The 57,671-nt window shown below is 55.0% G+C and carries 47 protein-coding genes, 1 pseudogene and 3 riboswitches (2 of these 51 cut by a window edge); of the genes and pseudogenes, 25 read left to right on the forward strand and 23 right to left on the reverse strand.

All coding sequences use genetic code 11. From position 1 onward, the window contains the following. The 3 genes in view from wzc to FHC48_RS11000 are tightly spaced (at most 6 nt apart) and all read right to left on the reverse strand, a layout consistent with a single transcriptional unit that may run on beyond the window. On the reverse strand, nucleotides 1-809 hold the 5' portion of the coding sequence (gene wzc / locus FHC48_RS10990) for a tyrosine-protein kinase Wzc (RefSeq protein WP_119312163.1). The gene continues 1,354 nt to the left of window position 1, outside the view; only the first 809 of its 2,163 coding nucleotides appear in the window; its start codon is at nucleotides 807-809; its stop codon lies beyond the left edge, outside the window. Between the two features lie 2 nt (nucleotides 810-811). Further along, nucleotides 812-1,255 carry a low molecular weight protein-tyrosine-phosphatase Wzb gene (gene wzb / locus FHC48_RS10995; protein ID WP_021241460.1) on the reverse strand — a complete coding sequence of 148 codons (444 nt, stop codon included), beginning with the start codon at nucleotides 1,253-1,255 and terminating at the stop codon, nucleotides 812-814. 6 nt (nucleotides 1,256-1,261) lie between these two features. Next, nucleotides 1,262-2,401, reverse strand: a complete 1,140-nt coding sequence (locus FHC48_RS11000) for a polysaccharide export protein (RefSeq protein WP_008499413.1) — start codon at nucleotides 2,399-2,401, stop codon at nucleotides 1,262-1,264. Nucleotides 2,402-3,085: 684 nt separating this feature from the next. Here FHC48_RS11000 and FHC48_RS11005 point away from each other — a divergent pair. After that, nucleotides 3,086-4,669, forward strand: coding sequence for a TerC family protein (locus tag FHC48_RS11005; RefSeq protein ID WP_008499412.1), 1,584 nt, complete (start codon nucleotides 3,086-3,088; stop codon nucleotides 4,667-4,669). An 89-nt stretch (nucleotides 4,670-4,758) separates the two neighbouring features. On the opposite strand, the gene asmA is transcribed toward FHC48_RS11005, so the two are convergent. The 3 genes from asmA to udk all read right to left on the reverse strand — a co-directional run bounded on the left by asmA (nucleotide 4,759) and on the right by udk (nucleotide 7,946). Then, nucleotides 4,759-6,609 carry an outer membrane assembly protein AsmA gene (asmA, locus tag FHC48_RS11010; protein WP_119312164.1) on the reverse strand — a complete coding sequence of 617 codons (1,851 nt, stop codon included), beginning with the start codon at nucleotides 6,607-6,609 and terminating at the stop codon, nucleotides 4,759-4,761. Nucleotides 6,610-6,631: 22 nt separating this feature from the next. Then, the gene (gene dcd, locus FHC48_RS11015) at nucleotides 6,632-7,213 is read right to left on the reverse strand and encodes a dCTP deaminase (protein ID WP_008500854.1); all 582 of its coding nucleotides are present in this window, start codon (nucleotides 7,211-7,213) and stop codon (nucleotides 6,632-6,634) included. 91 nt (nucleotides 7,214-7,304) lie between these two features. Continuing rightward, nucleotides 7,305-7,946 carry a uridine kinase gene (gene udk / locus FHC48_RS11020; RefSeq protein WP_008500855.1) on the reverse strand — a complete coding sequence of 214 codons (642 nt, stop codon included), beginning with the start codon at nucleotides 7,944-7,946 and terminating at the stop codon, nucleotides 7,305-7,307. Between the two features lie 346 nt (nucleotides 7,947-8,292). Between udk and FHC48_RS11025 the strand changes: the two genes are divergently transcribed. Then, a complete protein-coding gene (locus FHC48_RS11025) occupies nucleotides 8,293-11,622 on the forward strand; it encodes a diguanylate cyclase (protein WP_008500856.1) in 3,330 nt (1,109 codons plus the stop codon). On the opposite strand, the gene alkA is transcribed toward FHC48_RS11025, so the two are convergent. Continuing rightward, on the reverse strand, nucleotides 11,581-12,459 hold the full coding sequence (gene alkA, locus FHC48_RS11030; RefSeq protein WP_023325633.1) for a DNA-3-methyladenine glycosylase 2: 879 nt from the start codon (nucleotides 12,457-12,459) through the stop codon (nucleotides 11,581-11,583). The genes FHC48_RS11025 and alkA overlap by 42 nt on opposite strands. 130 nt (nucleotides 12,460-12,589) lie before the next feature. On the opposite strand from alkA, the gene yegD reads away from it, so the two are divergent. The 8 genes from yegD (at nucleotide 12,590) to yegQ (ending at nucleotide 26,678) form a co-directional block, all read left to right on the forward strand. Further along, a complete protein-coding gene (gene yegD / locus FHC48_RS11035) occupies nucleotides 12,590-13,942 on the forward strand; it encodes a molecular chaperone (protein ID WP_119312165.1) in 1,353 nt (450 codons plus the stop codon). Nucleotides 13,943-14,210: 268 nt separating this feature from the next. Further along, a complete protein-coding gene (locus FHC48_RS11040) occupies nucleotides 14,211-15,413 on the forward strand; it encodes an MdtA/MuxA family multidrug efflux RND transporter periplasmic adaptor subunit (protein WP_220418755.1) in 1,203 nt (400 codons plus the stop codon). Further along, a complete protein-coding gene (locus FHC48_RS11045; RefSeq protein ID WP_119312167.1) occupies nucleotides 15,413-18,535 on the forward strand; it encodes an MdtB/MuxB family multidrug efflux RND transporter permease subunit in 3,123 nt (1,040 codons plus the stop codon). Before FHC48_RS11040 ends, FHC48_RS11045 begins: the two co-directional genes overlap by 1 nt. Next, entirely contained in the window at nucleotides 18,536-21,613 is a 3,078-nt protein-coding gene (mdtC, locus tag FHC48_RS11050; RefSeq protein WP_119312168.1) for a multidrug efflux RND transporter permease subunit MdtC, read from the forward strand. After that, nucleotides 21,614-23,029 carry an MFS transporter gene (locus FHC48_RS11055; RefSeq protein ID WP_119312169.1) on the forward strand — a complete coding sequence of 472 codons (1,416 nt, stop codon included), beginning with the start codon at nucleotides 21,614-21,616 and terminating at the stop codon, nucleotides 23,027-23,029. Next, nucleotides 23,026-24,429: a two-component system sensor histidine kinase BaeS gene (gene baeS, locus FHC48_RS11060; protein ID WP_021241469.1), complete on the forward strand. Its 1,404-nt coding sequence runs from the start codon at nucleotides 23,026-23,028 to the stop codon at nucleotides 24,427-24,429. The genes FHC48_RS11055 and baeS overlap by 4 nt, the downstream gene beginning before the upstream one ends. Next, nucleotides 24,426-25,148, forward strand: coding sequence for a two-component system response regulator BaeR (gene baeR / locus FHC48_RS11065; protein ID WP_119312170.1), 723 nt, complete (start codon nucleotides 24,426-24,428; stop codon nucleotides 25,146-25,148). The genes baeS and baeR overlap by 4 nt, the downstream gene beginning before the upstream one ends. 168 nt (nucleotides 25,149-25,316) lie before the next feature. Continuing rightward, nucleotides 25,317-26,678 (forward strand): tRNA 5-hydroxyuridine modification protein YegQ, encoded by a 1,362-nt coding sequence (yegQ, locus tag FHC48_RS11070; protein WP_008500866.1) that lies wholly within the window; start codon nucleotides 25,317-25,319, stop codon nucleotides 26,676-26,678. Between the two features lie 162 nt (nucleotides 26,679-26,840). Here yegQ and FHC48_RS11075 read toward each other — a convergent pair whose 3' ends face one another. After that, nucleotides 26,841-27,341 carry a DUF523 domain-containing protein gene (locus tag FHC48_RS11075; RefSeq protein ID WP_119312171.1) on the reverse strand — a complete coding sequence of 167 codons (501 nt, stop codon included), beginning with the start codon at nucleotides 27,339-27,341 and terminating at the stop codon, nucleotides 26,841-26,843. A 141-nt stretch (nucleotides 27,342-27,482) separates the two neighbouring features. On the opposite strand from FHC48_RS11075, the gene yegS reads away from it, so the two are divergent. Beyond that, nucleotides 27,483-28,382, forward strand: a complete 900-nt coding sequence (yegS, locus tag FHC48_RS11080) for a lipid kinase YegS (RefSeq protein ID WP_119312172.1) — start codon at nucleotides 27,483-27,485, stop codon at nucleotides 28,380-28,382. 53 nt (nucleotides 28,383-28,435) lie between these two features. On the opposite strand, the gene fbaB is transcribed toward yegS, so the two are convergent. Further along, entirely contained in the window at nucleotides 28,436-29,488 is a 1,053-nt protein-coding gene (gene fbaB, locus FHC48_RS11085; RefSeq protein WP_008500869.1) for a class I fructose-bisphosphate aldolase, read from the reverse strand. Between the two features lie 250 nt (nucleotides 29,489-29,738). On the opposite strand from fbaB, the gene FHC48_RS11090 reads away from it, so the two are divergent. The 3 genes from FHC48_RS11090 to FHC48_RS11100 are packed head-to-tail and all read left to right on the forward strand — an operon-like array spanning nucleotide 29,739 to nucleotide 32,967. Beyond that, entirely contained in the window at nucleotides 29,739-31,016 is a 1,278-nt protein-coding gene (locus FHC48_RS11090) for a nucleoside permease (RefSeq protein ID WP_220418756.1), read from the forward strand. Further along, a complete protein-coding gene (locus FHC48_RS11095) occupies nucleotides 31,013-32,017 on the forward strand; it encodes an ADP-ribosylglycohydrolase family protein (protein WP_119312174.1) in 1,005 nt (334 codons plus the stop codon). The genes FHC48_RS11090 and FHC48_RS11095 overlap by 4 nt, the downstream gene beginning before the upstream one ends. Beyond that, complete coding sequence (locus FHC48_RS11100; protein WP_023325644.1) at nucleotides 32,014-32,967, forward strand: PfkB family carbohydrate kinase; 954 nt, start codon at nucleotides 32,014-32,016, stop codon at nucleotides 32,965-32,967. Before FHC48_RS11095 ends, FHC48_RS11100 begins: the two co-directional genes overlap by 4 nt. Here the strand turns inward: FHC48_RS11100 and FHC48_RS11105 are convergent. From FHC48_RS11105 to FHC48_RS11125, 5 genes are all read right to left on the reverse strand, one after another. Beyond that, on the reverse strand, nucleotides 32,941-33,687 hold the full coding sequence (locus tag FHC48_RS11105) for a GntR family transcriptional regulator (RefSeq protein WP_023344521.1): 747 nt from the start codon (nucleotides 33,685-33,687) through the stop codon (nucleotides 32,941-32,943). The genes FHC48_RS11100 and FHC48_RS11105 overlap by 27 nt on opposite strands. 42 nt (nucleotides 33,688-33,729) lie before the next feature. Beyond that, entirely contained in the window at nucleotides 33,730-34,530 is an 801-nt protein-coding gene (gene thiD, locus FHC48_RS11110; protein ID WP_008500874.1) for a bifunctional hydroxymethylpyrimidine kinase/phosphomethylpyrimidine kinase, read from the reverse strand. Next, nucleotides 34,527-35,297: a hydroxyethylthiazole kinase gene (gene thiM / locus FHC48_RS11115; RefSeq protein WP_119312175.1), complete on the reverse strand. Its 771-nt coding sequence runs from the start codon at nucleotides 35,295-35,297 to the stop codon at nucleotides 34,527-34,529. The genes thiD and thiM overlap by 4 nt, the downstream gene beginning before the upstream one ends. 35 nt (nucleotides 35,298-35,332) lie before the next feature. Further along, nucleotides 35,333-35,429, reverse strand: a riboswitch (TPP riboswitch). Between the two features lie 277 nt (nucleotides 35,430-35,706). Continuing rightward, the gene (locus FHC48_RS11120; RefSeq protein WP_038877275.1) at nucleotides 35,707-36,504 is read right to left on the reverse strand and encodes a hypothetical protein; all 798 of its coding nucleotides are present in this window, start codon (nucleotides 36,502-36,504) and stop codon (nucleotides 35,707-35,709) included. Nucleotides 36,505-36,605: 101 nt separating this feature from the next. Further along, nucleotides 36,606-36,773: a hypothetical protein gene (locus tag FHC48_RS11125; protein ID WP_007851184.1), complete on the reverse strand. Its 168-nt coding sequence runs from the start codon at nucleotides 36,771-36,773 to the stop codon at nucleotides 36,606-36,608. Between the two features lie 2,109 nt (nucleotides 36,774-38,882). Here FHC48_RS11125 and FHC48_RS11130 point away from each other — a divergent pair. From FHC48_RS11130 to yecR, 3 genes are all read left to right on the forward strand, one after another. Continuing rightward, nucleotides 38,883-39,494, forward strand: coding sequence for a tyrosine-type recombinase/integrase (locus FHC48_RS11130; RefSeq protein WP_023898418.1), 612 nt, complete (start codon nucleotides 38,883-38,885; stop codon nucleotides 39,492-39,494). Next, on the forward strand, nucleotides 39,495-39,803 hold the full coding sequence (locus FHC48_RS11135) for a hypothetical protein (RefSeq protein ID WP_007851188.1): 309 nt from the start codon (nucleotides 39,495-39,497) through the stop codon (nucleotides 39,801-39,803). Nucleotides 39,804-40,242: 439 nt separating this feature from the next. Next, nucleotides 40,243-40,563, forward strand: coding sequence for a YecR family lipoprotein (yecR, locus tag FHC48_RS11140; RefSeq protein WP_071603478.1), 321 nt, complete (start codon nucleotides 40,243-40,245; stop codon nucleotides 40,561-40,563). A gap of 27 nt (nucleotides 40,564-40,590) precedes the next feature. On the opposite strand, the gene FHC48_RS11145 is transcribed toward yecR, so the two are convergent. The 4 genes from FHC48_RS11145 to FHC48_RS11160 form a co-directional block, all read right to left on the reverse strand. Then, complete coding sequence (locus FHC48_RS11145) at nucleotides 40,591-40,836, reverse strand: hypothetical protein (protein WP_038877284.1); 246 nt, start codon at nucleotides 40,834-40,836, stop codon at nucleotides 40,591-40,593. Then, complete coding sequence (locus FHC48_RS11150; RefSeq protein ID WP_007876819.1) at nucleotides 40,833-40,988, reverse strand: hypothetical protein; 156 nt, start codon at nucleotides 40,986-40,988, stop codon at nucleotides 40,833-40,835. The genes FHC48_RS11145 and FHC48_RS11150 overlap by 4 nt, the downstream gene beginning before the upstream one ends. Before the next feature lie 108 nt (nucleotides 40,989-41,096). Beyond that, nucleotides 41,097-42,401 carry a tyrosine-type recombinase/integrase gene (locus FHC48_RS11155; RefSeq protein WP_007851191.1) on the reverse strand — a complete coding sequence of 435 codons (1,305 nt, stop codon included), beginning with the start codon at nucleotides 42,399-42,401 and terminating at the stop codon, nucleotides 41,097-41,099. A 67-nt stretch (nucleotides 42,402-42,468) separates the two neighbouring features. Then, nucleotides 42,469-42,565, reverse strand: a riboswitch (TPP riboswitch). Nucleotides 42,566-42,765: 200 nt separating this feature from the next. Continuing rightward, nucleotides 42,766-42,942: a DUF3606 domain-containing protein gene (locus tag FHC48_RS11160; protein ID WP_119312177.1), complete on the reverse strand. Its 177-nt coding sequence runs from the start codon at nucleotides 42,940-42,942 to the stop codon at nucleotides 42,766-42,768. 234 nt (nucleotides 42,943-43,176) lie between these two features. Between FHC48_RS11160 and FHC48_RS11165 the strand changes: the two genes are divergently transcribed. The 3 genes from FHC48_RS11165 to FHC48_RS23680 all read left to right on the forward strand — a co-directional run bounded on the left by FHC48_RS11165 (nucleotide 43,177) and on the right by FHC48_RS23680 (nucleotide 45,119). Beyond that, nucleotides 43,177-43,425 carry a hypothetical protein gene (locus FHC48_RS11165; RefSeq protein ID WP_119312178.1) on the forward strand — a complete coding sequence of 83 codons (249 nt, stop codon included), beginning with the start codon at nucleotides 43,177-43,179 and terminating at the stop codon, nucleotides 43,423-43,425. 313 nt (nucleotides 43,426-43,738) lie between these two features. After that, entirely contained in the window at nucleotides 43,739-44,866 is a 1,128-nt protein-coding gene (locus FHC48_RS11170; protein WP_047074909.1) for a PAAR domain-containing protein, read from the forward strand. Beyond that, the gene (locus tag FHC48_RS23680) at nucleotides 44,856-45,119 is read left to right on the forward strand and encodes a hypothetical protein (protein WP_047074910.1); all 264 of its coding nucleotides are present in this window, start codon (nucleotides 44,856-44,858) and stop codon (nucleotides 45,117-45,119) included. Before FHC48_RS11170 ends, FHC48_RS23680 begins: the two co-directional genes overlap by 11 nt. A gap of 103 nt (nucleotides 45,120-45,222) precedes the next feature. Here FHC48_RS23680 and FHC48_RS11175 read toward each other — a convergent pair. Then, nucleotides 45,223-46,565: pseudogene (locus FHC48_RS11175) on the reverse strand (integrase). Nucleotides 46,566-46,644: 79 nt separating this feature from the next. Further along, nucleotides 46,645-46,742: riboswitch (TPP riboswitch) on the reverse strand. 615 nt (nucleotides 46,743-47,357) lie between these two features. Between FHC48_RS11175 and FHC48_RS11180 the strand changes: the two are divergent. Both FHC48_RS11180 and FHC48_RS11185 read left to right on the forward strand, forming a co-directional pair. Then, nucleotides 47,358-48,431: a YadA C-terminal domain-containing protein gene (locus FHC48_RS11180; RefSeq protein WP_023293833.1), complete on the forward strand. Its 1,074-nt coding sequence runs from the start codon at nucleotides 47,358-47,360 to the stop codon at nucleotides 48,429-48,431. 221 nt (nucleotides 48,432-48,652) lie between these two features. Next, nucleotides 48,653-49,114, forward strand: a complete 462-nt coding sequence (locus FHC48_RS11185) for a hypothetical protein (protein ID WP_025913225.1) — start codon at nucleotides 48,653-48,655, stop codon at nucleotides 49,112-49,114. A 78-nt stretch (nucleotides 49,115-49,192) separates the two neighbouring features. Here FHC48_RS11185 and FHC48_RS11190 read toward each other — a convergent pair whose 3' ends face one another. Both FHC48_RS11190 and FHC48_RS11195 read right to left on the reverse strand, forming a co-directional pair. Next, nucleotides 49,193-50,626, reverse strand: a complete 1,434-nt coding sequence (locus tag FHC48_RS11190; protein WP_119312180.1) for a glycoside hydrolase family 32 protein — start codon at nucleotides 50,624-50,626, stop codon at nucleotides 49,193-49,195. Between the two features lie 16 nt (nucleotides 50,627-50,642). Continuing rightward, the gene (locus FHC48_RS11195) at nucleotides 50,643-51,884 is read right to left on the reverse strand and encodes an MFS transporter (RefSeq protein ID WP_119312181.1); all 1,242 of its coding nucleotides are present in this window, start codon (nucleotides 51,882-51,884) and stop codon (nucleotides 50,643-50,645) included. Between the two features lie 238 nt (nucleotides 51,885-52,122). On the opposite strand from FHC48_RS11195, the gene FHC48_RS11200 reads away from it, so the two are divergent. From FHC48_RS11200 to FHC48_RS11210, 3 genes are all read left to right on the forward strand, one after another. Beyond that, the gene (locus tag FHC48_RS11200; protein WP_021241480.1) at nucleotides 52,123-53,130 is read left to right on the forward strand and encodes a LacI family DNA-binding transcriptional regulator; all 1,008 of its coding nucleotides are present in this window, start codon (nucleotides 52,123-52,125) and stop codon (nucleotides 53,128-53,130) included. A 332-nt stretch (nucleotides 53,131-53,462) separates the two neighbouring features. Then, on the forward strand, nucleotides 53,463-54,839 hold the full coding sequence (locus FHC48_RS11205; RefSeq protein WP_014884533.1) for a diaminobutyrate--2-oxoglutarate transaminase: 1,377 nt from the start codon (nucleotides 53,463-53,465) through the stop codon (nucleotides 54,837-54,839). Between the two features lie 18 nt (nucleotides 54,840-54,857). Beyond that, complete coding sequence (locus tag FHC48_RS11210; protein ID WP_059363940.1) at nucleotides 54,858-56,324, forward strand: aspartate aminotransferase family protein; 1,467 nt, start codon at nucleotides 54,858-54,860, stop codon at nucleotides 56,322-56,324. Between the two features lie 36 nt (nucleotides 56,325-56,360). On the opposite strand, the gene FHC48_RS11215 is transcribed toward FHC48_RS11210, so the two are convergent. Next, nucleotides 56,361-56,876: a protein disulfide oxidoreductase gene (locus tag FHC48_RS11215; protein WP_059363942.1), complete on the reverse strand. Its 516-nt coding sequence runs from the start codon at nucleotides 56,874-56,876 to the stop codon at nucleotides 56,361-56,363. Between the two features lie 76 nt (nucleotides 56,877-56,952). Continuing rightward, on the reverse strand, nucleotides 56,953-57,671 hold the final stretch of the coding sequence (locus FHC48_RS11220) for a polysaccharide biosynthesis tyrosine autokinase (protein ID WP_059363943.1). Its footprint extends 1,462 nt past the window's final position; only the last 719 of its 2,181 coding nucleotides appear in the window; its start codon lies beyond the right edge, outside the window; the stop codon is at nucleotides 56,953-56,955.

A 57,671-nucleotide genomic window follows, 5' to 3' on the forward strand; every position in this document is an offset into this window, starting at 1 on the left:
GCCAGGCTTTTCGCCGCTTCAGCCGACTTACGCTCAACGTTCTGCTCAAGGTAGTTGCGGGTAATGCTGTTCAGGATGTCGCGGATCTGATCCTTATCTTCCCCGGTAAAGGTCATGCTCAGCACGCCGGTGTCCTTACCGTTTTCGGTGACGGTCAGGTTGTTTTGCAGGTTGTTGATCATCCCCAGCGTGGAGAATTTGGTGACGGTAAACTCCCCACCCTCCTGGGCGTTGATCGCACTGACCATCATGCTGACGCCGTCTTTGCTCAGCATCTGTCCGACTTCACCGCGCGCGCTAAAGCCCGCGTCGCTGGTCAACTGATACTGTTTCGGGCCAAGCACCGTCAGGGTAAAGGTCTGATCGGCTGCCCCTTTTGGCAGCACGAAGTCAGTGACCTTCACCGTGTCGTTGCTTCTGCCCATCAGCCGATCCCAGCCCGCACCAAAGATTGGGAAGGTATTTTTGGTGACGGAGATATCGAGCCCAAGGTCGTGAACCGTTTTACCCAGCACCAGACGTGACTGGATGAGCTGGATTTCAGCGTCAGAGGCCGGCGGCTTGTTCGCCAGCGCAGAGCCAATGTCCTGCACCAGCGAGTTACCGGTATTCTGCTCGATCTGCACCAGCGCATCGGCGCTGTAGATAGGGGTGGCGAACAGCGTATAGACGACGGCCGCCGCGGCAAACACGGCGGTAATGCCCAGCACCCACCACTTTGCCTCGATAATCGTGCCAACCAGGCGCCCAATATCAATTTCATCACTGCCCGAAGTCGGGGCGGCAGAAGGTTTTGTTTTTTCTGTCATTGTTATCCCTGCTGAGCTTTCAGTGCCTGCGCCCACTGTTGGGCAGACTGGTCAAGTAAGGTGTAAACCGCCTCGAAAGCCTCATGGCTTTTGCGATATGGATCGGGAATTTCACGCTCATTGTCCCAGTGTCCAAACAGCATCACCTTACCGCGCATCTCCGGAGCGATATCGCACAGCGCTTGAATATGGCGTTTTTCCATCGCCAGAATCAGGTCATACTCACGGCACATGCGGCCAGTGACCTGGCGGGCAACATGCCCGTCGAGAGAGAGGTGATGGTCCCGCGCCACGCTCATTGCGCGCTCATCGGCACCTTTACCGACCAGTGCACCCAGCCCTGCCGAATCAACGGTCAGTTCGGGCTGGTAGTGTTTCAACAACCGTTCAGCCGTAGGGGAACGGCAAATGTTCCCCACGCATACCACCAGAATTTTGTTAAACATCGCGGATTACCAGGTATGAATGTCGCGCGCCGTATCCGTCATGTAGCGAACGCCACTGATGGTTGGCAGCAACTGGTTGATCAGACGGTTCCAGCGGGCAACCGGTGCGGTAGTGACATACACCACGTCGTATGGCTGGAGACGGAACTCCGTCGCCATCACCAGAGAGGTCGCATCGGACATATCCAGCTGGTAGATGTTGGCAATCTTGCCTTTCGCGCTGCCCTCACCTTTCAGCGGACGGATCACGAAGATACCGGTCGCGTTAGAGGTCGTCAGATCGATACCCTCAGCATTGCCCAGCGCTTCGGTCAGCGTCATACCGCTGAAGTCCATCTTGAGGGTGCTCTGTTTCTTCACTTCACCCATCACGAAGACTTTAAGATCGTCATTGCGTGGTACATAGAGGATGTCGCCCGGATAAAGCAGGCGGTTCTGGGTCAGATCGCCGTTTTGCATCAGCGCCTGCAGCGAAATGCGCTGCTCTTTCCCGTTGTGGGTCAGTACCACGTTGCGCCAGTCGGCGCCGTCGGTTAACCCGCCTGCGGCGTTAATGGCGTCCAGCACGGTCAGAGGAACGTTGGTGATGGCCTGCTGACCAGATTTGTTCACCTGGCCGGAGATATAGGCTTTTTGCGAGCGGAATGCGGCGATATTAACGTCCACCTGCGGATCGGCGATGTACTGCGCTAAGCGGCCGGTAATATCACTGCGGATCTCGGCAAGCGTTTTCCCTGCTACATGGACTTTACCAATGTAGGGATAGAACATGGTGCCATCTGACTGCACCCAGTTACCGGTGTCGCTTGAGCTACGGTACTGGCCCGCTGGCGTGGTCAGTTCGGGGTGATCCCAGACGGTCACGTTAATGACGTCTCCAGGCCCTACGCGATACTGGTAGGAAGCAATTTCCTGGTCCAGTGACATATTTGGCTGGGCAACGTTTGGACGTGGGCGTAATTGTTCGACCAGACGAGGCGTAAGTGGATAAACATTCACCATTTTGTCGAGATCAAAATCGGCATCCTGTTGCTTGATCACATCCTTGCCCATTGTAGACATATTGCTTCCGGGAAAGACCGTGCAACCGCTCATCAAGGTCACAGACACCAATAATGGCATCAATTTCATTTTGGAGTTCATCATTGATTATTTATCACTTTGGCAGAGTAATTATCCTGTGCAATTTAAATACGTGTGAATCTAAAATGCATTAAGAATGTAGCTAATTAAATAAAAATATAAGTGGCATCATTCCTAAAAAAAACGCTATTTGGCCAGTCACTGTTGACAACGTAATCATGGCCCACCCACACACATTCAGGCACGCTACCGCCCTTGGCTTCCAGCTACCAATACGCTATAACACAATGAATTACAGGCAAAAAACCGCAAGAATTTTTTGCTGGTGAAATAAATGAAGCATTCAAAATACGCAGGCACTATTTCGTTAATCGCCCAAAAAAAACATCAATCCTTAACGGGAGTTATCCTTTTTTAGGCTAATAATCTTGTAACAGTTAATCCCAAAACAGGCAAGAAAACGGGTTCCGAACGTCAACTTTTAAGAATTTATTTAGAAATGCACTTTATTTTTAAGAATTTCTTTATGTTGACAGCGTTATGATTGAACATCTTTTAATGCGATATTTCTTAATTTTGTTATTTCGGATAAATACAGATTTCCTGGATAAATTAAAACTATTATACCCGCCAGTTTTAATTTAATGATTATTGAGAGAAATCTCATACTGACATTGCATTTTCCCACAGCTTTATCCATGATCGAATTGTGTCATTAGTCATGTTACAGAAGGTATTGCTACTACTATGGAATGGATTGCCGATCCCTCAATCTGGGCCGGGCTGGTTACGCTGGTTGTCATCGAGCTGGTGCTCGGGATTGATAATCTGGTTTTTATCGCCATCCTTGCTGAAAAACTGCCCCCTTCCCAGCGCGATCGCGCGCGCGTAACGGGGCTGCTGCTGGCGATGGTGATGCGCTTACTGCTGCTGGCCTCTATTTCCTGGCTGGTCACGCTCACTCAGCCTCTGTTCTCCATTCACGGTCTGAGCTTTAGCGCCCGCGATCTGATCATGCTCTTTGGCGGGCTATTCCTGCTGTTCAAAGCCACCGTGGAGCTCAACGAGCGGCTGGAAGGCAAAGACAGCGAGAACCCGACCCAGCGCCGCGGAGCAAAATTCTGGCCGGTGGTCGCGCAAATCGTGGTGCTGGATGCGGTCTTCTCCCTGGACTCGGTGATCACCGCCGTCGGGATGGTGGACCACCTTGCGGTGATGATGGCCGCGGTCATTATTGCCATCACGCTGATGGTCATGGCCAGCAAGGCACTGACCCGCTTCGTGAACAGTCACCCGACCATCGTTATCCTTTGCCTGAGCTTCCTGCTGATGATTGGCTTCAGCCTGGTGGCCGACGGTTTTGGCTTCCATATTCCGAAAGGCTACCTCTATGCCGCCATCGGGTTCTCCGTCATGATTGAAGCGCTTAACCAGCTGGCGATATTCAACCGCCGTCGCTTCCTTTCCGCCAATCAGACTCTGCGTCAGCGCACAGCCGACACGGTCATGCGTCTGTTAAGCGGCAAGAAAGAGGATGCGGAGCTGGACGCCGAATCCTCCGCCATGCTGGCCGACCACAGCGACGGGCAGATCTTTGACCCGCAGGAACGACGGATGATTGAGCGAGTGCTCAATCTGAACCAGCGTACGGTCAGCAGCATTATGACGTCGCGGCATGACATTGAGCATATTGACCTGACGGCCCCGGAAGCGCACATTCGCGCCCTGCTGGATAAAAACCAGCACACCCGCGTGGTGGTGACCGGCGGGGAAGCGGAAGAGGAGCTATTGGGCGTGGTACATGTCATTGATCTGCTCCAGCAGCAGCTCCACGGTGAGCCGCTCAATCTCCGCGCCCTGGTTCGCCAGCCGCTGGTCTTCCCGGAGGGGCTGCCGTTGCTTTCCGCCCTTGAGCAATTCCGTAACGCGCGCACCCACTTTGCCTTTGTGGTGGATGAGTTTGGTTCGGTGGAAGGGCTGGTCACGCTCAGCGACGTGATGGAAACCATTGCCGGTAATCTGCCAAACGAGGTGGATGAGATAGACGCCCGCCACGACATTCAGAAAAACGCCGACGGCTCGTGGACGGCTAACGGCCATATGCCGCTGGAAGACCTGGTGCAGTATGTGCCGCTACCGCTGGATGATAAACGGGAATACCACACCATTGCCGGTCTGCTGATGGAGTATTTGCAGCGTATCCCACAGCCGGGGGAAGAGGTTCAGGTCGGCGACTATCGGCTTAAAACGCTCCAGATTGAAAACCATCGCGTGCAGAAGGTTCAGCTGATACCGCTGCGGGAAGAGGAAGAACTGGATTTTGAGGTGTAAAAAAGCCGGGTGGCGTTTCGCTCACCCGGCCTGCGGCGTTCGGTTTTTGTAGGCCGGGTAAGGCGAAGCCCCCCCCGGCGCAACAGGCATCAAAGCTTATCCAGCAGCTTCTTCACATCCTTGCCGTCCTGTGAATCTTTATTACGATCCGCCCAGCCGCTGAGTCGACGTTTCGCTTCATCCTGCAGATGCTTACGCAGGATCTGATCCACCTGCAGACTGTAATTCAGGGCCTGCCATTTGCCGTATACGCTCAATGGGACCGGCGTCTCTTTCAGGAAGTCGATGAGCTTGCTTTCCCCCTGCCAGCCGGAAAGTACCCGCACGTTAAAGCGCGTGTCCGCCGTCTCTTTGACCAGATCCAGCTTACCCTCGCCCGTTAAGGATAAGAGTGAAGAGGTACCCTGCATTCCGTCGAGAGAGAGTTGTCCGTTGTTCAGCGTCAGGTCCGTGGTGAAGCTGTCGAGGCGCGTGGCACTGTCGTAGCTCTCCTGGGCTTTCACATCGCTGCTGCGCTCCACCGCCTGCTGTACCAGCTGCTGGAAGTTAAGCCCTTCCATACGGGAGTTTTTCAGATCAAGATGCGCCTGCCCTTGCCACTCGCGGCGGAAAGCATCGGCATCAATTTTCGTGCCGGAGAAATCCCCCGCCAGCGTCAACTGCCCCGTCAGAGAGATCGGGTAGTTAAACGCGGTCAGGATGGTGCCTATCTCAACGTTATCGAGACGCGGCTGGAATTCGGCGCTGGCAACGTCTTTACGGACATCCAGCGTGCCGGGCAGCGAGAGGTGTCCTGCGCCCATCTTGCCGCTCAGTTCGGAGATCACCAGCAAACCGTTATGGTTAAACATCTGGCTGCTCACGTCGGTAAAGTCCATGCCGCGCCAGCGCAGGCTGGTGGCTTTCAGCAGAATATCCGCCGTGAATCCGCGCAGAGCGTTATAGTCAGGTTGATCGAGATTCGACGAAATAACCGGACGTGATACCGGTGTCTGGCTTTGCCCCGTCTGCGTCGCCTCGCTGTCCGTGGCGCTGGCTGGCAGAGGTGGCAACAGGTTTTCCAGGTTGAGCTTGTCAAATTGCAGATTCAGCACCCACTTCGGCTTCTCTTCAAAGGTGACGCTCGCCTGTCCCTTCAGGCTACTGTCATTTGCCTGCAGGTTGAGATTATCCAGCTCCAGCTGTTTTTGTTCCTCACGCCACACGGCCTGCAGCGTCCCCTGACCGGCGATCCCCTGGGTGGGCAGATTGGCCCCCGTCAGCTGCCAGTTAAGCTGCTGGATGTTCGCCGTGAGCTGATGCGGATAGTCTGACGCATTCACATTAGCATTCAACGACAGCGTCAGATCCCGCTGATCGCGGTTCACGCGCCCGCTGAATTCCACCGATGCAAGATGGTGCTCATCCTGTTCCATCTGCAGATTAATGTTGCGAACGGTGACCAGCTCTTCGTGCTCATGCTGGAAAACCAGCACGCTATCGGCCACTTTCAGTTTGCCAATATCAAAGGACCAGCCAGTATCAGACGGTTCATCAGGCAGGGTATTTTCACGCGGTGCCACAGGCGCGTTGGCATCACGGACAGCTTCAGTTTGCGGGGTGAGCTGAATCACCGCGCCTTTCAACATCACCTGATTCACCTGCAGCTGATGGGAAATGAGCGGGATCAGCGCCACATCAAGGCGCATGTTGTCTGCGGACACCAGCGGCTGGGACGCCCCCGGCGCCGTGAGCGACATGCGGCCAGAGAGAATGCTGAGCTGCGGCCAGACGTGCCAGCGCAGCGGCCCGTCCAGCTTCAGTTGATAACCACTGCGTGCCTCAACCTGCCGCACCATATACGCGCGGAAGTCGTTAGGGTTAACCAGCAGAACCAACGCCGAAAGGCCAGCCACCAGCACCACCAGCAAAATCATCAGCGTTGTCAGAACTCTTCTCATGGCATCCTCAATGGACTAACGATCAGTCTTTATCAATACGGCTGGCAACCGCACCCTGCTGGTCGCGATATTTTGCGTCCTGACGGCGGTTATACGGCCTGTCTGCCGGGCCTGACAGCGGTTCAAAACTTAACGCGCCGATCATCATCCCCGGACGAAGCGCCAGCGGCAATTTACCGGCATTGAAGAATTCCAGCACAATACGGCCCGACCAGCCTGGATCGATACGGTGCGCGGTCACGTGTACCATCAGTCCCAGTCGCGCCAGCGAAGAACGGCCGTCAAGCCAGCCGACGAGGTCCGCAGGCAGGGTGACGGATTCAAACGTTACCGCCAGCGCCAGTTCACCCGGATGCAGATAAAAGGCTTCGCCATCTTCGATGACGATTTCGTCACTCATCACGCGATCGAGCGCGGCGCTGACTTCGTCCTTCGGTCCGCTGAGGTCAATGAACGGTGCGGTATGGCCGCTAAAGGTGCGGAATTTATTCCCCAACCGGACATCGACGGTCACCCCATTGATACGCTCAACAGGTGGACGTGGGGTAATAGACAAACGGCCTTCATCCAGCCAGGCTTCAATATCGCGATCACAAAGACGCATGCCTTTTTCTCCTTTCATGCATCGTACCCTGAGCCGGTAAGCGCTCAGGGTAAAACCAGGTTATCTCTGAACGGTACACAATTCACGCGGCTTATTCAAAAAACTGGCTGATTTTCGCTTTTAAGATATCGATCGCGATGCGGTTTTTACCCCCGCGCGGCACGATGATATCGGCGTATTGTTTGGAGGGCTCAATAAACTGCAGGAACATCGGGCGGACCGTTTTCTGGTATTGCGCCATCACGGAGTCCATTGAGCGGCCGCGTTCATTAACGTCACGCTTGATGCGGCGCATCAGGCAAATATCCAGCGGGGTATCGACGAAAATCGAGAAGTTCATGGATTCACGCAGGCGGGCGTCGGTCAGCAGCAGGATGCCTTCAAGGATAATGACCTTTTTCGGCTCGATGCGGATCGTTTCCTGGGTGCGGGTATGTTCTACGTAACTGTAAACGGGCAGTTCGATCGCCTGGCCGCTCTTAAGCGCTTCTAAATGCTGGAACAGCAGGCTGTGATCCATCGCATTAGGGTGGTCATAGTTCGTTTTAACGCGCTCTTCCATCGACAGATGGGATTGATCTTTGTAATAGCTGTCTTCGGGAATGACGCCGATATGCTCATCACCTACTTGTTCACGCAGTTCGCGATAAAGCGTACTGGCAATTAGACTTTTACCTGAAGCCGATGCGCCGGCGATGCCTATAATGACGCACTGATGAGACTTATCAGTCATAAATTTAGCGACCTGATTAACCTGGATGTAAAGGAAGGACGACGCCGGAGCGTCAAACGCGGCAATTATAGGGATTTCGCGGGCGTGATACCAGTCGAATACTCAGGTTCTGCGAGACTGACCGAAAACTGGCGAGTTATTCCCTGAATGAAATTTAAATGCGCATTTTTTCGCCGCTTACCCGTTTTTTTTCACGGAGTAAGTATTTAATAAGTCTGTGTTGTCAAATTCTGAGCGGTCACCATATGAATTGTAAATTGTTTGTACTAGCATAAACCAAATTATCAAATTCACGCGTTCGGACATCTTCTTCCCTGACGGCATGGCGTCTCTGGATAAAGCGGTAATGAATAAACAATACCAGCGGGTTTTGGTGACCACCCCACATCCTTTATTACGACTTGTCTGTCTGGGCCTGGTCACCTTTATCTTTACCTTATTTTCGCTGGAGCTCACCCGCTTCGGCACCCTGCTGGCCCCGCTCTGGTTTCCCACCGCCATTATGATGGTGGCGTTTTACCGCCATGCCGGAAAAATGTGGCCGGGCATTGCCCTGGCCTGTTCGTTCGGCAATATTCTGGCCTCATGGATGCTGTTCTCCTGGGGGTCGGTCAGCCTCATCTACCCTGCGGTCAACGTCATTGAGGCCGTTATCGGCGCGCTGTTCCTGCGTAAATGGCTCCCGTGGTACAACCCGCTGCAGAATCTGAACGACTGGATCCGCGTGGCCATCGGCAGCGCGCTGGTGCCGCCACTGATGGGCGGCATTCTGGTGTCTCTGCTGGCACCCGGCTCTGAGCCCCTGCGTAATTTCTTCGTCTGGGTGTTGTCAGAAGCCATTGGCGCGCTGGCGCTGGTGCCACTGGGGCTGTTATTTAAGCCGCATTATCTGCTGCGCCACCGTGACCCGCGATTGCTGCTGGAAACGCTGACCACGCTGGCCGTGACGTTAGCCCTCAGTTGGGCAGCCATCACCTGGCTGCCGTGGCCCTTCACCTGCGTGATCGTTCTGCTGATGTGGAGCGCCGTGCGCCTGCCGCGGATGGAAGCGTTCATGGTGTTTCTGGTCACCGTGATGGTGGTGTCGCTGATGATTGCCCGCAATCCTCTGGCGCTGACCACCCAGCACGCCGGGCCGATGCTGAACGCCCCCTGGCTGCCGTTCCTGATGCTGCTCCTGCCCGCTAACGTGATGACCATGGTGATGTACGCCTTCCGCGCCGAACGCAAACACATCACCGAAAGCGAAGAGCGCTTTCGTAACGCGATGGAATATTCCGCCATCGGCATGGCGCTGGTCAGCATTGAAGGCAAATGGCTTCAGGCTAACAAGGCGCTGTGCAATTTCCTCGGCTACAGCCAGACGGAGCTTCAGTCGCTGACCTTCCAGCAGCTCACCTGGCCAGAAGATCTGAATACCGACCTCGAGCAGCTCGAACAGCTGGTCAACGGCGAGATCAATACCTACTCCCTCGAAAAGCGCTATTACACCCGCGACGGGGAAGTGGTCTGGGCGCTTCTTGCCGTCTCCGTGGTGCGTCATGCCGACGGCTCGCCGCTCTATTTTATTGCCCAGATTGAAGACATTAACGATCTGAAGCAGACCGAGTGGGTCAATAAGCGCCTGATGGAGCGCATTACGCTGGCTAACGAAGCCGGGGGCATCGGCATCTGGGAATGGGATCTGGAACCCGACATTATCAGCTGGGATAAGCGGATGTTTGAGCTCTATGAAATACCGCCGCACATCAAGCCCACCTGGCAGCTCTGGCACGACACGATGCTGCCGGAGGATCGCGTCCACGCCGAGCAGGTGCTGCGGGACTCCCTGATTTCCCGTCTGCCGTTTAAGCTGGAATTCCGCATCCGCGTGAAGGAAGGCGTGCGTCATATTCGCTCCCTGGCGAACCGGGTGCTCAATAAGCAGGGGGAAGTTGAACGGCTGCTCGGCATCAACATGGACATGACCGAGGTTAAGCAGCTTAACGAGGCCCTCTTCCAGGAAAAAGAGCGTCTGCACATTACCCTCGACTCCATCGGTGAAGCGGTGCTGTGCACCGATATCAACATGAACGTCACCTTTATGAACCCGGTCGCGGAGAAAATGAGCGGCTGGCTGCAGACCGAGGCTATCGGCCAGCCGATCCTGAAGGTGTTACACATTACCTTCGGTGAAAAAGGGCCGCTGATGGAGAATATTCACAGCGGCGATATGTCCCGTTCCGATATCGATCAGGATGTGGTGCTGAACTGCCGTACCGGCGGCAATTATGATATCCACTACAGCATTACGCCGCTCAGCACGCTGGATGGACAGAATATTGGCTCGGTGATCGTCATTCAGGACGTCACCGAGTCGCGCAAAATGCTGCGCCAGCTAAGCTACAGCGCCTCCCACGATGCCCTGACCCATCTGGCAAACCGGGTCAGCTTCGAAAACCATCTCAAACGGCTCTTGCAGACCGTTCGCGAAACGCGCCAGCGCCATGCCCTGGTGTTTATCGACCTCGATCGCTTCAAAGCCGTCAACGACACGGCTGGCCACGCCGCGGGTGATGCCCTGCTGCGGGAACTGGCTTCCCTGATGTTGACCATGCTCCGCTCCAGCGACGTGCTGGCGCGTCTGGGCGGGGACGAGTTCGGGTTACTGTTACCGGACTGCAACCTGGAAAGCGCGCGCTATATCGCCGGTCGCCTGATTCATGCCATCAACGACTATCACTTTATGTGGGAAGGCCGCCTGCACCGGATCGGCGCCAGCGCCGGCATCACGCTGATTGATGAAAATAACCATCAGGCGTCGGAAATCATGTCGCAGGCGGACATTGCCTGTTACGCCTCAAAAAACAGCGGGCGCGGCATGGTGACGGTGTATGAACCCCAGCAGGAGCGGGATCACCACACGCGCAGCATGATGTCGCTTGATGAACAGTGGCACATGATTAAAGACAATCATCTGATGATGATTGCCCGCAGCGTCGCCTCCCCGCGCATCCCGGAGAGCAGTAATTTCTGGCTGCTGTCGTTACGCCTGTGGACCAGCCAGGGCGAAGTTCAGGAAGAGCATGCCTTCCGCTCGGGTCTGGCCGAGCCTGAGCTTCTGCACGCCCTCGACAGACGGATCTTTAGCGAATTTTTCCGCACCTATGCCACCCAGATCGCCAGTAAAGGCATGGGCGTGGCGCTGCCGCTCTCGGAGGCCGGTTTAGCCAGCGTGACGCTGGTCGATGAACTGCTCGATCTGCTGGATAAAAGCCCGATGCCGGGCCGTCTGCTGCATCTGGTTATCTCTGCCGATGTGGTGTGCAACCCGGATAAGAACCTGCATCGGGGTCTGCAAAAGCTTCGCCAGGCGGGCTGCCGCGTGATCTTCAGCCAGGTGGGACGCGACATGAACGTCTTTACCCACCTGACCGCGAATATGGCCGACTATCTGATGCTGGATGCAGAGGTGGTAACCAACGTGTATGGCAATCTGATGGATGAGATGATGGTGACCATTGTTCAGGGCCACGCCCAGCGTGTGGGAATGAAAACTATCGCGGGCCCCTGTAACCAGCCCATCATGATGGATACGCTCTCCGGCATCGGCATCGATTTTATCTTTGGTGACACCATCGCCGAGCCGCAGCCATTAGATCTTCTGCTCAACACCAGCTATTTCGCCATCAACTGACGGTGCCCAGCCGTCGGTATACCAGATGTGCAGCAGCGCGTAGGAGCGCCACGGCTTCCAGCGTTCGGCATAACGACGAATTTGCGCGGGCGTCATTCCGGCGAAGCGCTGTTTAATCAGGTAATCATCCGGCAGAAACACATCTTTCGCCTGCCAGCCGCGCAGGGCCAGATAATTTGCCGTCCAGCGCCCTATCCCCGGCCGCTGCTGTAACGCCTTCATCCCCTCTTCTGTATTCGCGGGCGGGGAAAGCGGAAACGTTCCGTCGATAACCGACTGCGCCAGATGAATCAGCGACTCCGCGCGCTTTAGCGGCATACCCAACGCCTTCAGCGCCAGCGGGTCCGCTGCCGCCAGCGCCTGGGGCGTGGGGAAGCAGAGATAGCCCGGACAATCCGCCACCGGTTCGCCACAGAGCGCCACCACGCGTGACGCCAGCTTCGCCGCCATCGCCACGCTCACCAGCTGCCCGAGGATCGCCCGGACGCCCTGCTCGTACGCATCCACCGCCCCCGGTAAACGCAAGCCTGGCCTTGCAGCACCGAGTTCGCCCAGCGTTTCTGCTATTTGCTGCGGGTTACAGCGGAGATCGCACAGGCGTTCGATGCGTTCAAGACACGCCTGCGCAACCGGAATTAACCCCGGGCTGAGCGTCACGCTCAGCGTATGGCTGGCAATATCCGGCGTCACGCGGAAAATCCCCTGATGCCCCTCGCAGGCAAAACTGCGCTCATAGTAATCGCTGGTGACGGTTTCAATGCCCGTTACCGCGCGCGCGCCAAGAAAACCAAACATCCACTGCCAGTCATAAGGGGGAAGCCAGGTGAGGGTATACATCGTTGCTCCTTTTTTAGTGTTATCAGCATAAACGTAAAGACCCTGTTTTGCCTTGCTTTCATATTCCTGTTGTCGCCATGCAGACATTTCGTTAAAGTCTCGCCCCTTCTCACCGGCATGGGGATTCATCGTGTTTATTGGATTTGACTACGGTACGGCAAACTGCTCGGTTGCGATTATGCAAGACGGGCAGCCACGGCTCCTGAAGATGGAAAAAGAGAGCACGCTGCTGCCGTCAATGCTCTGCGCACCGACGCGTGAAGCGGTGAGCGAGTGGCTGTTTCGCCACCATCAGGTTCCGGCCACGGCGGCGGAGACCCAGGCGCTGCTGCGCCGGGCGGTCAGCTTTAACCGCGAGGAAGATATCGACGTTACGCCCTCCAGCGTGCAGTTCGGCCTCTCCTCGCTCGGGCACTACATTGAAGACCCCGAAGAGGTCTACTTCGTTAAGTCGCCAAAATCCTTCCTCGGCGCCAGCGGCCTGAAGCCGCAGCAGGTCGCGCTGTTCGAAGACCTGGTGTGCGCGATGATGCTGCATATTCGCCAGCAGGCGCAGACGCAGGTCTCCGATGCGATTACCCAGGCGGTGATTGGCCGCCCGATCAACTTCCAGGGGCTGGGCGGCGACGAGGCCAACCAGCAGGCGCAGGGGATCCTGGAGCGCGCGGCGCACCGCGCCGGCTTCCGCGACGTGGTATTCCAGTATGAGCCGGTTGCCGCAGGGCTGGACTTCGAAGCCACTCTGACGGAAGAGAAGCGCGTGCTGGTCGTGGACATCGGCGGGGGCACGACGGACTGCTCGCTGCTGCTGATGGGGCCGCAGTGGCATCGCCGTCGCGATCGTGAAAACAGCCTGCTCGGGCACAGCGGCTGCCGCGTGGGCGGTAACGATCTGGATATCGCCCTGGCCTTCAAGAGCCTGATGCCGCTGCTCGGCATGGGGGGGCAAACCGAAAAAGGCATCGCCCTGCCGATCCTGCCGTGGTGGAACGCGATTGCCATCAACGACGTGCCTGCGCAGAGTGATTTTTACAGCACCGCCAACGGCCGCTTCCTTAACGATCTGGTGCGCGATGCCCAGGACGGCGAAAAGGTCGCCCTGCTCTATAAAGTGTGGCGTCAGCGTCTGAGCTACCGCGTGGTGCGTACGGCGGAAGAGAGCAAAATCGCCCTGTCCGACCGCGCTGAACATGCGGTCTCCCTGCCGTTTATCAGTGACGAACTGGTCACTGCCATTTCGCAGGACGGGCTGGAGACGGCGCTTGCCCAGCCGCTACAGCGCATTCTGGAACAGGTGCAGCTCGCGCTGGAGAACGGCAAAGAGAAGCCGGACGTGATTTACCTGACCGGCGGTAGCGCTCGTTCACCGCTGATCAAGAAAGCGCTGGCCGAACAGCTGCCGGGAATACCTATCGCGGGTGGCGATGACTTTGGTTCCGTTACCGCTGGTCTGGCGCGCTGGGCGCAGGTGATGTTTAGCTAGTGCGGTTGTGCCGGGTGGCGGCTTCGCCTTACCCGGCCTACAAAACGTATGTTGTTGTAGTGCGGTCTGGTGCCCTCTCCCACAAAACACCAAAAACGGCAACATCCGTTGCCGTTCGCATTTACCTTGTAGGCCGGGTAAGCGAAGGGTCACCCGGCAACACTCAGACAATTCCCGACAGTCTTCCATATTTCCTCCATTTTTCCGCTATGTTGCCTGACTAAACTAGTATCATTCCCCGAAGTATTCAGGATGAGAACGTATAACGATGAAAGGCAGTAACAAATCCCGCTGGGCAATAGCCGCTGGCATCATTGTGGTGGCCCTTGCCGCCGCCTGGTACTGGCACAGTCAATCCGCGAACACCGCCGCACCGGCCGGCGCCACCAGCCAGGTCCAGCGCCCAACGGGTGGAGGTCGTCACGGCATGCGCGGTGGCGCGCTGGCGCCGGTTCAGGCGGCGACGGCGGTGAATAGAGCCGTTCCTCGCTATCTCACCGGTCTCGGGACCATTACCGCTGCCAACACCGCCACGGTGCGCAGCCGCGTCGACGGCCAGCTCATCGCGATCCACTTCCAGGAAGGTCAGCAGGTCAAAGCGGGCGATCTGCTGGCGGAAATCGACCCGAGCCAGTTTAAGGTCGCCCTTGCCCAGGCGCAGGGACAGCTCGCGAAAGACAACGCGACCCTCGCCAACGCCCGGCGCGATTTAGCCCGCTACCAGCAGCTGGTGAAAACAAACCTGGTGTCCCGTCAGGAGCTGGATACCCAGCAGTCGCTGGTCAGTGAAACGCAGGGCACGATCAAAGCCGACGAAGCCGCGGTGGCCAGCGCCCAGCTGCAGCTGGACTGGAGCCGCATCACCGCGCCGATTGACGGACGCGTCGGCCTGAAGCAGGTCGATATCGGCAACCAAATCTCCAGCGGCGACACCACGGGCATCGTGGTGATCACCCAGACCCACCCGATTGATTTAGTCTTTACCCTGCCGGAAAGCGATATCGCGACCGTCATGCAGGCGCAAAAAGCCGGTAAAGGCCTGGTGGTGGAAGCCTGGGACCGCACCAACAAGCAGAAGCTGAGTGAAGGGTCTCTGCTCAGTCTGGATAACCAGATCGACACCACCACCGGCACCATCAAGCTGAAGGCGCGCTTTAATAACCAGGACGATGCCCTCTTCCCGAACCAGTTCGTCAATGCACGTATGCTGGTCGCGACCGAAGAGAACGCGGTGGTGATCCCCACCGCAGCGCTGCAGATGGGTAATGAAGGCAACTTTGTCTGGGTGCTTAACAGCGACAATAAGGTCAGCAAGCACCTCGTAAAAACCGGAATTCAGGACAGCCAGACGGTGGTCATCAGCGCCGGGCTTTCCGCAGGCGACCGCGTGGTCACCGACGGCATTGACCGTCTGACCGAAGGCGCCAAAGTGGAAGTGGTGGAACCGGCGAAACAGGGAGCGACCTCCTGATGCAGGTGCTGCCGCCGGGCTCCACAGGTGGGCCGTCACGCCTGTTTATCCTCCGTCCTGTCGCCACCACGCTGCTGATGGTGGCGATCCTGCTCGCCGGGATTATCGGCTATCGCTTTCTGCCCGTCTCGGCGCTGCCCGAGGTGGACTATCCCACCATTCAGGTGGTGACGCTCTATCCCGGCGCCAGCCCGGATGTTGTCACCTCCGCCATTACCGCCCCGTTGGAGCGTCAGTTCGGCCAGATGTCGGGGCTAAAACAGATGTCCTCCCAGAGCTCCGGCGGCGCATCCGTCGTGACGCTGCAGTTCCAGCTGACGCTCTCGCTGGATGTCGCCGAGCAGGAGGTGCAGGCCGCCATCAACGCCGCCACCAACCTGCTGCCGTCAGACCTGCCTAACCCGCCGGTCTACAGCAAGGTGAACCCGGCGGATCCGCCGATCATGACGCTGGCCGTCACGTCCTCCGCCATGCCAATGACCCAGGTCGAAGACATGGTCGAAACGCGCGTGGCGCAGAAAATTTCTCAGGTCTCCGGCGTCGGCCTCGTCACCCTGGCGGGCGGACAGCGCCCGGCGGTGCGCGTCAAGCTTAACGCGCAGGCCATCGCCGCGCTGGGGCTCACCAGCGAGACCATCCGCAGCGCCATCAGCAATGCCAACGTCAACTCGGCGAAGGGCTCGCTGGACGGCCCAACCCGCGCCGTCACGCTCTCGGCGAACGACCAGATGCAGTCCGCCGACGAATATCGTCAGCTGATTATCGCCTACCAGAACGGCGCGCCGGTGCGTCTGGGCGACGTGGCGACCGTAGAACAAGGCGCGGAAAACAGCTGGCTGGGAGCCTGGGCCAACAGGCAGCAGGCGATCGTGATGAACGTGCAGCGCCAGCCGGGCGCAAACATCATCGAAACCGCCGACAGCATCCGTACCATGCTGCCGCAGCTGATCGAAAGCCTGCCGAAGTCGGTCAGCGTGAAGGTGCTTTCAGACCGTACCACCAACATTCGCGCGTCGGTCACCGACACCCAGTTTGAGCTGATGCTGGCGATTGCGCTGGTGGTGATGATCATTTATCTGTTCCTGCGCAACGTTCCGGCTACCATTATTCCCGCCGTCGCCGTACCGCTCTCGCTGGTCGGCACCTTTGCGGTGATGGTGTTCCTCGATTTTTCGATCAACAACCTGACGCTGATGGCGCTCACCATCGCCACCGGGTTCGTGGTGGATGACGCCATCGTCGTCATCGAGAACATCTCGCGCTATATCGAGAAAGGTGAAAAACCGCTGGCCGCCGCGCTGAAAGGCGCAGGAGAAATCGGCTTTACCATTATCTCGCTGACCTTCTCGCTGATTGCGGTGCTGATCCCGCTGCTGTTTATGGGCGATATCGTCGGGCGTCTGTTCCGCGAGTTTGCCGTGACGCTGGCGGTCGCCATTCTGATCTCCGCCGTGGTGTCGCTGACCCTGACGCCGATGATGTGCGCCCGCATGCTGAGCCATGCGTCGCTGCGCAAGCAAAACCGCTTCTCGCGCGCCTCCGAGCGCATGTTCGAGCGCATTATTGCCGCCTACGGTCGCGTGCTGGCGAAAGTCCTCAACCACCCGTGGGCGACGCTCGGCGTGGCGCTCGGCACCCTGGCGCTCAGCGTGATGCTGTGGATTTTCATTCCGAAAGGCTTCTTCCCCATCCAGGACAACGGCATTATTCAGGGCACGCTTCAGGCCCCGCAGTCAGTCTCCTTCGCCAATATGGCCCAGCGCCAGCAGCAGGTGTCTGAGATTATCATGAAAGATCCGGCGGTCGAGAGCCTGACCTCCTACGTGGGCGTCGACGGCACCAACCCGTCGCTTAACAGCGCGCGTCTGCAGATCAACCTCAAGCCGCTGGATGAGCGTGACGATCGCGTCAACGCCGTCATTGAGCGGCTGCAAAGCGCCGTCGCCCGCGTGCCGGGCGTTGAGCTGTACCTGCAGCCGATTCAGGATTTGACTATCGATACCCAGATCAGCCGCACGCAGTACCAGTTCACGCTGCAGGCCACCTCGCTGGACGCGCTCAGCACCTGGGTGCCGCAGCTGGTGGATAAACTCAAAACCCTGCCGCAGCTCGCCGACGTCAGCAGCGACTGGCAGGACAAAGGGCTGGCGGCGTATGTGAACGTCAACCGCGACGCCGCCAGCCGTCTGGGCATCACCATGGCGGACGTGGATAACGCCCTGTACAACGCCTTCGGTCAGCGCCTGATCTCCACCATCTACACCCAGGCGAACCAGTACCGCGTGGTGCTGGAGCACAACACGGAGAACACGCCCGGCCTGGCGGGGCTGGACTCGGTGCGCCTGACCAGCAAAGACGGCGGCATAGTGCCGCTGAGCGCTATCGCCACAGTGGAAGAACGCTATACCCCCCTGTCGATTAACCATCTGGATCAGTTCCCGTCCACCACCATCTCCTTTAACGTGCCGGACAATTACTCTCTGGGTGAAGCGGTGGAGGCCATTCAGGCGGCTGAGAAAGATCTCAGCTTCCCGTCCGATATTCAGACCCAGTTCCAGGGCAGCACCCTGGCGTTCCAGGCCGCGCTGGGCAACACCATCTGGCTGATCGTGGCGGCGGTCGTGGCGATGTACATCGTGCTCGGCGTGCTGTACGAAAGCTTTATCCACCCGATCACCATCCTCTCTACCCTGCCGACGGCGGGCGTGGGGGCACTGCTGGCATTAATGCTGGCGGGCAGCGAGCTGGATGTGATTGCCATCATCGGCATCATCCTGCTCATCGGCATCGTGAAGAAAAACGCCATCATGATGATCGACTTCGCCCTGGCTGCCGAGCGCGAGCAGGGCATGTCGCCGCACGACGCGATTTTCCAGGCCTGCCTGCTGCGTTTTCGCCCCATCCTGATGACCACGCTGGCCGCCCTGCTGGGCGCGCTGCCGCTGATGCTCAGCACGGGCGTCGGCGCGGAGCTGCGCCGTCCGCTGGGTATCGGCATGGTCGGCGGTCTGCTGGTGAGCCAGGTGCTGACGCTGTTCACCACGCCGGTGATCTACCTACTGTTTGACCGCCTGGCGCTGTGGACCAAAAGCCGCTTCCCGAAACGTGAAGAGGAGGCATAAGTGAAGTTTTTCGCCCTCTTCATTTATCGCCCGGTGGCGACGATTCTCATCTCGCTCGCCATTACCCTCTGCGGCGTGCTGGGCTTCCGGCTGCTGCCGGTGGCCCCCCTGCCGCAGGTGGACTTCCCGGTGATCATGGTCAGCGCCTCGCTGCCGGGCGCCTCGCCGGAAACCATGGCCTCGTCCGTTGCCACGCCGCTGGAGCGTTCGCTCGGGCGAATTGCGGGGGTCAACGAGATGACCTCCAGCAGCTCGCTGGGCAGCACGCGCATTATTCTGGAGTTCAGCTTCGACCGGGATATCAACGGCGCGGCGCGCGACGTGCAGGCGGCCATCAATGCCGCACAGAGCCTGCTGCCGAGCGGGATGCCGAGCCGTCCGACCTACCGCAAGGCCAACCCGTCCGATGCGCCGATCATGATCCTGACGCTGACCTCGGATACGTACTCGCAGGGGCAGCTGTACGACTTTGCGTCCACCCAGCTGGCGCAGACCATCTCACAAATTAACGGCGTCGGGGACGTGAGCGTCGGCGGGAGTTCCCTGCCCGCGGTGCGCGTGGGGTTAAACCCGCAGGCGCTGTTCAACCAGGGCGTGTCGCTGGACGACGTGCGCTCCGCCATCAGCAACGCCAACGTGCGCAAACCGCAGGGGGCGATTGAGGACAACAGCCACCGCTGGCAGATCCACACCAACGACGAGCTGAAAACCGCGGCGGAATATCAGCCGCTCATCATCCACTATAACAACGGCGCGGCGGTGCGCTTAAGCGACGTGGCCAGCGTCACCGACTCGGTGCAGGACGTACGCAACGCCGGGATGACCAACGCCAAGCCGGCGATTCTGCTGATGATCCGCAAGCTGCCGGAGGCCAACATTATTGAGACGGTGAACAGCATTCGCGCCCGTCTCCCGGAGCTGCAGGAGACCATCCCGGCAGCAATCGATCTGCAAATTGCCCAGGATCGCTCCCCGACCATTCGCGCCTCGCTGGAAGAGGTGGAGCAAACGCTGGTGATTTCCGTCGCGCTGGTGATCCTGGTGGTGTTCCTGTTCCTGCGATCTGGCCGCGCGACGCTGATCCCGGCGGTGGCCGTGCCGGTCTCGCTGATCGGCACCTTTGCCGCCATGTATCTGTGCGGGTTTAGCCTCAACAACCTGTCGCTGATGGCCCTGACGATTGCCACCGGCTTCGTGGTGGATGACGCCATCGTGGTGCTGGAAAACATTTCCCGCCATCTGGAAGCGGGCGTGAAGCCGCTGCAGGCCGCGCTGCAGGGCACGCGCGAGGTGGGCTTTACGGTGCTCTCCATGAGCCTGTCGCTGGTCGCGGTCTTTCTGCCGCTGCTGCTGATGGGCGGGCTGCCGGGCAGGCTGCTGCGCGAGTTTGCCGTCACCCTCTCCGTCGCCATCGGCATTTCGCTGGTCATCTCCTTAACGCTGACGCCGATGATGTGCGGCTGGATGCTCAAGCGCAGCAAGCCGCACTCGCAGCCGCGCCGCAAAGGCTTTGGCCGCGTGCTGATGGCGATGCAGGAAGGCTACGGCAAATCGCTGAAGTGGGTGCTGAACCACACAAGGCTGGTCGGCCTGGTGCTGATCGGCACCATCGTGCTCAACGTGTGGCTGTATATTTCCATCCCGAAAACCTTTTTCCCGGAGCAGGATACCGGCGTGCTGATGGGCGGCATTCAGGCGGACCAGAGCATTTCCTTCCAGGCGATGCGCGGCAAGCTGCAGGACTTTATGAAGATCATTCGGGAAGACAAAGCCGTGGATAACGTCACTGGCTTTACCGGCGGGTCGCGCGTCAACAGCGGGATGATGTTTATTACCCTGAAACCGCGCGGCGAGCGCAACGAAACCGCCCAGCAGGTGATTGACCGCCTGCGGGTGAAGCTCGCCAAAGAGCCCGGAGCCAACCTGTTTTTGATGGCCGTTCAGGATATCCGCGTCGGCGGGCGACAGGCGAACGCCAGCTATCAGTACACGTTACTCTCGGACGACTTAGCCGCCCTGCGCGAGTGGGAGCCGAAGATCCGCAAGGCGCTGGCCGCCCTGCCCCAACTGGCGGACGTAAACTCCGATCAGCAGGACAACGGTGCCGAGATGGCCCTGACCTACGACCGTGAAACCATGTCGCGGCTGGGCATTAACGTTGAAGCCGCCAACAGCCTGCTGAACAACGCCTTTGGCCAGCGCGAGATCTCCACCATCTACCAGCCGATGAACCAGTACAAGGTGGTGATGGAAGTTGACCCGCGCTACACCCAGGACATCAGCGCCCTGGACAAAATGTTTGTCATCAACAACGACGGCAAGGCGATTCCGCTCTCGTACTTTGCCAGCTGGCAGCCTGCCAACGCGCCGCTGTCGGTGAACCATCAGGGGCTGTCGGCGGCGTCGACCATCTCCTTTAACCTGCCCGCCGGTTCGTCACTTTCCGAGGCCAGCGACGCGATCAACCGCGCGATGACCCAGCTTGGCGTGCCGTCCACCGTGCGCGGCAGCTTCGCCGGGACCGCGCAGGTATTCCAGGAGACGATGAACTCGCAGGTGATTTTAATTCTGGCCGCCATCGCCACGGTCTATATTGTGCTGGGCGTGCTGTATGAAAGCTACGTGCACCCGCTGACCATCCTCTCGACGCTGCCGTCAGCGGGCGTGGGGGCACTGCTGGCGCTGGAGCTGTTCGGCGCGCCGTTCAGCCTTATCGCACTCATCGGGATCATGCTGCTGATCGGCATCGTGAAGAAAAACGCCATCATGATGGTGGACTTCGCGCTGGACGCCCAGCGCAACGGCAACCTCTCGCCGCAAGAGGCCATCTTCCAGGCCTGCCTGCTGCGCTTTCGTCCGATTATGATGACCACCCTGGCGGCGCTGTTTGGCGCGCTGCCGCTGGTGATCTCGGGCGGCGACGGCTCAGAGCTGCGCCAGCCGCTGGGGATCACCATTGTCGGCGGCCTGGTGATGAGCCAGCTGCTGACGCTGTACACCACGCCGGTGGTCTATCTGTTCTTCGACCGCCTGCGGCTGCGCTTTTCACGTAAAAACAGAACTACGGTGACCGGATAAATGACAGAGCTTCCCAGCAACGTTCGCTGGCAATTATGGATAGTCGCCTTCGGCTTCTTTATGCAGTCGCTGGATACGACCATCGTCAACACCGCCCTCCCCTCCATGGCGAAAAGCCTCGGGGAGAGCCCGCTGCATATGCACATGGTGATTGTCTCCTACGTGCTGACGGTTGCCGTGATGCTGCCCGCCAGCGGCTGGCTGGCCGATAAGGTCGGCGTGCGGAATATCTTCTTTACCGCCATCGTGCTGTTTACCACCGGCTCGCTGTTTTGCGCGCAGGCCAACACCCTCGACCAGCTGGTCATGGCGCGCGTGCTGCAGGGCATCGGCGGGGCGATGATGGTGCCCGTCGGGCGACTAACGGTGATGAAGATTGTGCCGCGCGAGCAGTACATGGCGGCGATGACCTTTGTCACCCTGCCCGGTCAGGTGGGGCCGCTGCTTGGGCCTGCGCTGGGCGGTATGCTGGTGGAGTACGCCTCCTGGCACTGGATCTTCTTAATCAATCTTCCTGTTGGCATCATCGGCGCCATCGCCACCCTGACGCTGATGCCGAACTACAAAATGCAGACCCGGCGCTTTGATTTCTTCGGCTTTATTCTGCTGGCGGCGGGCATGGCCACGCTTACCCTGGCACTCGACGGGCAAAAGGGGCTGGGGATTTCCACCCTGATGCTCGGGTTGCTGGTGGTTATCGGCATTTCCACCATTGCAGGGTATTTGTGGCATGCTCGCGGGAATGACCAGGCGCTGTTCAGCCTGAACTTGTTTAAAAACCCTACCTACCGTCTCGGGCTGTTCGGCAGCTTTGCCGGACGCGTCGGCAGCGGCATGCTGCCGTTTATGACGCCCGTTTTTCTGCAAATTGGCATGGGCTTTTCGCCATTCCACGCGGGCCTGATGATGATCCCAATGGTGCTCGGCAGCATGGGGATGAAGCGCATGGTGGTGCAGGTGGTGAACCGCTTTGGCTACCGTCACGTGCTGGTGGCCGCCACGCTGGGGCTGGCGCTGGTCAGCCTGCTGTTTATGGCCGTGGCGCTGATGGGCTGGTACTACGTCCTGCCGCTGGTGCTGTTCTGCCAGGGGATCATCAACTCCATGCGCTTCTCGTCGATGAATACCCTGACGCTGAAGGACCTGCCTGACGATCTGGCGAGCAGCGGCAACAGCCTGCTGTCGATGATTATGCAGCTCTCCATGAGCGTGGGCGTGACGATCGCGGGGTTGCTGCTCGGCATGTACGGCCAGCACCATCTCAGCGTCGACACGCCGGTGGCGCATCAGGTCTTTATGTATACCTACCTCAGCATGGCGGTCATCATCGCCCTGCCCGCGTTCATCTTCGCCCGCGTGCCGGATGATACCAGCAAGAACGTCGTGATTAGGCGCGGCAAAAGGAGTGGCTCATGAAATTCTGGCGTCCGGGTATTACCGGCAAGCTCTTTCTGGCGATTTTTGCCACCTGTATCGTTTTGCTGATCACCATGCACTGGGCGGTGCGGGTCAGCTTTGAGCGCGGCTTTATTGATTACATCAAGCATGGCAATGAGCAGCGTTTGCAGGGCTTAAGCGATGCGCTGAGTGAACAGTACGCCCAGCACGGCAACTGGCGTTTTCTGCGCAATAACGACCGCTTTATTTTCCAGATTCTGCGCTCGCTGGAGCACGATACCGGTGATGACCGTCCGGGCCCGGGCATGCCGCCGCACGGCTGGCGCACCCAGTTCTGGGTGATCGACCAGGACATGCGCCCCCTGGTTGGCCCGCGCGCGCCGATACCGCCGGACGGCACCCGTCGGGCGATTAAAGTGAATAACGCGACCGTCGGCTGGGTTATCGCCTCGCCGGTGGAGCGCCTGACGCGCAACACCGACATCAACTTTGACCGCCAGCAGCGCCGGACCAGCTGGCTGATTGTCGCCCTCTCCACGCTGCTCGCCGCGCTCGCCACCTTCCCGCTGGCGCGCGGTCTGCTCGCCCCGGTGAAACGGCTGGTGGAGGGCACGCACAAGCTGGCCGCCGGGGATTTCACCACCCGCGTCGATACCCGCAGCCAGGACGAACTGGGCAAGCTGGCGCAGGACTTTAACCAGCTCGCCAGCACCCTGGAGAAGAACCAGCAGATGCGCCGCGACTTTATGGCCGACATTTCACACGAGCTGCGTACGCCGCTGGCGGTGCTGCGCGGCGAGCTCGAAGCCATTCAGGACGGCGTGCGCCAGTTTACGCCGGAATCGGTGGCTTCCCTGCAGGCGGAGGTGGGCACGCTCACCAAGCTGGTGGACGATCTCCACCAGCTCTCCATGTCCGACGAAGGCGCGCTGGCCTACCAGAAGGCGCCCGTAGACGTCATTAACGTGCTGGAAGTGGCAAGCGGCGCCTTCCGCGAGCGCTTTGCCAGCCGCAACCTGAAAATCGACCTCTCCCTGCCGGACAGCGCGGTGGTGTTTGGCGACAAAGATCGGCTGATGCAGCTGTTCAACAACCTGCTGGAAAACAGCCTGCGCTACACCGACAGCGGCGGCGGGCTGCATATCTCCGGCAGGCAGGACAACGGGCGCTTCGCCCTCACCTTCGCGGATTCCGCCCCCGGCGTGCAGGACGCGCAGCTGGAAAAACTGTTCGAGCGCTTTTACCGTACCGAAGGCTCCCGCAACCGCGCCAGCGGCGGCTCCGGCCTGGGGCTAGCGATTTGCGTTAACATCGTCGAGGCGCATAATGGCACGATCCGCGCCGCCCATTCGCCTTTTGGCGGGGTTAGCATTACAGTAGAGTTACCTCTGGAACGGGATTTATCGAGAGAAGTATGACCGAGTTACCGATTGACGAAAACACGCCGCGCATTTTGATCGTCGAAGACGAACCCAAGCTGGGACAGCTGCTGATCGACTATTTACGCGCGGCCAGCTATGCCCCGTCACTGATCGGCCACGGCGACCAGGTGCTGCCCTACGTGCGCCAGACCCCGCCGGACCTGATCCTGCTTGATTTAATGCTGCCAGGGATTGATGGGTTGACCCTGTGCCGGGAAATTCGTCGCTTCTCCGACGTACCGATCGTTATGGTCACCGCCAAAATTGAAGAGATTGACCGCCTGCTGGGGCTCGAAATCGGCGCTGACGATTATATCTGCAAACCCTACAGCCCGCGTGAAGTGGTCGCCCGCGTGAAAACCATTCTGCGCCGCTGCAGGCCGCAGCGCGAGCTTCAGGTGCTGGACGCCGAAAGCCCGCTGATTGTGGATGAAAGCCGCTTCCAGGCGAGCTGGCGCGGCAAGCTGCTGGACCTGACGCCTGCTGAGTTCCGCCTGCTGAAAACCCTCTCCCACGAGCCGGGAAAAGTCTTCTCCCGCGAACAGCTGCTGAACCACCTGTACGACGATTACCGCGTGGTGACCGACCGCACCATCGACAGCCACATCAAAAACCTGCGTCGCAAGCTGGAGGCGCTGGACGCCGAGCAGTCGTTTATCCGCGCGGTGTATGGCGTGGGGTATCGCTGGGAAGCGGATGCGTGCAGGATTGCCTAGTGAGCCGCTGGTCAATCCAGGCCGGGTAAGGCGAAGCCGCCACCCGGCACAATAACTTTACCTCCCTGCCCCGCAGCGCTACAATGCCCGCCCTTAATGTGGGGGATCTCCCCTTACCGCTGCACCAGGTGCACGCGGATCTGACCTGTCATCAGAACGAGAACAAACATGTTTAAACCGGAACTCCTTTCCCCGGCGGGAACGCTGCAAAATATGCGTTACGCTTTCGCCTATGGCGCCGACGCCGTGTATGCGGGCCAGCCGCGCTACTCGCTGCGCGTGCGTAATAACGAATTCAACCACGAGAACCTGCAGCTCGGCATCAACGAGGCGCACGCTCTGGGTAAAAAATTCTACGTGGTGGTCAACATCGCGCCGCACAACGCCAAGCTGAAAACGTTCATCCGTGACCTGAAGCCGGTGGTGGATATGGGGCCGGACGCGCTGATCATGTCGGACCCGGGTTTAATCATGCTGGTTCGGGAGAACTTCCCGGAGATGGATATTCACCTCTCCGTACAGGCTAACGCCGTCAACTGGGCGACGGTGAAGTTCTGGAAGCAGATGGGGCTGACCCGCGTCATCCTGTCCCGCGAGCTTTCGCTGGAAGAGATCGAAGAGATCCGCACCCAGGTGCCGGATATGGAAATCGAAATCTTCGTTCACGGCGCGCTGTGCATGGCCTACTCCGGCCGCTGCCTGCTCTCAGGCTATATCAACAAGCGCGACCCGAACCAGGGTACCTGCACCAACGCCTGCCGCTGGGAATATAACGTCCAGGAAGGCAAAGAGGACGACATCGGCAACATCGTCCACAAGCACGAGCCTATTCCGGTGACCAACGTCGAGCCTACGCTGGGCATCGGCGCACCAACCGACAGCGTGTTTATGATTGAAGAAGCCAAACGTCCGGGCGAGTACATGACCGCCTTTGAAGACGAGCACGGCACCTACATCATGAACTCGAAAGATCTGCGCGCCATCGCCCACGTCGAGCGCCTGACCCAGATGGGCGTGCACTCCCTGAAGATTGAAGGGCGCACCAAATCCTATTACTACTGCGCGCGTACCGCACAGGTGTACCGTAAAGCCATCGACGATGCGGCGGCCGGTAAACCGTTCGATACCAGCCTGCTGGAAACGCTGGAAGGCCTGGCGCACCGCGGCTATACCGAAGGCTTCCTGCGCCGTCATACCCACGACGACTACCAGAACTACGAGCACGGCTACTCCGTTTCCGAGCGCCAGCAGTTTGTCGGCGACTTCACCGGCGAGCGCAAAGGCGCGCTGGCGGCCGTTGCGGTGAAAAACAAATTCACCAAAGGCGACAGCCTGGAGCTGATGACCCCGCAGGGCAACATGAACTTCACGCTGGAGCATCTGGAAAACGGCAAAGGCGAAGCGATTGAGGTCGCGCCGGGCGACGGGCACACCGTCTGGCTGCCGGTTCCGGAAGAGGTGGAGCTGAAGTTCGCGCTGCTGATGCGTAACTTCAACGGTGAAAGCACACGTAATCCACACGGCAAATAGTCAATCAGGGAAATTTTTTCGCGCTGGGATAATTCTTAGAATCGGATCACATACCGCTTCGTTCAATACGGGTATTATCCCACGCGCTGAAAAACATAACCCATAAATGCTAGCTGTACCAGGAACCACCTCCTTAGCCTGCGTAATCTCCCTTACGCGGGCTTATTTTTTACCTTCTCTCTCCTCAACCCAGGCAATGAGTTCGTCGATTTGCTTTTCTGAGAACACGGCGATCCCATTCTCAGCGAGCAACGACGCCGCAACCCCCCTCCCCGCTTTCTGTATACCGCGAAACGATCCGTCATAAATAAACTCACTGCCGCACGTTGGGCTGCCATCGGTTAACAATGCAGCGCTACACCCCGACGCCTGAGCAGCGCGTAGCGCGAGCCAGGCTGCAAGCTGATAATGTTCGGTCACATCCTGCCCGGTATTTTCCATAATTCTGGCTTGCCCGTGCATCACGTCTTTGCCATCAGCGAATATAATCTCTGCCGGAGGACGCGGTACAGGCAGCCCGGCAGCCAATTCAGGGCAATGGATAACCAGACGTTGTTCCTGTTGCCAGCGAGCGAGTTGCTCGTTCATTCGCGCTTTTTCACTTCCGTTATAACGGACCCTGAAGCCCATCAGGCACGCGCTTACCAAAATTTTATTCATCATCACTTTCCTGTGATTACATTAATCTCATCGCTGAAGTGTAACGCGCTTTTGTGCCTGTTTTGTTCCTTTCATCCTGTTCTTACCCGCTTTTTCCCTCTCTGCTATACACTCTTACTAACGCTAAAAAAGGGAGCAGCGCGGATGGCAACCTATCCAGACAGTTTATTGATTCTCAACGGCAAAAGTGCAGGCAACGATCTGCTGCGTCAGGCCATTCAGGGTTTGCGTGACGACGGCGCGCGCATCCACGTAAGAGTAACATGGGAAAAAGGCGACGCGGCACGCTATATCAATGAAGCCCTCGGGCTTGGCGTTGAGACCATCATTTCCGGCGGCGGCGATGGCACCATCAATGAGATCGCGTCAGCGCTGATCGACCTGCCCCCGGCAGACCGCTCGGTGATGGGTATTTTACCGCTCGGCACCGCCAATGATTTTGCCACCAGCGCCGGGATCCCCGAGGCGTTAGAGAAAGCGCTTCAGCTGGCGATCCTCGGTAAAGCGACCGCGGTAGATATTGCGCAGGTGAATGACAAAACCTGCTTTATCAATATGGCCACCGGCGGGTTCGGCACGCGCATCACCAGCGAAACGCCGGAAAAACTCAAGGCGGCGCTGGGCGGCGTGTCGTATCTGATCCACGGTCTGATGCGCATGGATACCCTCAAGCCTGACCGCTGCGAAATTCGCGGCGAAGATTTCCAGTGGCAGGGCCACGCGCTGGTCATTGGCATTGGCAATGGGCGTCAGGCAGGCGGCGGGCAGCAGCTGTGCCCGGAGGCGCTGATCAATGACGGTCAGCTACAGCTGCGGATTTTCACGGGTGACGGCCTGCTGCCCGCGCTGTTTACCACGCTGACGCAGCCGGAAGAGAGTCCGAATATCATTGACGGGAAATCCGCATGGTTTGAGGTAAATGCTCCGCACGGGATGACCTTTAACCTCGACGGGGAACCGCTCAGCGGGACGCAGTTCCGCATTGAGGTGTTGCCCGGCGCGCTACAGTGTCGGTTGCCGCCAGACTGTGTGCTTTTGCGCTGATGGTATTGCCGGGTGGCGGCTACGCCTTACCCGGCCTACGCTTAGCCCTCAGGTCAGGCAATCGTGACTTTGCTGTCCAGATAGACGTCCTGCACCGCATTGATCAGCTTCACGCCGTCAGCCATCGATTTCTTAAACGCCTTACGGCCCAGGATCAGCCCCATGCCGCCCGCGCGCTTGTTGATAACCGCAGTACGCACCGCGTCTGACAGGTCAGTATCGCCGCCCGCCGCGCCACCGGAGTTAATCAGCCCTGCGCGGCCCATGTAGCAGTTCGCCAGCTGGTAGCGCACCAGGTCGATCGGGTTATCGCTGGTCAGCTTGCTGTAAACGCGGTCATCGGTGTAACCAAAGTTCACTGCCTTATAGCCGCCGTTATTCTCGGCCATTTTCTGCTTCACGATATCCGCGCCGATGGTCGCCGCCAGATGGTTCGCCTGGCCGGTAAGATCGGCCGACACGTGGTAATCCACGCCGTCTTTTTTGAACGCCGAGTTGCGCAGGTACGCCCACAGCACGGTCACCATACCCAGCTCGTGCGCGCGCTCAAACGCCGCAGAGATCTCTTCAATCTGACGACGAGACTGTTCTGAGCCGAAATAGATGGTCGCCCCAACGGCAACCGCCCCCATATTGAACGCCTGCTCGACGCTGGCATAGAGCGTCTGGTCATATTCGGTGGGGTAGCTCAGGGTTTCATTGTGGTTCAGCTTCACGAGGAACGGAATGCGGTGGGCATAGCGACGCGAGACGGAGGCCAGCACGCCGTAGGTGGACGCCACGCAGTTACAGCCCGCTTCAATCGCCAGCTCAACAATGTTCTTGGGATCGAAATAGAGCGGATTCGCCGCGAAGGAGGCGCCCGCCGAGTGCTCAACGCCCTGGTCTACCGGCAGAATAGAGAGATATCCGGTGCCGCCGAGCCGACCGGTGTTATAGAGCGTCTGCATATTTCTTAGCACGGCAGGCGGACGGTTGTTATCGACCATCACGCGGTCAACGTAGTCATGACCAGGCAGATACAGCTGGTCGGCTGGAATGGTCATACAACGATGCTGTAAAAGGCTGTCGGCGTCTTTGCCAAGCAACTGCGCAATATCAGTCATGTGATACTCCCGTAAGTTCGACGTCATGTCGGTGTGCGTTTATCCAGTCCCATCTTTTATGGGCAGACTAAGCCTGGTACCGACTTAACAGATTTTCCACCCTTTGCAATTTTTTTCAGCACAATCTGCTGGCTCGATTCGTGTACAACAAAACTGTTACATTGATCAAACAATCGCCACAAAGGTATTTAAAAGGTATTATTGAATGGTATGTTAAAGGCGTACCCTCTCTGACATGCAGGATTAAAAAATGAAAATGAAAGTCCAACTGTCATTCATGATGTTTGTTGAATGGTTTATCTGGGGCGCGTGGTTTGTGCCGCTGTGGCTGTGGCTGAGCAAAAGCGGTTTTACCGCCGGGGAAATCGGCTGGTCTTATGCCTGTACCGCCATTGCCGCTATCCTCTCCCCAATTCTGGTCGGATCGCTGACGGACCGCTTCTTCGCCGCACAGAAAGTACTGGCGGTGCTGATGTTTGCCGGCGCGATTCTGATGTACTTCGCGGCACAGCAAACCCAGTTCAGTACCTTCTTCCCGCTGCTGCTGGTTTACTCCCTGACCTACATGCCCACCATCGCGCTGACCAACAGCATTGCCTTCGCCAACGTGGACGACGTCGAGGCCGATTTTCCGCGCATCCGCGTGATGGGTACGATCGGCTGGATCGCCTCCGGGCTGGCGTGCGGCTTCCTGCCGCAGATGCTGGGCTATAGCGATATTTCCGATACCAATATTCCGCTGCTGATGACGGCCGCCAGCTCCGCCCTGCTCGGCGTCTTTGCCCTGTTCCTGCCGAACACGCCGCCGAAAAGTACCGGCAAGCTGGACTTCAAAGTGATGCTGGGGCTGGACGCGCTGATCCTGCTGCGCGACAAAAACTTCCTCGTGTTCTTTTTCTGCTCGTTCCTGTTCGCCATGCCGCTGGCCTTCTACTACATTTTCGCCAACGGCTATCTCACTGAAGTGGGGATGAAAAACGCCACCGGCTGGATGACGCTCGGCCAGTTCTCTGAAATCTTCTTTATGCTGGCGCTGCCGTTCTTTACCAAACGCTTTGGTATTAAGAAGGTCTTACTGCTGGGTCTGATCACGGCCGCCATCCGCTACGGGTTCTTCGTTTACGGCGGTGCGGAACAGTACTACACCTACGCCCTGCTGTTCCTCGGCATTCTGCTGCACGGCGTGAGCTACGACTTCTACTACGTTACCGCGTACATCTACGTGGATAAAAAAGCGCCGGTGCACATGCGTACCGCCGCGCAAGGCCTGATTACGCTCTGCTGCCAGGGCTTTGGTAGCCTGCTGGGTTACCGCCTGGGCGGCGTGATGATGGAAAAAATGTTCGCCTACAAAGAGCCGGTGAAGGGGCTGACCTTCAACTGGGCCGGAATGTGGACATTTGGCGCAATCATGATTGCCGTGATTGCCGTGCTGTTTATGCTGTTTTTCCGCGAATCGGACAAAGAGATCGCTGCAATTGCGGTGGTTGATGGCGATACCGCGCTGACACAAGGGGAAGTTAAATGAAACAAGAACGTGTTCTCGGTGCCCTTTACGGGCAGGCGTTAGGGGATGCGATGGGCATGCCGTCGGAGCTGTGGCCGAGAAAGCGCGTCAAGGCCCACTTTGGCTGGATCGACCGCTTTTTACCCGGCCCGGCAGAAAATAACGCGGCCTGCTATTTCGGGCAGGCAGAGTTCACCGACGATACCTCAATGGCGCTGTGCCTCGCCGATGCGATCATTGAGTGCGACGGGGAGATTAACGCGGATGTTATCGGCAAGCATATCCTGAACTGGGCGCTCGATTTCGACGCGTTCAACAAGAACGTGCTCGGCCCGACCTCAAAAATCGCGCTGAATGCGATTCGTGACGGGAAGCCGGTCAGCGCGCTGGAAAACAACGGCGTGACGAACGGGGCGGCGATGCGCGCCTCCCCGCTGGGCTGCCTGCTCCCGGCGACGCGGCTGGAACACTTTGTTGAACAGGTGGCGCAGGCCTCCAGCCCGACCCATAAATCGGACCTCGCGATTGCCGGCGCGGTGGTGATGGCCTGGGCGGTTTCCCGCGCCATCGACGGCGAAAGCTGGCAGAACATCGTTGATGCCCTGCCGGGGATCGCCCGCTATGCGCAGGAGATGAAAACCACCACCTTCAGCGCGTCGCTGGCGGCACGTATTGAGCTGGCGCTAAAGACCGTACGGGAAGCCAACGGTATTGAGTCCGCCAGCGAGCAGGTTTATCAGCTGATTGGCGCGGGAACCAGCACCATTGAGTCCGTTCCGGCGGCCATTGCGATGGTGGAACTGGCAGGAACCGACCCGAACCGCTGCGCCATCTTATGCGCCAATCTGGGCGGTGATACGGACACTATTGGCGCCATGGCGACGGCCATCTGCGGCGCGCTCCACGGCGTGCAGGCGATTGATCCGGCGCTCAAAGCCGAACTCGACGCCGTCAACCAGCTCAACTTCGGCCATTATTGCGAGAAACTGCTGCACTTCAGGGAGCAAAGGGAGGGCATATGAAGGCATTTGCCCAACGTCTCGAAAATCTGCACGCCACGCGCCCGGTGACGGTGCTGGGCGCGGCGGTGATTGACGTCATCGCCGACGCCTACGCCCTGCCCTGGCGCGGGTGCGATATCGAACTTAAGCAGCAGGGCGTGAATATTGGCGGCTGCGCGCTGAACATTGCCATCGCCCTGAAACGCCTCGGGATCGCCGCGCAAAATGCCCTTCCCGTCGGCCATGGCGTGTGGGCGGATATTATCCGCAACGCCATGGCGAAGCAGGATCTGCACAGCGCCGTAGAGGCTGAAACCGGCGACAACGGCTGGTGTCTGGCGCTGGTGGAGCCTGACGGCGAGCGCACCTTTATGTCCTTTAGCGGCGTGGAAAACCAGTGGCAGCAGCGCTGGCTGGATGCGCTTCACGTTCCGCAAAACAGCCTGGTTTATCTCTCCGGCTACCAGCTGGCCTCGCCGTGCGGCGAACTGCTGACAGGCTGGCTGGAAGGGTTACGTGACGTGACGGCCTTTATCGATTTCGGCCCACGCATCGCGGATGTTCCTGATGCGCTGATGGAGAGAATCATGGCCTGCAGGCCAATCGTGTCGCTCAATCGTCAGGAAGCGGAACTCGCGGCTGAAAGACTGGGTGTGGAGGCTGAAAACCTGGGTGAAGTGTGGCAGCAGCGCTTTGGCGCCGCGCTGATTGTGCGCCATGATAAAGACGGTGCTACGTGGTATGACGGTGACGCCTCGGGCGTTGTTCCGGCATTTCCGGCGACGGTTATGGATACCATTGGTGCAGGCGACAGCCACGCGGGCGGCACGCTGGCCGGGCTGGCTGCGGGATGGTCACTGGCAGATGCCGTTCTGCTGGGGAATGCCGTGGCGTCATGGGTGGTCAGCCACCGCGGCGGCGATTGCGCCCCGACGCGCGAGGCACTACTCCTCGCACACAAAGACGTATAGATCGCTGCGACAGTAGCTGATGCTGTACTCAATCGGCCGGTGCTGCTGGTCAAGCGCGACCTGCTTGATCACCAGCACCGGTATTTTTTCATCCATCTTAATGTGCGCCTGAAACTCGCTGTCGGGCATGCGGGCGCTCACCCTTGAGCGGGTGCGCTGCGGGTAGATATTCTGACTGCGGAAGTAGTCATAGAGCGAAATGCCAATCGCATCCGGGTCGGGAATTAACCCGACGGGGACCCAGGACTCTTCAATCGACACCGCATCGTCATCGACATAGCGAATGCGCTTGAGCAAAAAGACCTCGCTGTCCGGGGAGATCGACAGGTGGTTGGCCACCTCTTCCGGACACTTCACCACCCGCTTGTTGACCCAGAGCGTATTCGGCTTCTTGCCGCGCAGCACCACCTGCTGGGAAAAACCGCGCGCCTCTTTCAGCGAATATTCGAAGATATTGTTGATTTGCGTGCCATAGCCACGGGCGCGCGTCACCACGCCCTCTTCTTCCAGCGCCTGCATCGCTTTACGCACGGTAATGCGCGACACCCCGGTCAACTGGCTCAGATCGCGCTCGCCGGGCAAAATATTCCCGTGCTCCAGCACCCCGCTGCGCACCGCATTTTTTACCGTTTCGGCAAACTTCAGGTACAGCGGCGTGTTATCGGGCGCGGCGATCCGTTCATTCAGTTGAGCGATTAACCGGGTATGCGCTTGTTCCATCTCTGTTTTCTCAGGCGTGATGTATTCTGCCAGTATACTGGCTTACCACCATGCATGAAAATGGTGTACCGGCCCAATACCGTGACCGACTTCCAGAGTATCGGCTTTTGCCAGCGCCGCCGAGAGCCAGGCTTTTGCTTCGCTAACCGTATCGGCCCAGCTTTCATGACGTGGGCGCAGCGCCGCCAGCGCGGCCGAGAGCGTACAGCCCGTGCCGTGGGTATTTTTGGTCTGCACGCGCGGCGCGGTAAAGCGTACTTCGCCGTCGCGGGTAAAGAGCCAGTCCGGACTTTCCGGATCATCAAGATGCCCGCCCTTCATCAGCACCGCCCCGCAGCCCATCGCCAGCAGCGCATTGCCCTGCTCTTTCATTTCCCGTTCAGTTTGCGCGTGCGGCGCGCCCAGCAGCGCGGCGGCTTCCGGCAGATTGGGCGTGATGAGCGCCACCTGCGGCAGCAGCTTATTGCGCAGCGTCTCGACGGCGGAGGCGGAGAGCAGCGGATCGCCGCTTTTTGCCAGCATGACGGTATCCAGCACCACGTTTTGCACCTGATAGCGCTTAAGCCGTTCGGCCACCGCTTCCACAATGTCCGTTTCGGCCAGCATGCCGATCTTGGTGGTATCAATACGCACGTCGCTGAACACCGAATCCAGCTGCGCGGCAACAAAATCTGGCTCGATGCGGTAGACCGACTGCACGCCGCACGTGTTTTGCGCCACCAGCGCGGTAATCACCGAGCAGCCGTACGCGCCCAGCGCCGAGAAGGTTTTCAGGTCTGCCTGGATACCCGCGCCGCCGCTGGGATCGGTGCCGGCAATGGTCAGGGCGTTAATCCGCTTCATGCCTGCTCCTCCAGCGTGTCGAGCGCGTCGAGGAACGCGCTGGCAAAACTGCCCGGGCCGCGCGAGTGCGCAACGGCCACCGTTCCGGCCCGCTTCATCCATCCGCAGGCGGCGGCGATGTTATCCAGCCGGTCACCCGGCAGCGAGCAGCTCGCCGCCACAACGGCAGAGAGCGCGCACCCGGTTCCCACCACGCGCGTCATCAGCGGGTCACCGCCGGTTACCGTTCGGGTGCGTTGCCCGTCCGTGATGTAGTCAACCTCGCCGGTGACCACCACAATCGTATTGATCTGCCGGGCCAGCGCCTGGGCAGCAGGCACCGCGCTGGCGGCGGTATCGGTCGTATCGACGCCGCGCCCGCCCGCGCTCATCCCGGCGAGGGCAAGAATTTCGGAAGCATTGCCGCGAATGGCCGCCGGTTTCAGGGCAAGGATTTGATGGCAAAACCGGGTGCGGAACGACAGGGCACCCACGGCAACCGGGTCCAGCGTCCAGGGTTTGCCTGCCGCTACCGCACTTTCAATAGCACGACGCATCGACTGGGCGCGCAGCGCGGTCAGCGTGCCAACGTTAACCAGCAGCGCATCGGCTATCGCGGCAAACTGCTCGGCCTCTTCGGCCTCGATCACCATCGCCGGAGATGCGCCAAGCGCCAGCAAAACGTTGGCCGTAAAGGTCTGTACGACGTCATTCGTCATACAGTGGGTCAGCGGAGAACGGGTGCGGAAGTGGTGTAAAACGTGTAAATCGAGCAGGTCAGGCTGCATGGGTTCGCTCCTGCCTTGCGTGAAGAAGCGATGACCGGGAAGGCATCTGACTTCCCTACGCTGGCATTATCCAGATCAGGTAATACGGGTATTTCTCAGCCTTCACAAAGAAGGGCACCCCGAGTCATGAAGATTGAATCTCTATACTTTTTGCCAGCTTAGGGGAAGTTGCTTGCTGGCGCAAGCCCGCCCTTCCGGTTATCGCTTCTTCACCTTGAAAATACGCATACCCCCTTTTTGAACCCCACCCAAGAAACGGAAAAAGGGGCTTTACGCCCCTTGTATCACCACCCGCCTGTGCTTCTTTGGAGGCTGGCAAGGTGGTTATAGATGCGTCTGCAAATGTCATTGCATCCGAGTTGAAACTTTGTATCTTCGTTCAGTAGGTAAAGGCTATTCATAATCCTCCTTAAAATGGTAGATCCTCGCATTCGTCGATGGTTTCATTCGTTGGTACGGTTAAAATAATCTCACGTCCAAGATGTTTGGTCGCTGTCTGGGAAATAAGTTGGTAGGCTGCTTCCTCATCGCCCATTGTCTCTGTTAGCGCCCATTTCAAAGCGGCATCAATGGGATCGCCATTCGGTTTGCAGATAGCTACACCGCCCCAGGGAAGTTCTGGCTTGTTCTGCTGAGTGGGGATCGTTGGTGTTGGTTGATACTGTGGAGCATCCCAGACAAACGGAAGATCATCAAAATCAGGAACAGAATGTTCCGCTGCTGTCTTATCAGGATTAGGCGCGGCTGTGGGTGCAGGTGGCTCTGCCACTACGTCAGAAATCCTAATGGGCGCTGCTGGTAGTTGATCTGCTGGGATAACGTGAGCATCAGTAAGCGGTAATGCAGTGTACTGAAGGGTGTCATACTTGGGATCGGGATTCGGTTCTGTTGTCACCAGCCCCAGCTTTTTCAAGTCGCTAATCCGTCTTTTCACCGTCGAAGGTGATGTTTTGTGTTTTCTCGCTAACGTAGCGTGGCTCTCGTAGCAATTATCACCGTTCGCTTGATAACTCATAAAGCGGCAATACAGAGCGACGTGATGGCTGTCGATTTTTATCCCATCGGGGCAGTCTTTTGAATAAAGGTATTCAATGTCTTCGAAGAAGGTGAAGTCCTTTATGAAGGTTTGCGATGTTACAGTTTTTCCGTCTTCATCTTGATACGTGTGCTCGTGTTTTGCCTGAATCTGGGCGAGGGTTTTTGCCATTGTTGTTTGCTCCTGTGTATGCTCAGTAAGTTACGAATGCTCTTCATTTGGTTTTCTCCGCTTCTCATTCGTGGGTGGGTGTTAATGCTGGAACGTGGTTATTACGCGCCAGCTTTCGAGTATTTGACCGCCAGACTTTGGCATTCTTCAAGAAGGAGTGCGCTTACGCTCATTTTTCGGCGCTTAGCTTCTTTGAACAGAATCTGAAATGTGGCATCAGGTATCATTAACGATGTGGACGGCGGTAGTTTGGTTTTCTTCTCGATCATTCTGGTTTCCTCCTGGGTTAGCTGGTCACTGGGGTGAAATTTGGCGTTGCTCGCCATTCGTCAAAGCGTCGAATCGCTTCCTCGAACATTTCCACCCTGTCCGTTTGTTCACTCTTACGCGCTCGGACAAGTGAACTGTAAACAAGTGTTCGTGTTGTTCGGCCTGTAATCAAATCTGCGTAGATTTGGTCAACGTTGAAGTAACGCATGTTGTTTGCTCCTGTTTGGTTTTCTCCAGACGCAAAAAAGCCCCCACGCCAAAAACCTGGTGGAGGCTGCAATTTATGCGTGATGGAATGTTGTTGGATGTGGATTAGATGATAATGATTATCACCATACTTTTAATAGTACACTAAAAGCACACCTGTTGTCAAGCTATTTTTCAATAACTTCTAAAAAGTCAAGCGCATTACGTGCTTTATACAAAAAATGGATGGTTGCTGTCAATTGAAATTTGTGGTAGAACTTGCCACCAGAGAAGATAGCCACAAGAAACTCACAAAACAGCCTGTAACGCTCTCTGCGGCGTTCTGATGTATTGAGGCTACATCTGCATTCCCTCCCCTCTCAAAACCGCTTACAGCGCGTCTGAGGCGCTCTATTCGCATCACTGCCGCCCTCTGGCACTTATCCCACACCAACACCAAGAATCTGCACTCAGAAGATTGAGCGGTAGCGAGATCGGACAGGTGTAGATGATTGGATATGTTGGCTTAGTGAAGTGGAACCGTAGCACGGTGAACAGTGAGCTTTAGCCCTGCTGCTCTACCTTCGAGAATTAACATCACTACAGACGAAAGGATGTAGGGAAGTTAAGAGGAGGTAGGTAGAGTTAGCATCTGGTAAGCATCGTTAGATGGTTAGTAGATGGTTACATACCGCGCACAGCGCAGAGAGATTCGCCCACGGCGAAGTGATCATGTGCAACCGTTTTCACGGTGGCTAACGCCATTGCACCATACAGAATGTATAGATAACGCTTTGCTGCGTCGTGAGCGGAACGAGGCCAGCCAACGTAGCCCGAAAGGTAGCGGAGTAAGGCTGCTTGCCAGGAGTGACGGCGATAGACGCCAAGCAAATGATCTTTGCGACAAGCGCAAAAGGCACTGATCTAATAACTGATCTTATTATTAGTATTATAGTTAATCTTATTGTGTATCACCGTGACCTACCCCCCAGGTCAGCCTGACCTACCCCCCTATATCACTCAGACCTACCCCGTATGTCACAGTGGACTAACCTACCGCCAAGATAGCAAAAAACGCCATTTCACCCAACGGTAGATCGTCGCCCTGCTCACTACGAATCGCACATGCAACAATCCTAAGAACAGCCAGAGGAAAATATTAGGTTATCCCTATCAAATCCATACATTATTAAGGTCAAAACCTATCTTAAATGACAGGTAAAGAATCGGCGTAGATGTAGGTCAAAGTGGATTGTTCACTTTCATTGTAAGAATGCTCAACTTAGCTAAACCGTTGTGTAGTGCGGGATACAGGCTGTTTGTCATGAAAACCACTTTGCACGCGTGCCGGATTTGTCGAACGAGTTCTCTCGTTTTATGTTATAAAGTAACAATTCGCTTTTTTCCATGCTGAAACCCGCCAATTAGTTAGTATTCTAATCATTTCTTGATGCAATCACGTCAATTGATAATGACTCTCATTTACCATGCAATATCCCGCTCCGATAGGACATTCAGGCTATCTGTCCTATTCATCTTCTATTAGAAACAAACACTTATGATCAACCTCGATTTTATCGCCTTTTTTCGGCTGTTTCTGGTGCAAATCGTCACCGCCAAAATAAATAAATTGACAAAAATAAATTTCCATGAAACACAAGCGATAAAAATAAAATCGTTATAAATCAATGGCTTGATATTCGGCACTGGCTGGCGGTGGAATTGGGGTGGCCTCGATCACGCCGTTAAGCACGTCAAGCAACCGCGCTCCCCTAAATCGGCTTTAATCGCGTTTAATGCCACTTAATACCCTTGAAACCCCACCAATAAGACATTTATGCAAATACCAATAAAATGATCTTGCTATCTATCTGTTTTTGATCAATTTTTACACCATAAAGACAGATTAAGGAGGTAGAGAAATGGCAATCAGTAAGGGTGCAAAGCGTACAGACGGACTTGAGAGCGCCGATCAGGTGAAGATGGTAGTGGAAGAAATCACGAAGAAGAGCCAGACAGTGGCGGATCTCTTCCTTATAGGAGTTGAGACACAGCTTCGCGGTGTAGACATGCGATCCTGGCGCTGGGATGAACTGGATATCGGTAGCAAGGTGCTACGTATCACCCAAGACAAGACCAAAGAAGCGGTAGAAGTGGAATTGACGGAGACAGCAAGGGAGGTGCTCAAGGCTCGCTACAACGAGCGCGGGGATAACGTGTATGTATTTCAGAATGACAGCAACCGGAGCAAGGGTAAGCCGATCAGCCGTTCTAAAATCCATGCAGAGATTCAGTATGCAGTGGATAAGCTCAAAATGCAGCGCTTGATTCCACAGGAAGCAGTGATCAGTATGCACAGCGCACGTAAGACCGTGGCAACAATTGCCCATAATAACAATGAGGATTTAGAGGTGATTAGTAAAATGTTGGGGCATCGCTCCACCGAACACACACGCGCCTACCTGGGGATCACTCAGGCCAAAGTGGACGCACTACGAACGAAGTATTCAACAGGCATTAAGAGAGGATCATAAGTGGGTGAGTATCAAATGACTAACAATTACGGATTGAAAACGCCTGAACAATGGCAACAAGAAAGTATTCTTGCCCTGCTGTTTCATTACGACCACGTAGAAGCCTGTTTCATGGCAGACGCTATCAAGGTGTTACCAGAAGATCACGACGTGAACAGAGCGGAGGAGTATTTAGAAAGCCTGATAGAATGGCTGGCTGGTTATACGGACGAAAGCGAGGTGAGAAAGGCTATCGAGTGTTACAGCATCAAAGGCAGTGAAGAGCAAACAGAATTTTTCTTAGGTGCAATTCTCGGAGATGAGTATTGAAAAAGGAAGAAGAGCTAATCACCAGCTTTATCTGGTGTGGTGCTACGGTGTGCGTTTATACGCAGGTAGTGAAGTTTGCAGGGACGACGATACAGCGTCACCTGTTACCAACAAACCTTAGAAGAGCAGTTGATCAGCAAGTGGCAGGGGCCGCCAACCACCAAGAAGCCAGCCCCCGCCGTATTCAACATTCCCAACGGAGAGAAGGAAATGCCGAACAGCAGCATTATGGCGTTAGCGCTCGCGATGTACAACGTAGAAGCCGGAAGACGGGTTAAAGTGCCAGCCCAACAACTACACCTTTTAATGATGTGGCTAAGGGCATTGAGAGATTGATAACATTTCAATCAGAATCCACTTAATTTCAATGAAATAATGCTTTAAGATAAAAATCTTTCGGAAAAACAACTAGAAATAGTTATCAAATGGAATGATTTCAATGCGCAAAAGTTTATTAGTGTTAGTAGCTTCAACTCTGCTTCTCTCTGGGTGTGCTGTACAGAAACAATTAGTTCCGACTGGTGGTAGTAAGGCCGATGGGACTGTAAAAATGAGCTATTCCTTCGGGATGTTCGAATCCCCTAAAGTGAACGTTCAACAAGGCGCTCAAGCAGCAGCACAGCGTTGCGCTGCATGGGGCTATTCTGGTGCTGAGCCATTCGGCGGCTATACCTCAGTTTGTTCTCAACCATCCTCAAGCGGATGTATGGAAACAATGGTCACTATGGAGTATCAATGTACTGGTGACTTGAAGAAATAACACAAGGGGGCATAGCCCCCTTTACCGCTAAACATCCCACGGATTAGTTTTCATTTTCCTCATTGGGTACGCTTGACCATTCACGGTGAAAGTGAGTTTCTCTGTGTCAATCACCCCCTCAACCTCTTTGTAGTCGAATGGGAATTTCACTTTATTGTCGTTGATTTTGTACAAGCCGCCTGGAATGTTGGGGCCTCGATCAATTTGCAAATAATCCCCCTTGATTAACCAGCATCCAATCGCGCTACTGTGCTCATTGAAGTAAATACTCATAGTGATTCCTTTTCAGGGTTATCACTGCCGTTCTCATAACACATGGACTCGATAAACTCCCGTTGCGCCTGTGTGAGTTCAAGCTCATCCAGCAAGCGATCTAACTCGTCTTTGGGTGATTCCTCTTGATTCTGTCTCTTCCCGATAGCCATGCTCACCCTTGAGTGATTAAGATTAATCTTAGGTTATCCAGGGGGCAGAAAATGCGCAACTAACAGATTTTGCACAATAGCAGCCAATAAGCCCGTTGGTGAGCGTATTTAGGACTCCCAATCAATACCATCAATCACATAAGAAACAGAGGAAAGCGGGAATGTATGCAGATAGCGTTTCGTGATTCCGCCGCTCTTTTCATGGCCTACTGTCTGCTGTAGGTGCAAAATGTTTTTCACCCAACCAGCCATAGCAGAAGAACAGACGCTGTGGCGGATCGAATGCAGTAATCGCCGTTGCCCGTAATCATCCAGATACGGAATACCAAGTTGATCACGGAGATCAGCAAACATTTTGCCTATTTTTGTCATGTTCGTACCAGCCACTTCTGAGAAAATCCGCTCTTTCCATTGGCGATCAACATAATCCATAAATCCCCATTCGATCAGCTTAGGATGGATTACCACTTGCCGCGTGGCGTTTTCTGTTTTCCCCTGCCCTCCCTCTGCAATCAGGAAGTAATGCCGTTGGCTGTCTTCATCGAATTTGATCTGTGACTTCTCCAGTTTGGCAATCTCGCCTCTTCTGGCTCCGGTGTATGCCAACAGCAATGTGATCCACTTTTGCCAGTTATCAGGCTGTTTAAGCGCCCACCCCACAAACTTTTTCATTTCTGTTGCGCTGTATGCGCCAAACCTTGCTTTAGAAGGTGCAGCCACAACGCCATCAGTTGGCGATTTAGATAAAATGTCTTTGTTTTCTGTGAGGAAAGTTTTGAACAGTGATTTGTATAATTTGAGATGCTTATGGATGGCCTCAACACCAACCAGATCATCCGGTGGCACGTCATCACATTGTATCAGTTGCTGAATGGTCATTGAGCGGTAAGGCTGAACAACGCGCTTAGGGAGGCTTTCAACAACTTCCATCACTTGTTTAATGTCCTGTTTAGTGATCGCCGTTACATCAGTTTTCTTTCCCAAGACAGTTAACAATACTTCCATGTAACGTTCATTTGCCATTGAGATCGATTGCGTCCAGTTGCTCCCTTTTTCATCTTTGTACATCGCCCACGCATCCGAAAGGGTTAGCACTTTTTCCGCTTCGGCTGGCGGTTGAGATTCTACGATTACAGCAGGAACAATCATCTGCTGGTGGGGTATGAGTGGATTTCTCCCAGCCTTGCGTTCTGAGGCAATCAGATTTGCTAAGAATGATTCGAACACTGGAAGCGGCGTAGCTAATGATTTAACAAAAGGAATGTGCGGAATGATGCTAATCATCAAAGCAGATGCTTCGCGATAGCTGTCAGTAGAAAGTGATTTTTTGTATGACCGCCCATTAGATAAGCGAATCTGAATGTAGTAGTTACCGTACCTTTTGAAAGTGTACGGAAGCGATTTTAACCTCATGGACAAGCCCTTTTTGTACCTCAAGTGCATTACGCACGGACAAAAAGAGATGCAATCTCATGATAAGTAGGCCAAATTTTGGCCCCCTACGCTGGCATTATCCAGATCAGGTAATACGGGTATTTCTCAGCCTTCAACGAAGAAGGGCACCCCGAGTCAAATAAACAAAATCAAAAGCTTGCGATTAACGTCCCGTTAATCGCTGTTCTGGATCATGCCAGCGGGAAGCCAAAGACTCAACCCTAAAAAATGCTCTGTGTGCCAGCTTATGTCCCAGGTTGTGGCTCACAGTACCAAACACCGAACACAAAAAAGGCCGGGTTTCTCCAGCCTCAACAGCACAATTGAAGATGCCTTCACAAACCTATTTACCTAGATATGCTCTTACCTTAGCGGTGCCATTACCAACAGCTCTAACAGCAGCCCTAAGCTGAGATTCAGTAACATCCAACGCTTGGGTCCAATATGCCACTTCCCAAGATTCACTCAAGCTGATGAAACGTTTATCTTCTGGCTGCCGACGCTGTAAGTTATCTGCCATTTGGTTTGTCCTGAGTATTACAAGCTTATGCCTGCACACTACCTATATGACTTCTCTACCACTTCGTAAACGGTCAGTTATCAAACAATTGACACTGGTCATAAAACCAGTAAAACTTTTTTTACGAGCTTGCTAAGCTTGCCGCTTCGCTTCTATCATAACTACTACATATTGTGTTTATTGATATAAAAAATACAATATACCCAAAAATCCATCTCGTGAATAGGTGTTGAAATGGCGAACAATGATAAGCAATCCTCGAAAGATATAGCTCATTTGGCAGCAGAGACTCTAAACAACCCAAACGCCTCTGCGATTCAGAAAAGTTTAGCGGGTTCGGTGCTATCACAAGCAGGAACAAAAAATCAGACTGGCGCGAACATGGAAGCCAAAGCATCAGCAGCTTTGAAAAACCCACGTTCAAGCGAGGTTACTAAAACCTTAGCTGGTTCGGTTGTTTCTCAATCGAATAAAAAGCGCTAAAAAAGCCGGGATTAACCCGGTTCTCATGTTTTCAGTTTCCGTTGTCGCTGTTCGCTCAAGTAGTACCTAATAGCGCTGTCGAATCCATGCGTATGGATGCGGTCAAGCAGGTTGGAACGACTACACCCCAGCCGACGCGCCAGCGCTGACATGTTGATAATCGCATCATCGCCCTTGCCATCTAGGATCCACTGCATCAGCGGCATGTTGCGAGTAACCATCTATCACTTTGTTACAACTGCTCATTTACTCGCCAGCCCCAAAAACCTACACTTTCATGAAGGATTTCAAAGCAGCACAAGGATAAAAATAAATGGCTATTGGTCACTACTTATTCAGGGGCGATAAGACTGTTTGCGGTGGTCGGATTATTGAAGGATGTACCGATCATCAGTTTTTCGATAAAGACATGGCCTGTGAAGGGCATAAAGTGACGTGTGGTAAACATGCGGGTAGATTCCGCATAGTGGGAGGGCTTGAAAACCAAGACATACACGGTAAAAGAGTAGCCGGAACACTGCATAGCCGTAGCTCTTGCCCCTGCAAATCACGTTTTATTCCGTCCATCTTCGACACTTACGAATTTTCTAAAGAACCAGCAAAAGCCGAAACCACCCAATCTCACATCGTTGAATTTCCCGTTCTCCCTGGCCCGATTGCCGCTCCTAAAACTGATAGCTTCGCTGACACCTGCAAACCAACAGATAACCGGCTATTGAAAGGCGTTTACATCTGGACTGAAACAACAAGTGCAGGTCATGCTTTCGTTTCGGTGCATGAGAATAACTCGATCTACCTTTACACCTATGGACGCTATGGACGCACAGACAGAAGCACGCTAACCGGAGATGGGATTTTAGACATCTTCCAAGATGAAGATGCACGGAAGTATTACCGTTACGAACTTTATGAAATGGGTGCTCGTGCATTTCGGATTGATGATGCTGATCCTGAATTAATCCGTAAGTTCTTCGAAAAATTATGGAATAACGGTGTATCACCGATTCAAACACCAAAGATGCAGGACGGCACAATACGTAGAGGCCGCACGATTGATAAGTATGACGTAACAGGGAATAACTGTACTACTCACTCAGTCGAGGGGATCAAGTTTGCTGGTTCAAAGGTATTCGAACACGGTTACACCTCCAGGACTACACAGCTACCAATTGAGATAGAAGAAGATTTCACTATCCCGGTATCACTGCAAAGTTACCTTGAAAAAAAGAGTGCAGATTACTCCTCAATGCTCGTCATCGAGATGACAAGTACGTTCAAGCAGCAGTATCCAAACATTGAGAACAAAAGCCCTCAACCAATTGGGGGAAGTGCAAAAATCCAACAAGTATCGGCTGATTCTGCTGCTGTTGCTGGCTCAATTTCTCCATACTCAGGCGGCACAGTAGGCGGATCGTTGGGAAGTACATACGATGATGAATAAAAAGTTCTGGATCAGGTGGGTTAGCATTGCGCTGATCTGCATAGCGTATTACGTAATCGTGCTGTATTTCGATCTGGTCTTCGCACTTAACTTTTCAGAGACAATGAGCCAAGGCGGGGAGTTTACGCCTTCTCAATTCACGTGGTTTATTAAGGAACTATCGCAAAATCACTCTGATTCAGCGTTGGCCTCCATTGTTGGTTTCGCTGTTTGCGTACCTCTGATTCTGCTCATCTTCAAGAAGGTGAGATGACCGCCAAAGGCTGGAGGTCTCCAGCCTTTTCCCCTTACCCTTTCCCCACTTTTAGATAATAGAAGCATAAAGCCCGTTGGTGGTAAGACAACGCGCGGAGCCGTTAAGATTCCCAATACAAGCCGTCAATCACATAAGAAACTGAGGACAAGGGGAACGTATGCAGGTAGCGCCTAGTGATTTCTGAGGCGCTTTTCTCATGTCCTACCACTTGTTGCAAGTGCGCCAGGTTACCAAACCAACCAGCGAAAAAGGTTTAAATCATGGTATGCCGGAAACTATGCACTAATCGCCGCTGCCCATAATCATCAAGGTACGGAATACCAAGCTGATCTCTAATATCTCCTAAAACTTTGCCGATCTACGGCATGTTCTTACCCGACACAGGAGAGAAGAATATCTTTTTCTATTGGCGGTTCACAAAATCGATGAACCCCCACTCGATCAGTTTGGGATGTATCGCCACCTGCCTTGTAGCGTTCTCAGTTTTACCCTGTCCTCCTTCAGCGATCAGGAGATAGTGCCGCTGGCTATCTTCATCAAGTTTGATCTGTGATTTCTCCAGCTTGGCGGTCTCCCCTCTTCTGGCTCCCGTGTACGCCAACAGCAAGGTGATCCACTTCTGCCAGCCATCAGGCTGTTTTCGTGCCCATCCCACAAACTTTCTCATTTCTGCTGCACTGCAAGTTCCAAACCTCGCTTTCGACGGTGCGGCGACTACTCCATCAGTCGGAGATTTAACCAGAATATCTTTATTGTCAGTCAGGAAGGTTTTAAACAGCGATTTGTAAATTTTCAAATGCTTGTGGATAACTCAGCGCCAACCAAATCTTCTGACGGAACATCATCACACCCGATGAGTTGATGAACCGTCATCGGCCGATAAGGCTGCACAACACGCCTAGGCAGGTTTTCTACAACTTCCATCACCTGCTTAATGTCCTGCTTTGTAATCGTGGTTACATCAGTTGATGAACCCAAGACAATCAACAGGATCTCCATAAAGCGCTCATTGGCCTGCGAGATTGCCTTCGTCCAGTTCAGGGCCTTCTCTTTTTTGTACATATTCCAAGCGCCAGCCAGTGTTAACACATCCTTTGACTGTGCTTCTGTTTGTTCTTTCTCATCTTCTGAAAGTGCAATAACCTCGCGGTATTCCTGAGCAACCATCGGCTGATTATTGCTCTGCTCATTATTGAGGAATTGTTGAACCAGCCAGTGTTCATTCTGTTGCTTTAAGCGGCTGCAGAAGTCAGAAAGACGTTGACCAAACTGAACCGGGTGAATGGTTCCACGTTTGACTAATGGAATGGATGGAAATGCAAATGACATCAAGAGTTGCGCGTGGCTGTGGCTATCTGTCTCTAACGACCGACAGAAATATTTATGACCCGGCAGGCGAAAGCTGACGTAGTAGATCCCGTTACGGATAATGGTGTGATTGATCGGGGTGTGTCATTTTGTTTGTCTCTGAGAGTGACAACATAAAAAATGAAGAGAAAAAACCATGCAAATCTTTGATTCATATCTTAGATGATCGCCGGGACTACGCTGGCATTATCCAGATCAGGTAATACGGGTATTTCTCAGCCTTCACGTGGAAGGGCACCCCGAGTCAAAATACTTTTAAAACAATGATTTATTAAAATCAATGTTCTCAATCAGTGTAACCGTGGCCACAGGCCAGGCGCAAGGAGTTTTGATTTATCACGGCAGCGTTCGCGTTGTGAATCTCCCTAAACACTTTTTCGCTAGCGTCTTCAACATAAATATTTTTTCCTGGTATATCCCGGAACAAAAATGATCTGAGTTCATTTTCATTCGAAGCTGACGAAAGGTTCGATAATAAATAATCGGCAAAAAATCATAAATTTACATAAACTGTTATGTGTATTATTAACCCATTTTAATCAAAACACTTAAATACAATTAATGTATTGGTGTTTTATATCTAATTTCACCCCCATCCATTATGAACGGCTATCTTATTGTATTATAAGATTATTAAGCCGGGCCTTTCTGGATCGACTCGTTTAGCTATTCCTGCTATTTATGATTTAGATCAATAATCAAAATTACACATTCATAGATAGTTACTACACGTTACGAAATAAGTTATCAAACCAAAATTTCCACCGTTAATCGTGAATTAGCTCAGATATAACAAGACGTTGTATCTTCCAGCCAGGATAGCGCCCTTACTTTATTTTTTCTTGTAGTGATGATGAGAGCTTTAAAATGAACTATTTAAATACAACAGCTATCGCTGTTTTTGGTTTTGTGTTCGCTGGTTCAATGAATACTGCAAATGCAGCGGAAGTAAACGTAAACCTTGACGATAACGTCAATAATCCAGGTGCTCACATTCAAATTCAGGGTACCGATAAAACCGCCTACAACCTTGATAACATCGAGGGGAGTAACATTAAGCAAGACGGGCAAATCTATAACCTTCAAGGCGATATTGACAGAGCAAATACAGCTATTAATAAAGCACAAGATACAGCTAACACCGCTCAAGATGGCGTAAACGCTAACACTCAAGCTAACGCTATCCTTAATCAGAAAGTCGACGATAACAAAGCAGATCAGACAATCACTGATAACAAACAGAATATATTGATTGATAACACTAATAATAAAGCAGATGCGGCTTTACAAGGCGTTATTACTAACGGTCAAGCAATCATTGATACAAACACAAGAGTAGATAAAGCTGAACTCACCGCTACCAATGCGAACAACAAAGCAGATGCTAACACTCAAGCGCTGGCAGCTAAGGTAGATAAAAGCATTTTCGACGCCGATCAGGATAGACAAGATCACGCCCTTCAGGATGCCTCTGACAAAGCGACTCAGGCATTTAATACGGGCGCTTATGCGCAATCTTTAGCGGTTGATGCACAAACGGTAGCCGCTGCTAACAAAGCTGCTGTTGCTAACGTTCAGTCACGCCAGCAAGCACAAGAAACGACGATTCAGAATCACAGCGCACAATTAGCGAATCATGAATCACGTATTACTGCGTTAGAGAGTCAAAATAACGCTAAGTTCTCTTCTCTGGAGAATCAGCAGAATGAGGATCGCAAGGAATATCGTGCTGGTATCGCTGGCGCTGCTTCTCTTGCTGGTTTGCATTACGTTGATACAGATAACGCGGTTGCCGTCGGTGCTGCCAACTTCAAAGATGCGCAAGGTTACGCAGTCGGTTACCGTCATAAGTTCGCTGAGAATATAGCCGCTACCCTCTCTACATCAGGTACATCCAACGGTGATGAAATTGTTGCGGCGTCCGCATCTTACGGATGGTGATTTAACATTATTAAATTAAAATGCCAGCAAACCGCCAATCAGCTAAAAACTCACCATTGAGTTTAATTAGCTGGCTATAACTCAATACATTGCTGCTAGCACAAAAATGACAAAGTACATTTTTATTTCCGCTGTTTTGTATCTCACTTTTATTTTATTAGGGATATGGATCGGCTTGATGTTAGGCACCTATATTTATAATTGTAATTACTGAGGCAATAATGAAAAAGTTAATGATGGTAGCGGCTATATTATCTCTTGCTGCGTGTTCCTCACCAGCTCAACGGATGGCTGATTGTCAAAGCAAAGGAGTGAGTAAAGATGCTTGTTATAGTGCAGAGCAAAACCGCACCACAGCCATTAACGCTGCGGCTGAAAAACAGGCTTTAGAGAATGCTGCTCAACTTGCACAGTCAGCGCACAGGCGCCTTCCTGAAGGCTGCACGCAGGTTATGGATGCTGCCGGTCGTTGTGATAGCAAGGCAGCCAAAGTAAGCGGTGATTTAAAAAAGTTATCAGGTGAAGCGGATCACGTTATGAATAAGCCTGTCTCTGATGCTGCTGAATATCTGCTTTCGAAAGGCTGGAAGCCAAATAAGGGTTCATGGCACAAGGGTAGCTATATTATGCAGCTGGTTGTCGAAAAAGAGAGAGTTGTAAACGCACAATTATCAAAAATGTGATCTTTGCAGGACGCTACCACCTGATAATATTTACGTAGCCCCATGTTTATGGGGCTTTTTTTTAGCTCGTTAATAGATTTACTCCAGCTGCCACGCCCCGCCATGAATAAGCGACGCGCCCCCCGCCCAGGCAAATAATGCGAGCTCGCTGCAGTCGGCATCAGGATATATACGACTGCTGAGGCACGCCTCACCCTCGTTAACAAACACTTCCACGGAGGAGCTATCAAAGAACAAACGCAGATTAAGCGCGTTGCTCAGGTTAAGCGCGACGCTTCGGGTCCCGCACAGGCCATACTGCGGATAGTCTCGCTCCAGCACCAGGCGCTGCATCTGCGCATCAACATAAAGGCGTAACCCGTCGCCAAGACGAATGCCGTACTGCTCCGCGCTGCTGTTGGCGCACTCCCACTGCAGAATGACCTCCATCGCATCGCAGTGTTCCACCAGCGTCATCTGCTGGTTATTAAGCGTACTTATCGGCCAGGGGAACCACGCCCCGCGCAGGCTTTCCACTTCTCGGGCTGGCCGCATCTGCAGGCGGTTATCCGCGCTCAGCGTCAGTTCGCGCGGTAAAGAGAGCATGCCAGCCCACCCGTCCTCCTGTTCCGGAAGGGGAGATTCCCACATGTCCAGCCAGCCGATAACGAGGCGTCTGCCATCCGGCGTCAGGAAGCTTTGCGGCGCGTAGAAATCATGCCCGTAGTCCATCTCCACAAATTCACCTTCACGCATAAAGGGCTGACCAGGCTGCCATTCGCCTACCAGATAGCCGCTCTGGAAGAGATTGCGATGTTTAAATCCGTCTGCCGCCAGTCCCTGAGGCGAAAACATCAGCACGCGTTTACCATTGAGAGTGAAAAAGTCCGGGCATTCCCACATATAACCCAGCTCTTTTTCAGCCACCGCGAGCACGCCCCTGTCCTGCCACTCGCGCAGATCGGCAGACCGGTACACACGCACCTGGCCCGTATCCCCCTCGCGCGCGCCAACGACCAAGTACCACCACGCCCCTTCACGCCATACCTTCGGATCGCGGAAGTGATGCAGCCCGGGCGGTGTATCAATGACGGTCCCGTGCCGCACAAACTGGATGCCGTCACGGCTGGTTGCCAGGCACTGCACCTGGTAGAGATTAGCCTCATCGCCGGGATCGCCGTGGAATTTGTGGCCGGTGTAGATCAGCGCCAGCGTGTCGCCATCCACCACCGCTGAGCCGGAAAAACAGCCGTCCTTGTCGTCTGGTCCCTCCGGGGCCAGCGCAACCGGGAGGTGCTCCCAGCGGACTAAATCTTTGCTGCGCGCATGGCCCCAGTGCATCGGCCCCCACTGGGTCGAATACGGATGGTGTTGATAAAAGGCGTGATACCAGCCGTCAAACCAGACCAGGCCATTCGGGTCGTTCATCCAGCCAGCGCGCGCTGCGAGGTGGTAACGGGGATACCAGCGCAGATTAAGCCCTTCGCGTCTGGACTGCAGTTCCTGTTCTGCTTTCGTAATGGAATACATCATTTCTCTACTCTTTCGATCAGATGGTGGAAGGTTGCGGCATGAGCGGGTCAGAAGAGGACTTACCCGAGCGCAACAGGAAGATGGAGATAAACGTGGTGCTGAAGACCAGTAGCCCCATGATGAGATAGGACTGGGCAAAGCCGTATTTCTCATAGCTGTAACCTGCCAGCGGCGACAGCACCGAGGCAATCACCGAGCTTGTACAGGCAAAGCCCACCAGATAGAGGGTGGAAGAGAGCCGTTTATCAAAATGCAGGCTGTTGTATTTAAAGATGGAGACCAGCAAAACGGGTAGTTCAACCGCGTGCAATAGCTTGGTAATGGAGATCAATACCGGTCCCTCAACCAGACCCGATGCCACCATACGCATCGCCATCACCATTCCGGCGAAAATCAGGCCGTTTTTCGCACCGAGGCGATTCACCAGCCACGGGGCGCAGAACATGCCCGCCGCCTCCAGGAAAACCTGGAAGGAGTTGAGATAGCCGTACATGGCGTTTCCTTCCTGCAGCGTCGGGAACTGTGAGGAGAAATAGACCGGGAACTGCTGGTCGTAAACGCCGTAAATACAGGTGCCAATAACGAAAAACACCAGCGCCCAGAAGCGCGGCAGCGTCAACAGGCGTAAGGCATCCTCCAGCGTGACCTTACCGCCGGATACCGCCTCCTGCATGGCGTGCGGCGCGGAAGAGACTCTTAGGCGCGCCAGCAACACAAAAAACACCAGCCCGGCGCAGCTCGCCACCGCGAAGTTCAGCTTCGGATTGATGTTGAACAGCAGACCGGCAAAAAAGGTTGCCGCCGCCCAGCCAAGGGATCCCCACATCCTCGCCTTGCCAAACTCAAACTGACTCTGGCGGGCCACGCGCTCGGTATAGGATTCCAGTACACCAATCCCGCCGTTAAACGTCAGCCCGATATAAATCCCGCCGAAAATACTGCCGAGTAACACGTTAATCTGCAGCAGATAACCAAACAGCAGGAAGGCCGGACCGGAAAGAATGAGCAGGCTGGTCAGAAACCAGAGCAGGTTTTTTCGCAGGCCGAGTTTGTCCTGAATGAAGCCGTAGCAGATTTGCGCGCACAGCGCGGAGACGGACAGCACGGCATAGATGACCCCCGTATCCCCTGCCTTTAACCCCACCTCCTGGTGAAGCCAGATAGAGAGCAACGAGCCGGAAGATGACCACGTGACAAAAAAGAAAAACAGTAATGCGCTTAATAAAGGGTAGCTGTGAGAGTGATGCGTTTTCATCATGACATTCTCATGTTGGAGTAATGACGCAATGGTAACGTTAACATTTACGCTTTCTCATGCTGTTTGGCTGAAATTTAAGATGTTAATCACGAAAGTTAACGTTAACATTAAGAGAATGAGATCGCGATCAAATATTCATCACTGAGGTAAACATGACCCGGCCTGGGCATCAGCCTTTCTTTTACATCAGCGACTTAGTTGTATACCCTTTCACGCAGAACATTCACGGAGTAAGACAATGGCTTCCCTGAAGGACGTCGCAAAGCTGGCTAACGTATCGCTGATGACGGTCTCCCGCGCGCTGAACAGCCCGGAGCGCCTTAAGCCGGAAACGCTGGCGCGCGTTCAGCTGGCTATTGAGCAGACCAGCTACGTGCCCGATCTGTCCGCCAAGAAAATACGCGGCGCGCATGCCTCGCCTAAAACCATAGGGGTACTGGCGCTCGATACGGTGACGACGCCGTTCTCGGTGGAGATCACGCTGTCTATTGAAGAAACGGCCAGAATGCACGGCTGGAACAGCTTCGTGATGAATATGTTTACCGATGACAATCCGGACGCCATTGTCGACCTTCTCCTCTCTCATCGGCCCGACGGAATTATCTACACCACCATGGGGTTACGTCAGGTTCCTCTCCCGGCCAAACTCCTCACCCTTCCCTGCGTGCTGGCCAACTGCGAAAGCGACGGCGAAAAGGTCGCCAGCTATATTCCCGATGATGAGCAAGGGCAATATACCGCCGTGCGGGCGTTACTCGCGGAGGGTTATCGACGCCCTCTCTGCCTGCATTTACCTGAGGGGCATCTGGCCACAACCCGCCGTCGACAGGGGCTGGAGCGTGCATGCCGTGAAGCGGGGCTCGATCCGGACAGCCTGGAGCACTGCTATATGGCACTCGGCGATGAGCACTATCGCGACATTCCGGCCGTGTTGCTGGCGCACATGCAGAATGGCATTCCCAGGTTCGACGCCGTTATCTGCGGTAACGATCGTATCGCGTTTATGGTGTACCAGACGCTACTGGGACAAGGGCTTCGTATACCGGACGACGTCGCGGTGATCGGCTATGACAATATGGTGGGCATTGGGGAGTTGTTCCTTCCTCCTCTCACGACGGTACAACTGCCGCACTATGAAATTGGTCGCCTGAGCGCCCTGCATATTATTAACGGTGAAGAACATCAGGAAACCACGCGCGTAGAAAGTCCATTTTTACTGCGTGATTCCGTTGCACAGGCAACGTGAGCACCGTTTTCTGCACCTGCCGGATAAACAGGGAAAGCTTCCCTCCTTTTGTGCCGTTGAATGGCACGATTTGTCACACTCTTTTCTGCGACTTTACACACCGGGCAAATAGCCTGTAACTAGCTGTTTTTATTTGGCATAAAATACAATTTTCATTTTAAAAAAGGGGATATTTCCTCGCTATACACACGTGTCACAAAACAGTAAACAAATTAACCATTGAGCCCCGTGGCAAAAGGCTCTATATTGGCGGCGTTTTTTTCAGGCCCCTTCTGTTTTTTAACTTTTTATTCAATCGTGGCTCATAACGAAGCGGCGGTTGTAGGAGTGATATGATGACGGATAAAGTCCGTATTGACACCGTAGATGCCCACAAAAGCAACGAAACCTATCTGGCCCGTCAGGCCGAGTTTGAATCTAACGTCAGGAGTTATCCGCGCAAACTGCCTTTAGCCATCACTAAAGCAGAAGGCGTGTGGATCACCGATGCAGATAATAAAGAATACCTTGACTGTTTAGCAGGTGCAGGGACCCTTGCGCTTGGCCATAACCATCCTGATGTGCTGAAAAGCATCCAAAATGTCATTACCAGCGGCTTGCCGTTACATACTCTGGATCTGACAACGCCTCTGAAAGACGCGTTTTCCGAATACCTGCTCTCTCTGCTGCCTGGTCAGGGCAAAGAGTACTGCCTGCAGTTCACCGGTCCATCCGGTGCTGACGCCGTTGAAGCAGCGCTGAAGCTGGCGAAAAAAGTGACCGGCCGTAGCGGTATCATCAGCTTCTCTGGTGGTTACCACGGCATGACCCACGGCGCACTGTCCGTGACCGGCAACCTGTCACCGAAAGAAGCGGTAGACGGTATGATGCCAGAAGTGCAGTTCATGCCTTACCCGCACGAATACCGTTGCCCGCTGGGTATCGGTGGTGAAGCGGGCGTGAAAGCGCTGACTTACTACTTCGATAACCTGATCAACGACGTTGAAAGCGGCGTGCGTAAACCTGCTGCGGTGATCCTGGAAGCGGTTCAGGGCGAAGGCGGCGTGAACCCGGCTCCGGCTGAGTGGCTGCAGCGCATCCGTAAAGTGACTCAGGAACACGGCATTCTGCTGATCCTCGACGAAGTTCAGGCTGGCTTTGCCCGTACCGGTAAATTCTTCGCCTTCGAACACGCGGGCATCGAGCCAGACATCATCGTGATGTCTAAAGCAGTCGGTGGCGGTCTGCCGCTGGCCGTGCTCGGCATCAAAAAGCAGTTCGACGCATGGGCGCCAGGTCACCACACCGGTACCTTCCGCGGCAACCAGCTGGCGATGGCAACCGGTCTGACGACGCTGAAAATCCTGAAAGACCAGAACATCGCAGGCAAAGTGGCGGCACAGGGCGAATGGCTGAAAGGCCAGCTGAAAGAGATGGCGAAACGTTATCCGGTTATCGGTCACGTTCGCGGTCTGGGCATGATGATCGGTATTGAGATCGTTAAGCCGCACGAAGCCGCTGACCACATGGGCTGCTTCCCGGGCGACGGCGAGCTGTCTGCACTGATTCAGAAGAAGTGCTTCGAAGCCGGTCTGATTCTGGAGCGCGGTGGTCGTAACGGTATCGTTCTGCGTCTGCTGCCTTCACTGCTGATCAGCGATGAAGAGCTGAAGATCTTCCTGGATAAATTTGAGCAGGCACTGCTTGCTGCGGGCGTTCGCCCGGCGTAACCGGAGTTATTGATTACGATGTCTGATTCAAACCCAATTTTGTTCTCCTCTGCGCAGAGCATTGAAGCTTACCAGCAGGCGATTGAACAAAGCACTCAGGCTGTGATGCAGTGGCTGAAACAGCCTGAGATGTACCAGGGCAAAACGGTCGCGGAACTGCGCGACCGTATTAAGCTGGATTTCAACCCGAAAGGGCTGGGCAACGAAGCGGCGATTAAACGCGCCGTGGAGTTCTTCCTGAAAGACAGCCTGTCCGTTCATCACCCGCAGTGTGTGGCGCACCTGCACTGCCCAAGCCTGGTCGTAAGCCAGGCGGCGGAAGTGCTGATCAACGCCACTAACCAGAGTATGGACTCCTGGGATCAAAGCCCGTCCGCAACCATCATCGAGATCAAACTGATCGAGTGGCTGCGTACCCGCGTGGGTTATCAGGCTGGCGACGCCGGTGTCTTCACCAGCGGCGGAACCCAGAGCAACCTGATGGGCCTGATGCTGGCGCGCGATGCGTTCTTTGCGCGTCAGGGTCACTCCGTTCAGCAGGACGGTCTGGTGGGCGATCTGCGTAAGATCCGCGTACTGTGCTCTGAAAACGCGCACTTCTCTGTGCAGAAAAACATGGCGCTGATGGGTCTGGGCTACCAGTCCGTGGTGCAGGTGAAAACGGACGAATTCTCCCGCATGGATCTGACCGATCTGGCGGCGAAAATCGAACAGTGCAATGCGAACGGCGAGCAGATTCTGGCGATCGTCGCAACGGCAGGTACCACCGATGCCGGCGCTATCGATCCGCTGCGCGCCATTGCTGAACTGGCGGCGAAGCAGAACATCTGGGTACACGTTGATGCGGCCTGGGGCGGCGCGCTGCTGATGTCTGAGCAGTATCGTCACTACCTGGACGGCATTGAGCTGGTGGATTCCGTCACCCTGGACTTCCACAAGCAGTTCTTCCAGACCATCAGCTGCGGCGCCTTCCTGCTGAAAGAAGCGCGCCACTATGAGCTGATGCGCTATCAGGCGGCTTACCTGAACTCTGAGTTCGACGAAGAAGCCGGCGTGCCGAACCTGGTGTCCAAATCACTGCAGACCACCCGTCGTTTCGACGCGCTGAAGCTGTGGATGAGCCTGGAAGCGCTGGGTCAGGAGCAATACGCGTCGATCATCGATCACGGCGTGACCCTGGCACAGCAGGTTGCGGCGTACGTGAAATCGCAGCCTGCGCTGGAACTGGTTATGCAGCCGCAGCTGGCAAGCGTGCTGTTCCGCTTCCGTGGCGAGGTGCAGGCAGATGATGCCGGTATCGCCCTGCTGAACCAGAAAATTGGTGATGCGCTGCTGGAATCCGGCCGTGCAAACGTCGGCGTGACCGAGCATAACGGCGTGACCTGCCTGAAGCTGACGCTGCTGAACCCAACCGTGACGCTGGAAGATATCAAAATCCTGCTGTCTCTGGTTGAGCGCACCGCGCAGGAAGTTCTGGCTAAGTAATATAAAACCCCTCTCCCGCCGGGAGAGGGGTTATTCTTATAAGCCCGCCCACCACATCCTGATTTTTAATCCCCAGTAGCTCGTCCAACCCGTTGTGGTACTGACCACGTTTCCCTTCGATACAATGACTAACGTCGGCGTCACGCTCACCTGCCACGCCTGCGACAGCGCACCGTTTTCATCGTTTATCACCGGCATTTTCAGCTGTTTCTTGTCAACCCAGCGTGCAAGCTTTGCGTTATCACCAGAGCGCATGGCGATACTCACCACGTTCCCGCCCTCTTCTGCCAGCTGATTAACCGCAGGCGTGGTGTAACGGCAAATGCTGCACCAGGTCGCCCAGACGTAGATCAGCAGCGGACGCTCCTGGCTGAGCGCCGCAATATCATGCATTTTTCCGTCGATGCTCGTCATCGGTGTTGCACTAAAACTGGCGGGGAGTGTCGGTTTTCGGTATTGATCAACTCCCCACGTCACGGCCAGCGTCAGCAGAACGAGTATTACCCCTTCCCGCGCCCAGCGGCGCAGTCGATTGAATTTGCGGTTATCCATTGTGACCTCGCGTTTTAACGAAGGTCATCTTAACGGGCAATACACCATCACGCTGTAAAGAAATGTCGCGCCAGGGTTACTCCCGGGTATAGCCATAGTCGTAAGCGCTATACCCCGAGTTGTAATAGAGCGACGCCGATTTCACAATGTCATTGAGGATCACGCCATTCACCTTTACGTTCATCCGTTCCATACGCTTAAGGCTGGTCTCGATCTCTTTCACGCTGGTTTTACCAAAGCGGGCGACCAGCAGCGTAGTGGCTGCTGCTCTGGCGATCAGCAAAGCATCCGTCACGGCAAGCACAGGTGGAGTGTCGATAATCACGATGTCATACCGCTTTTCAATCTGCGCCATCACATCCTGGAAGCGTTCACTCATGAGCAGGTCAACGGGATGCGTAGGTTGGGGTCCGCAAGTCAGTACATCAAAACCGCCTTTCTCAAAGCGTTGGACCGCCTCCTGCCACTCAACGGTTCCGTCGAGCACGCAGGACAACCCCCGATGATTGTTCAGCCTGAACACATTGTGGACATACCCTTTACGCATATCCGCATCAATAAACAGCACCCGCTGTCCGGCCTGTGCCACAATCGACGCCAGTGAAGTACTGACCAGCGTCTTTCCGCAGTCCTGCGTGGGGCCAGACACCACGACAACCCGGTTTGCGGTATCCATCATGGTAAAATGCAAACTGGTGCGCAGCCCACGCATCGCCTCGACAAACGTATCAGCCGGACGGTCAATGGGCAGGAAAGGCACGTTGGATATCCTGTGCTTCCAGTGGGAAGTAAACA

The organism is Enterobacter sp. EC_50, assembly GCF_019584525.1.
Lineage (GTDB): Bacteria > Pseudomonadota > Gammaproteobacteria > Enterobacterales > Enterobacteriaceae > Enterobacter > Enterobacter roggenkampii.

What these genes read in the sequence shown, in the direction of transcription:
- wzb (WP_021241460.1), bottom strand. Translation starts at nt 1,255, where the DNA reads ATGTTTAACAAAATTCTGGTGGTATGCGTGGGGAACATTTGCCGTTCC.
- FHC48_RS11000 (WP_008499413.1), bottom strand. Translation starts at nt 2,401, where the DNA reads ATGATGAACTCCAAAATGAAATTGATGCCATTATTGGTGTCTGTGACC.
- FHC48_RS11005 (WP_008499412.1), top strand. Translation starts at nt 3,086, where the DNA reads ATGGAATGGATTGCCGATCCCTCAATCTGGGCCGGGCTGGTTACGCTG.
- asmA (WP_119312164.1), bottom strand. Translation starts at nt 6,609, where the DNA reads ATGAGAAGAGTTCTGACAACGCTGATGATTTTGCTGGTGGTGCTGGTG.
- dcd (WP_008500854.1), bottom strand. Translation starts at nt 7,213, where the DNA reads ATGCGTCTTTGTGATCGCGATATTGAAGCCTGGCTGGATGAAGGCCGT.
- udk (WP_008500855.1), bottom strand. Translation starts at nt 7,946, where the DNA reads ATGACTGATAAGTCTCATCAGTGCGTCATTATAGGCATCGCCGGCGCA.
- FHC48_RS11025 (WP_008500856.1), top strand. Translation starts at nt 8,293, where the DNA reads ATGAATAAACAATACCAGCGGGTTTTGGTGACCACCCCACATCCTTTA.
- alkA (WP_023325633.1), bottom strand. Translation starts at nt 12,459, where the DNA reads ATGTATACCCTCACCTGGCTTCCCCCTTATGACTGGCAGTGGATGTTT.
- FHC48_RS11040 (WP_220418755.1), top strand. Translation starts at nt 14,211, where the DNA reads ATGAAAGGCAGTAACAAATCCCGCTGGGCAATAGCCGCTGGCATCATT.
- FHC48_RS11045 (WP_119312167.1), top strand. Translation starts at nt 15,413, where the DNA reads ATGCAGGTGCTGCCGCCGGGCTCCACAGGTGGGCCGTCACGCCTGTTT.
- FHC48_RS11055 (WP_119312169.1), top strand. Translation starts at nt 21,614, where the DNA reads ATGACAGAGCTTCCCAGCAACGTTCGCTGGCAATTATGGATAGTCGCC.
- baeS (WP_021241469.1), top strand. Translation starts at nt 23,026, where the DNA reads ATGAAATTCTGGCGTCCGGGTATTACCGGCAAGCTCTTTCTGGCGATT.
- baeR (WP_119312170.1), top strand. Translation starts at nt 24,426, where the DNA reads ATGACCGAGTTACCGATTGACGAAAACACGCCGCGCATTTTGATCGTC.
- yegQ (WP_008500866.1), top strand. Translation starts at nt 25,317, where the DNA reads ATGTTTAAACCGGAACTCCTTTCCCCGGCGGGAACGCTGCAAAATATG.
- FHC48_RS11075 (WP_119312171.1), bottom strand. Translation starts at nt 27,341, where the DNA reads ATGATGAATAAAATTTTGGTAAGCGCGTGCCTGATGGGCTTCAGGGTC.
- yegS (WP_119312172.1), top strand. Translation starts at nt 27,483, where the DNA reads ATGGCAACCTATCCAGACAGTTTATTGATTCTCAACGGCAAAAGTGCA.
- fbaB (WP_008500869.1), bottom strand. Translation starts at nt 29,488, where the DNA reads ATGACTGATATTGCGCAGTTGCTTGGCAAAGACGCCGACAGCCTTTTA.
- FHC48_RS11090 (WP_220418756.1), top strand. Translation starts at nt 29,739, where the DNA reads ATGAAAATGAAAGTCCAACTGTCATTCATGATGTTTGTTGAATGGTTT.
- FHC48_RS11095 (WP_119312174.1), top strand. Translation starts at nt 31,013, where the DNA reads ATGAAACAAGAACGTGTTCTCGGTGCCCTTTACGGGCAGGCGTTAGGG.
- FHC48_RS11100 (WP_023325644.1), top strand. Translation starts at nt 32,014, where the DNA reads ATGAAGGCATTTGCCCAACGTCTCGAAAATCTGCACGCCACGCGCCCG.
- FHC48_RS11105 (WP_023344521.1), bottom strand. Translation starts at nt 33,687, where the DNA reads ATGGAACAAGCGCATACCCGGTTAATCGCTCAACTGAATGAACGGATC.
- thiD (WP_008500874.1), bottom strand. Translation starts at nt 34,530, where the DNA reads ATGAAGCGGATTAACGCCCTGACCATTGCCGGCACCGATCCCAGCGGC.
- thiM (WP_119312175.1), bottom strand. Translation starts at nt 35,297, where the DNA reads ATGCAGCCTGACCTGCTCGATTTACACGTTTTACACCACTTCCGCACC.
- FHC48_RS11120 (WP_038877275.1), bottom strand. Translation starts at nt 36,504, where the DNA reads ATGGCAAAAACCCTCGCCCAGATTCAGGCAAAACACGAGCACACGTAT.
- FHC48_RS11125 (WP_007851184.1), bottom strand. Translation starts at nt 36,773, where the DNA reads ATGATCGAGAAGAAAACCAAACTACCGCCGTCCACATCGTTAATGATA.
- FHC48_RS11130 (WP_023898418.1), top strand. Translation starts at nt 38,883, where the DNA reads ATGGCAATCAGTAAGGGTGCAAAGCGTACAGACGGACTTGAGAGCGCC.
- yecR (WP_071603478.1), top strand. Translation starts at nt 40,243, where the DNA reads ATGCGCAAAAGTTTATTAGTGTTAGTAGCTTCAACTCTGCTTCTCTCT.
- FHC48_RS11145 (WP_038877284.1), bottom strand. Translation starts at nt 40,836, where the DNA reads ATGAGTATTTACTTCAATGAGCACAGTAGCGCGATTGGATGCTGGTTA.
- FHC48_RS11150 (WP_007876819.1), bottom strand. Translation starts at nt 40,988, where the DNA reads ATGGCTATCGGGAAGAGACAGAATCAAGAGGAATCACCCAAAGACGAG.
- FHC48_RS11155 (WP_007851191.1), bottom strand. Translation starts at nt 42,401, where the DNA reads ATGAGGTTAAAATCGCTTCCGTACACTTTCAAAAGGTACGGTAACTAC.
- FHC48_RS11160 (WP_119312177.1), bottom strand. Translation starts at nt 42,942, where the DNA reads ATGGCAGATAACTTACAGCGTCGGCAGCCAGAAGATAAACGTTTCATC.
- FHC48_RS11165 (WP_119312178.1), top strand. Translation starts at nt 43,177, where the DNA reads ATGGCGAACAATGATAAGCAATCCTCGAAAGATATAGCTCATTTGGCA.
- FHC48_RS11170 (WP_047074909.1), top strand. Translation starts at nt 43,739, where the DNA reads ATGGCTATTGGTCACTACTTATTCAGGGGCGATAAGACTGTTTGCGGT.
- FHC48_RS23680 (WP_047074910.1), top strand. Translation starts at nt 44,856, where the DNA reads ATGATGAATAAAAAGTTCTGGATCAGGTGGGTTAGCATTGCGCTGATC.
- FHC48_RS11180 (WP_023293833.1), top strand. Translation starts at nt 47,358, where the DNA reads ATGAACTATTTAAATACAACAGCTATCGCTGTTTTTGGTTTTGTGTTC.
- FHC48_RS11185 (WP_025913225.1), top strand. Translation starts at nt 48,653, where the DNA reads ATGAAAAAGTTAATGATGGTAGCGGCTATATTATCTCTTGCTGCGTGT.
- FHC48_RS11190 (WP_119312180.1), bottom strand. Translation starts at nt 50,626, where the DNA reads ATGATGTATTCCATTACGAAAGCAGAACAGGAACTGCAGTCCAGACGC.
- FHC48_RS11195 (WP_119312181.1), bottom strand. Translation starts at nt 51,884, where the DNA reads ATGATGAAAACGCATCACTCTCACAGCTACCCTTTATTAAGCGCATTA.
- FHC48_RS11200 (WP_021241480.1), top strand. Translation starts at nt 52,123, where the DNA reads ATGGCTTCCCTGAAGGACGTCGCAAAGCTGGCTAACGTATCGCTGATG.
- FHC48_RS11205 (WP_014884533.1), top strand. Translation starts at nt 53,463, where the DNA reads ATGATGACGGATAAAGTCCGTATTGACACCGTAGATGCCCACAAAAGC.
- FHC48_RS11210 (WP_059363940.1), top strand. Translation starts at nt 54,858, where the DNA reads ATGTCTGATTCAAACCCAATTTTGTTCTCCTCTGCGCAGAGCATTGAA.
- FHC48_RS11215 (WP_059363942.1), bottom strand. Translation starts at nt 56,876, where the DNA reads ATGGATAACCGCAAATTCAATCGACTGCGCCGCTGGGCGCGGGAAGGG.